This window comes from Thermococcus sp. PK, from assembly GCF_000430485.1.
Lineage (GTDB): Archaea > Methanobacteriota_B > Thermococci > Thermococcales > Thermococcaceae > Thermococcus_A > Thermococcus_A bergensis.
Map to the genome: position 1 here is coordinate 800,370 of NZ_KE387149.1, position 45,360 is coordinate 845,729.

Sequence of the window (45,360 nt, forward strand, 5' to 3'; positions counted from 1 at the left end):
GAATCTGGGCGGCCTTTATGCTCAGAGGAGGGGTAACGGGGGAAGACCCTCCCCGAGGGGTCGAAGACCCGCTTTAACTTGGGTCTAAATGAAACCCCTCAAACCTCCCTGCCAATGGCGAGGGGTTAACTCGTTGGAACCCTCGCCCTTCAGGGCGGGGAGGAGGTCAGTTTAACCTACGTGAGGGGACTTTCTCTCCTGAGAATAGCCCAAATAATTCTTCTCTTAGCGTTTTTATGGCTTTGGAGTGTTTTCGTTGGACTCTACATAAGTGTGAAGCTCAAGGAGCCGATAGTTATAATGAGAGTTTCGAACATCACTCTAACAGCTTTAACGGTCTTCGCCCCAGTTTACTATCCCATTGAAGTTCTTCCAAACTTTGCCCACAAAATTATTCTCTTTTTACCGACGACAAGCTGTGCATACCTAATTCGCTCACTTTATGAGCCATTAAGTGAGTGGAAAATCGCTTTAACGAGCTTAACACTGTGGACTTTGCTTTTCGGAGTTTTGGCCTTTAGGGATGGGATTTTCAAAGAAGAGTGAACACTAGAGGGCACAGCACGGCATTTTTGAGATGTCCCCTTTGAAGGAGAGCGCCGCCAGCTTTATCGCCTCGCTCATCGTTGGGAAGACGTGAAGCGTGTCTATAACCTTATCCACGGTCATTCTGTTTCTAATTACCATAGCCGCCTCGTGGATCATCTCAGCAGCGTTGTAAGCTAAGATGTGAACTCCAAGGATCTCCTTCGTTTTTGCATCAACGACCATTTTTATCAGGCCCTTTTCTTCACCCAGGATCAATGCCTTTGGGACGTTCGAGATCTCTACCGTTCTGCATGAGCATCTTGTAATCCTTTGAGCTTCTCCATCAGTCAGACCAACGCTTGCAAGCTGTGGATCAGTGAATACAACCTCTGGAACAACTCTATAGTCAATTTTAATATTCTTGCCCTCTAACGCGTTTGTTGCTGCAGTAAACCCCTCCTTAGCGGCAACCGTTTCCAACATAGGTTCGCCTACCACATCTCCAGCTGCGTAAATGTTTTTGCCTGCTTTCAGCGTTTCATCCACAACCACCTTTTCGTTGGTTTTCACATTAGTGTTCTCAAGGCCCAAACCGTGAGTATTTGGACTCCTCCCAGTCGCGAAGAAAACGTACTGTCCTTCAAACACCTTCTCTTTTCCCCCTCACTTCAGCATGGACTCTAACTCCCTCTCCAGCTCTTTCAAGGCGTCTTATCTTCACGGAAGTGTTTATATTGACCCCCTCCTCACCTAGAATGTCCTCAAGCTCTATTGCCAGTTCAGGCTCAGCTGTGGGCATTATCCTTATGCTTCTCTGCAGAAGAGTTACCTCGCTCCCGGCCCTCGCAAAGATCTGGGCGAATTCTAAGGCTTGGGCTCTCCCACCGATGATTACAACTGAGTCAGGAGCCTTTTCAAGTTCAAGTGCCTCAATATGGGTCAGAATTCTGTTCTTAACGTCTTCAACACCGTCTATAGTTAAAATTCTTGGCTTTGCACCCGTTGCTATGAGAGCTTTCTTAAATTTAATCTCCCTACCATCTACTACAATTCTATGATTCGACTTAAACCTTGCTGAACCGTTGATATAGTCAACGTTCTCTAGACTCTCCAGAACTTTCTCATACTTCTCTCTCCTTAGCTTTTTTACGAGTTCATCCTTTCCGTCCAGCAGTTTTCTAAAGTCAAACTCCTTAAGGGTGAAGCCTAAGCCGGAGTAATGATTCACTAACGCCCTTTTCTTAAGTTCTAGGGCGGTTAGGAGATACTTAGTAGGAACACAGCCAACGTTTACACACGTCCCTCCAATCGGGCCTCGGTTGACCATGAGAGTCTTTACATCAAGCTCATCCGCTTTTAAAGCCGCAGCAAAGCCCGCCGCTCCGCCTCCAATAATAACAAAATCGTATTCGTTCATCATGTTGTACCTCCACTAACAAAAAATCTGATTCTAGTGCACCAAAAGACTAAGGGAGAAAAAGATCAGTGGCAGCATCCATGTCTTCCGTGGCCATGTTCGTGGGAATGCTTTCCATGTTCGTGTTCCATCTCTTCCCCTTTAATGTATTCTTCCGGGTTAGCTTCAAATTCAGCCTTGCATTCAGGGGAGCAGAAGTAGTAAACTTTGCCATTATATACTGCTTTAAGTTCAGTTCCTTCACTAACTTCCATTCTACATACCGGATCAATGGGCATTTACTCCACCTCAACTTCGTAGCCGTATCGCTCTATTGCCCTTACAATGTCTTCAAGCCTTGTCTTTTCAGGATCGAACTCAACAACGGCAGTCTTCTTCTCAAGGCTGACCTCTCCCTTAGCTCCAACACTCTCAATTGCCTTGCTTATCCTCATAACGCAGTGCTGGCAGCTCACATTAGGTATTTTCAATATAGCTTTCATCATTTTGCCATCACCAGAATTACCTTAGAATAGAACATTTATTGCCCTTATCTTTTTCAAAGTGGGAAAAGTAATCAAAAAAGTTTTAAAAATTGAAATTATAGGGACTCGATAATTTTGATAACCCTTTCCTCCATGGGCTTCATGAGCTTAACTACTTCTTCCCCTGCTATCTTCCATGCCACACTGGGCAAAGTAACGCCGAGGTAGTTTCCGTCCTCCCTACAGTATCCAAAACCCGTGCATGGCAAAAGGGCTCCTATGTTTGGGTCTATCTTCACAAGCTCTGCCACGAGCTCTTTGTCACATATGAATAGGAGATGATAGTCCGCGACAATGCCGTCCTCTCTTTCCACTATCGCCACAGGAATCCTTTCCCCTATGAGAAGGAAACCTTCCTCTTCAAGCCTCTTCTTGAAGCGCTCCCAGAGAAAGTCCAGGTCTTCCTCGAACTTTCTCACGTAATAAAACACTCTCACACCTCCAGGAACATCTTTTTGTCGCTCGTCTCGACCATTATGCACTTTTCAAAACTGTATTCTGCTCCTAATCTCTCTAAAAATTCTCTTATCTCCTCGCTTTCCGCTCCTGGTTGGAACCATAGCTTTTTGAAGCCTACTTCAACAGCCTCCTTCGCCACCTGCAAACCTACTTTAGGTGGAACTACAAAGACTATGACATCTACATCCCTAGGAAGCTCCTTGACACTCCTGTAGCACTTCACGCCCTCGATTTCGTCGTACTTCGGGTTAACCGGGAGAACTTCAAACCCCTTGCCCAGCAGGTCTTTGAGGATTATGTTCCCGTATTTGGTCGGGTTTGGAGTTGCCCCAACCAGCGCTATCTTCCTGAACTCCTTCGCGTTCATTTCTCTCACCAAGCTTGAATTGTCGTTCACCCTTTTTATACGTTTTTGGACAAAAATGTGTAAAGGAGAATCATCCGGTGCTTTTTAATCTGGAATTCCTTGGAGCTAAGGAAGGCTCTTTGCCATATGCCCTCAGCACTAGGTAGAGGCCAAAGATGAGGTAGCCGAACTGGACTATAACCCTTCCCCACTCCATCTTCACCGAGTAGCCGAAGAGGACCGCGAAGATTGAGCCGATGGCCCCCTTGTGGTGGAACACGCTCTCCTTGGGAATGCCGAGGTCGTAGGCTGGCTCTTCGATAAAGCCAAGATGCATTCCCTCTTCCTCTGCCCACTCTATGAGCTCGTGCGTCCCATAGCCGGCCAGCCCGGCGGCAACAAAGACGAGCAGTATCGAGCTGTAGTAGAAGAAAGTCCTCAGGTTTATCCTCATCCCAACTCCGTAGATGAGGTAGCTGAGCGCCAGAGCACCCACTATGCCGACCAGGAGGCCGGTGAGAGCCCCTACAAGGTCCTGGGTGGCGAAGGGAGTGAGGAACAGCACGGTCTCAAGTCCTTCCCTGAATACCACGATAAACGTAAAGCCTATCAACGCCAGCGGGGAGATTGCCTCGCTCACCTTGCTCTCTATCTCCGCTTTTATGTTCCTTCCTTTGGTCGCCATCCAGTATATCATGCTCGTGAGCACCACAACTGCCAGATAAGACGCTATCCCTTCGAAGAGCTCCTTCTCCTCAAGCCCCCCGTAGATTTTCAAGATCGCACCGCCGAGGATCACGCTGGCGAGCACGGAAAGGCCGACCCCAGTCCACACGTCCTTGATCTGCTTTTCCCTTCCGGTACGCTTGAGGTATGCGATTATGATGGCCACGATTATGGCCGCCTCAAGTGCTTCCCTAAACGTGATGAGGAACGCTCCAACATTCATCCTTCCACCTCCAAATTCTTAGGCTAACCTAAAATAAATCGGGTGGCTTATTAATTTTACCTTTGCCAAATTGAAATCTCTGACTCTTGGTTAGGAATTTCCCAGGAGCTTTATTGAACATGATGTTTGTCAAACCTTTGAGGTTTGATTAATGAAGTACAAACAAGCGATTCTCGTACAGAATATATGTTTTCGAACCCTACTCATCCTTGGCCCTTCAAAAGTGCAGAATTGGGGAGGTATAATTTCAAAGTGGAAAAGTGTAGCAGATATTAACCCCACGTATAGTCAAAGGCGCAATTTCGTAGAAGGTGCAAAAGTTTAAAGGCTGACTGCTCCCCGCCGTGAAGGACGAGGCTTTCGAAAGAAAAATGTAAAAAGTAAATAAAAGCAAACTGTGCTCACAGGAGCTCTTCAACGAGGGTTATTACGTTGCTCCTCGCCTTTGACTTTAGCTTCTCTAAGTGGTCGCTCAAGGCTTCTCCGATGCCGTGCACGAAAAGCCTCAGAGCCTCTTCTCTGCTTAATCCTCTAGACTGTAAGTAGAAGAGGGCATCCTCATCGAACTGGGCAACGCTTGATGAATGCGACGCGTTCTCTATCTCTCCAGTATCCACTTCAAGCATCGGCACGCTGACGCCGAGGGAGCCCTCATCCATTATGATGACATGGGAGCTGACCTCACTCGATGAACCTCTGGCCTTCTCGAAAACCTTCGCCACGCCTCTGTGCACGACCCATCCTCCCCTGTAGGAGTAGCCGTTCACCCTCGTCTCGCTTTTGCTTCCTTCTCCATACTGGAGGACGTTGGTGAGGTAGTCAACGGACGAACCTGTTCCCATGGGAATTCCCCTTAGGATAAGCTCACTCCCAGTGCCTTCAAGAGAGTAGTCCTCCCTGTGGTGGCTCATCTTTCCGCCCTTAACTACCGTGAAAGCCCTGACTTTCGATCCATCGCCGAGTGTAGCCCTGAGGAGGTAGTGTGACAGAGCCTTGTGGTTCCCAACGGTCAGGATTTCCGCTTCGGCGTTTTTGAGCCTCAGTTCGACCACAAGGGACTTTGTACCGTTTTCAGAGAGATCGTAGATTATTATGGGTGCATTGGCGTTTTCCACTTCGATGCTGAGGTGGTGGCTTATGAAGGCGTTTTCAGAAAGATGTGAAACTATTACAAAGGGCTCAAGCAGGTTCTTGGTTATCCTAAGCCGGTAAGCTTTTTTGAGGGCATAGAAGTGGAAGCCCAGAATCCTCGACTCCTCCGGTTGGGAAAGACCGAGCGTGCCTTCCGCAAGCTCAACGCCCTCTGGAAGGTCAAACTTTGACTCGCTTCCGGAGAAAATCACATTGGCATTGATTCCCACATCTTCACCCTTCGCTTCGGTCGGGAGCTTGAGGGGCGAGTTTTCTTCAAAGAGATTCCATTTCGTGTAGCTCTTTATTGTAGGGCTGTCACCATACTTCTGGTAGGTGAGCTTTTCAAGGACTTCCAGGGTTATTTTCGGCATATTAAAGTGCCCGCTGGGGAATCCAGAAGAACACATCATCCAACACCCCCAACCTCGCTGAATTCGAGCTCTATGACTTTCTTGAGAACCTCCACATACTCGAACGGCAACCCCTCAAGAATCTCGCTGATAAAACCGAGTACTATGAGGCTCTTGGCTTCTTCCTCTTTTATACCTCTTGAGTTGAGGTAAAAGAGCTTGTCCTCGCTGAGCCTTCCGGTTGTTGCCTCGTGGATTATGCTTGCTGAAGGCTCGTCGTTCTGGTTGTGCGGGTAGGTATAAGCCTTGCTCTTCTCGTCAAGAATGAGGGAATCACATGAGACTGTGGCGGTCGAGTTCTTTGCACCTTTTGCTATCCTCACGAGACCGCGGTAGATGTTTATTCCACCATTGGCGCTTATGCTCTTGGAGACTATCTTCGAACTGGTGTTTGGAGCGAGGTGCCAAGTTTTAGCCCCAGTGTCCTTGAGGTAAGGCCCGTTGCTGAGTGAGACCACGTATTGGGCTGTCCTCGCACCTTCACCCTTGAGGACGCTCGATGGGTAAGTGTAGGTTATGTGACTCCCTATGCTCCCTTCAATCCACTCCACGTAGGCGTTTTCTTCGATTATGGCGCGCTTGTTGTTGAAGTTGATGACGTTCCTGCTCCAGTTCTGTATCGTGGTGAACTTGACAGTTGCTCCCTTGTGGGCATAGATTTCCACCATACCGTCGTGGAAGGAGAAGCCCTTGTACATCGGTGCTGAACAGCCCTCTATGAAGTGAACGTAGCTTCCCTCATCCGCTATAAGGAGGGTGTGCTCAAACTGCCCCTCAAGGGCAGACCCTATAACAAAGAACGCTTCTATCGGGAAGGGAACTCTAACGCCTTTTGGAATGTAGACGAAGGCCCCACCGCTCCAGAGCGCGTGGTGGAGAGCTGAGAACTTGTGCTCTCCCGGCGGGAAGACTTTTCCGAAATACCTCTTGACCAGGTCGGGGTACCTCTTTACGGCCTCCTCCATTGGGAGCATGATAATGCCCTTTTTCTCAAACTCATCTTTGAGCTGAGAATAAACGCTCTCGCTATCAAAGACGGCTGTTAAGCCAGAAAGAAACTTCTTTTCTATTTCCGGAATGTTAAGTCTCTCAAAAGTTTTTCTAATGTTCTCTGGCAAATCATCCCAGTCCCTTACCTCCTTCTGTAGCTCCGGTTTGGTGTAAAGAATAAGGTTGTCCAGATCGAGTTCCTCAATACCAACAACCCATTTGGGCATTGGGAGTCTTTCAAAAAGTTCTAAAGCCCTCAACCTATGCCTAAGCATCCATTCTGGTTCTTTCTTTATTCTTGAAAGTTCCTCAACGGTGTCTCGGCTTATCTTTCCCTTCAGTTCTATTTCCTTAGGATAGGGGACAGCGGTACCAAGTATTTCCTCAAGGGAGCCAGCCTTTAAAATTTCTTCAAGCTTGGAATATTCGCTCATAACGCCTCCACCGCCGCAAAACCCTTCTCCTCTATCATCTTTACCAGCTCAACTCCCCCAGATGCAACTATTTTTCCTTCCTTAATAACGTGAACCCTGCTGGGCTTAAGGTGCTCGAGGATTCTACCGTAGTGGGTTATCAAAAGAATCGACGTGCCTTCTTCGTGAAGTTTGTTTATAACATTGGCTATCATTTTTAGAGAATCCACATCAACCCCGCTGTCGGGCTCGTCCAAGATAAGAAGCTTTGGCTTCACAAGGTATGCCTGGAGCATTTCAAGTTTTTTTCTCTCGCCTCCAGAAAATCCGACGTTCAAGAACCTTGCAAGTATTGATTCATCTAACCCGAGCTCTTGAACAGCATTAAATATGAGCTCATAAGCCTGTATCTCGTCCAGGCCCTTGAGGTTTTTCAAAACCCTCTGAAGAAACTGGATAACCTTGACACCTTCAACTTCCACTGGATGTTGAAAGCTTAGAAAAATCCCCTTTTTGACCCTTTCCTCGGGAGGCATATTGGTTATGTCTTCTCCCTCGAAGAGTATTCTACCGTCTATAACCTGATATCTAGGATGGCCCGCTATGGTTAGAGCAAGGGTGGATTTTCCGCTCCCGTTTGGTCCCATCACGACATGAAGTTCTCCCTTATCAACGGTGAGAGAAATGCCCTTTAGGATTTCTTTGTCTTCCACTTTGACCCTTAAGTTATCCACTTTCAACATGACCATCACCGTCCATTATCGGTACATTTTTGGGTAAGGAAAAATGCTTTTAAAAGTTTTCTACACAGAAGTGAGTAATTTGGGCTTGAAAGAACACCGAATGAAATCTAAACGAATTCCCGGAGATTAGAGAAGATATCTAGAATGAAAGAAAGGAGCAAAAGGAGAACGAAATTACTCCCCGCCCTGCATTAAGATAGTCGGGAGCTTTGGAGCTCTTGCAGCTAATTCTGTATCGAGCATGAATATAATCTGCGGGCTGTCCTTTGCGAACTTTAGCTTATCGAGTATTTTCTTTACGCTTGCCTCTTCCTCAATCTGCTCGTTGATGAACCACTCTAAGAACGCCCTTGTCGGATAGTCCTTCTCCTCTTCTGCGAGTGCGGCAATCTCGTGAATTGACTTGCTTATGAACTTTTCATGCTCATAAGCTGCTTCAAAAGCGTCTATTGGACTCTCCCACTCCTTTGGGGGCTTTGGAATCTCACTAAGCTCAACTCTCCCATTCCGGTCGTAGATATAGTTGTAGAACCTCAATGCGTGGCCCATTTCTTCCTCGGCTTGGGCCTTCATCCAGTTGGCAAAGCCCTCAAGGTTCAGATCGTCAAAATAGGCTGCCATGGCAAAGTAGAGATAGGCCGAGTACAGCTCCTTGTTGAGCTGCTCATTCAGGGCTTTTAACATTTTTTCGCTTAGCATGTTCATCACCAAATTGATTTGGTTTTCCAACTATTTAAGTATTTGGTTCAAATTATTCCTTCTTTTTTCAATTCGTTCCTGATTTTCTCGAATTCCTCTAATTTGCCCTGTGTGACAACTCTTTCAGGTCTGAAGGGGCAGTCACAGTATGGGTATTCAAGGAAGGCATCGTAGGTGCCGATTTTCCTTGCTATGGCAACTATCTCCTCTTTGTCAAATCCCAGAAGAGGCCTGTGAACTGGAAAATCCACGCTCATAGTCTCAAAGTAGAGATTCGTTAGGGTTTGAGAGGCAACCTGACCAAGGGAATCTCCCGTTACTATTCCGAGGGCGCCCTTTTCTTTCGCTATCTCAGCCGCCCTCCTCAGCATGGCAACTTTACAGACCACACATGTCCATTCTCTTCTGTGGAGCTTGTTCAAAGTGACGACGTAGGGTTTGAGAATCTCGAAGTGGTTTTCCACAATGAGCTCTATCGGCTCCGGGGAATAATCATTAAGGATATCCACCACTTTTTCGACAACTTTCTTTGCGTTCTTTCCCTGGTCAAAGTGAACCGCAACTACCTCCGCTCCGCGCTTGAGCATTAAAAAAGCTGCCACCGGTGAGTCTATTCCTCCGCTCAAGAGAACAACAACTTTTCCCTGCGTGCCAACGGGTAATCCACCAACTCCTCTAATCTTTTCAAAGAACACATAGGCTTTACCATCTATTATCTCAATGCCTACGGTAAGCTCCGGGTTCTCGAGATCCACTTTCCATCCAAATCCCTTGACAATAAAAGCCCCTATCTCCCTGTTGACCTCCACTGAAGTTTTCAAGAAAGTTTTATCCAGTCGCTGGGTTTCAACCTTGAAGCTCTTTACATTAAACCCTCTAAGGGCCTCCCTGAGATACGCTGGCACTTCATCGTAGTCCATAACCCTTGCTGGGGATACCGAAACGACTCCGGGGACTTTGGCGATTATCTTGGTTGCTTCATCAGGAGCGTCAACCAGAATCCTTCCCCTTATTACCTTAGCTGTCCCTTCTATCCCCTTTCTTCTGAGGACTTTCTCGATGTTTTCAGCCAGTTTCCTCTCAAACTCCCTTCTTTTTCCGCCTTTTATAGCTATCTCGCCGTACCTTACGATTATCACTTCAACCACCCAGGTATCTTGCAAAGATATTCTTTGCCTCTCTTTCCTCTTCAGCTCCCCTTATTACCATTCTCCCGCTTTTGAAGATCAGTATTTCATAGTCCTCATCCTCGAACTGAATGAACTGGGGAGTTTTTAGATATTCAATGCCGAGCTTTTCGAGCTGTTTTCCAAGCTCGTCGAAATTAACATCCATTTTTTCCGGAGGGGTTACCTGAATCGAGCCATCGCAAAGCCTTTCTATTTTAATTTTCTTCTCCAGGAAAGCGAGCTCTTTCCTTACACATGCTGGACAGTCCTCTCTCCTCGGCATCTCAACTTTTTCAAAATCAAGGCTCTTTGTATCGAAGAATATGAGTTCGCTTTTGACCTCTTCTCCCAGCAAAATCTTTGCTGCAATGCCAACAGCTATTGACGCTGCCAAAGGCGGTACATAGCTCATGATTCCAGCTATTGCACAGGTGGGCATGGGCCTTGAGGGCAATTTTGGCATAAAACACCTAAAACATGCAGTTTTACCGGGGATTATTGGCATTATGTTCCCGTATGTGGCTAAAACCCCAACATAAATCCACGGTTTGTTGTTTTTGATTGCGTAATCGTTTATAACTTGTCTCGTGTAGATGTTGTCGGTTCCATCTATTATCAGGTCAGCTTCATCGAGAAGGTTAACTGTTGAGGGGTTCAAATCTTCAAAGTAGCCTTTAACCCCAAACTTTTCCTTTAACGCATCTACCTTCGGCTTCCCGAGATCTTCCTTCGTGTAGACCGTCCTCGGCAGGTCGCTCTCGTCAACGAAATCCCTGTCTATAACGATTATCTCTCCAACACCGAGCTTGTGGAGGAAATAAACTTCCCAACTCCCTAAAGCTCCCGCTCCTACAACCGCCACTTTGCTCTCGCTCAGCTTTCTCTGCCCTTCAATACCTATAATGGGGAAATGTCTCGAAAAGTCCATCATTTCTCTCACCGAAAAAAGTAGGGAAAGCGGTTTATTAATTTAATTGTTTCAAAATTAAAGCTCCTTGAGAAGCTTGTATATCACCGAGAAATCCAGTTCTTCAAGGTCTCTTTCAAAGGCAAGTCTGTAGAGTTCTCTAACTAAGGCATTCAGCGGGGTTGACTTTTTCGCGCTGACAGCAAGCTCGTGGGTGTAGGAGAGGTCTTTCACAAGGTTTCTGACGGAGAAGTGCGTCGAGTAGTCCTCCTTGAGGAGCTTCTCCTTTTTCGCTTTCAGCACCACCGAGTTGCCCGCTCCGCTCTCAAGGACTTCTATCAGCTCCTCTTTTGGAATTCCTGCCTTTTCTCCAAGGGAGATAGCTTCACCCAGAGCCGCCATGAACGCTCCGAGAACGAAGTTGTTTATCAGCTTGAGCTTCGTTGCCTTCCCGGGCTCCTCAAAGTGGAATATCTTCTTACCGAGCAGCCGGAGGTATGGGAGAGCCCTCTCATACGCTCCCTTCTCACCGCTTACAAGGATAGTTAATTGACCATTTCTAGCCGGAATGACACTCCCAATCACCGGGCTTTCGAGGTAAGATGCCCCGGCGTTCCTGTAAAGTTCGTGGAACTCTAGGACTTTTTCAGGGTGATTCGTGGTGGTATCTATTATCACCTTTCCGCTTAAGTTGGACTTCAAAAGCCTCTGGGAGACCTCCCACACAGCGTTGCTGTCGTAGAGCGAGAGGAAAATCACATCTGCCTTCTCGGCAACCTCCTCTGGTGTTCTGGCGACATTCGTGAAACCCTTTGCTTTCTCTATTGTCCTGTTCCAGACGATAAGCTCGTACTCCTCCGAGAGTCTCTCAGCCATTGCCCTTCCAATATGTCCAAGGCCAATCCATCCTATCATACCCAATCACCTAAGAACGAAATTTTCCAGGGATTTTTATAACCATTGCGTCAAATGAGGGCGTGTTTATAGTAACCTTTATTAGGGTTTTTGCTGAATTCTTTCGGGTGGTTGTCGTGATCCCCAGATGGGATCACAGACTCAAAGACCCTGAAAGCGTGGCATTCGCAATTCTTGACGTTTTAGCAGACTTCGAATCAGAAGGAAAGCTGAAGAACCTGCCAAAATCCAAAAAATTTCCAGTAAAAACAATACTGGCAATACTCCTCTTTAAACAATACTACAACCTACCCCTCAGAGACGCCCAGCACTACGGCAGAAAATTCTTCGGAGCAAACATTCACTACTCAACCCTCCACAACTGGGAGAAAAAGCTGAACCTCGAAGAACTGACAAACCACCTCCTGAAAAAACTCCAGAAATTACCCTACGCCAGCACTCAAGCAGACTCAACCATTATTACAAATAAAAAAAGGGCAGGATAGAAGTTCAGGCAATAACGAGAATCCTGCCGGGTTTACTGTATCCGGTTGCTGTGAAGATCACAACTTCTGAGAACGAGCTGATTGAACTCCTGCCGGGGGGTTCTGGGAATTTTTATGCTGATGGGGCTTATGATTCAAAGAAAGTTCTGAACACTGTGGTGGAAAAGGGTTATCGGCCGATTGTTAAGAAAACTAAGAACGCTCCAGGTGGTTTTGGTAGTAAGAAGAGAGACAGAGTGTTTTCTGAAGAAGAGTACAGGCGTAGGAATCCTCATGAGGGGTTCTGGGGTGCGTTTACAACGTGGTTTGGCAGTAGGATCCCCTGTTTTCTGAAAAAGACTACTGTAACCCGAATCCTGCTTGGGGTAATGTGTTATGGTCTGAAAATCCTCCTCAGAGTCAAATACTGTTTAAATAACAGGGGGTGAAACTAAACACGCCCCGTCAAATGAATGGGCTTTGAGATGGAAAAAGTAACCACAATAAGTTAGGAAAGAGATTCAAAAGGTGGAACGTACCAGGCGTTTTAGCTCTTCTATGAGCTCCCTTACATCTTCGTCAAACGTTTTGTTAATGATGACTTTCTTGAGGAGTGGCTTTTTGCCGTAGAGCTCTTCCATCTGCTCCAAGCACTTCCCAGATCTTCCGGCACAGGTAGTGAAAAACACGACTCTCTTTATTTTGTCTCTGTTCTGAAGCAAGTACGTCCTTATTGCGGGACTCACCTTGCCGTTCCATGTTGGACCACCAAGAATCACTAGGTCGTAGTTAGAGGGGTCTTTTTCAAAGGCAATGTCCGTTGTCTTGCCCATAGTAGCATCATAACCGGCTCTAAGAAACCCAAATATCCCTCTCCGGTTCTTCCTGTCGATTATCTCGTCAAGATTAGCATTCAGAGCCTCCGCGATTCTCCTTGCCGCTTCTCCGGCATGTCCATCCCTTGAATAAAAAGCAACAAGGACTTTCATTTTCTCACGCTCGGAGGGTTAAGACTTTCCGCCCTGAGCCTTTCTATGCCTCAGGACATCAGAGAGAAGCTCTCCATTGATGCCAACGTTTTCAGTTTCATTCTCGTGGATAACCACGCTCACGTGGTGGACTCCATAAACCTCTCTGACCACCTCAGTAAGCCTCTTTACAAGCTCTCTTTTGGTATCTTTATCAGCTTTGGGACCCTCGACTATTATTATCGGCATTGAAATCACCGATAATTACTTGGGAGTAGCTACTAAAAAGCTTTTTTGCAGAGGGGGACAACTGCTCCGACAGTACTATATCCTCAAGCATCAAGCTTAAAAGGAAGTGAAGTATCTTTTATACTGTGCGTTGTTGCCGAATAGAACTAACTAAAAGCTGAATTAAGTTTTGCAAAATGATAACCGTTCTCTAAACCGCAACGAAAGGTCCTGCGGAAGATAACCTGAGAAATAAAGCAATAAAATGGTTGGAGGGACAAAGGTGAGTGAAAAAGCCACCAAAGGAGTCCAGCTTCTGAGAGGAGATCCTAAAAAAGCCCTTGTAAGGCTTTCGATACCCATGATGATAGGCATGTCCGTCCAGACCATTTACAACCTTGCAGACGGAATATGGGTGTCGGGACTCGGTCCCGAAGCCCTCGCGGCAGTAGGCCTCTTCTTCCCAGTTTTTATGGGAATAATTGCGCTCGCCGCGGGCCTTGGGGTAGGTGCGAGTTCTGCAATAGCGAGAAGGATCGGTGCAAGGGACAAGGAAGGTGCCGACAACGTTGCCACCCACTCCGTCCTTCTCGGCCTGATTGTTGGAATTGTGATAGCCCTCACAACGTTGCCCCTGATTGATGAGATTCTCATGGCAATGGGGGCAAGGGGAAGGACCGTCGAGCTTGCCGTGGAGTATTCCCGCGTTCTCCTTGCGGGGGCAGTGGTTGTTGTCTTCAACAACGTGGGTAACGGCATCCTGAGGGGAGAAGGGGATGCAAACAGGGCAATGTATGCCATGGTTCTCGGTTTCGGCCTCAACATAGTCCTTGACCCGGTTTTCATCTACACCTTTGACTTCGGCGTCGTTGGAGCTGCCTACGCCACAATGGTCTCGATGGTGATAACCTCGCTCTTCATAGCCTACTGGCTCTTCATCAAGAAGGACACTTACGTTGATATCTCCCCGAAAGAGTTCTCCCCAAGCCGGGAAATCCTCAAGGACATCCTCCGCGTGGGACTGCCTTCCTCGCTCTCCCAGCTCTCGATGTCCATAGCGATGTTCTTCCTCAACAGGATAGCAATTATGGCCGGAGGAGAGAACGGAGTCGCTGTATTTACAAGCGCGTGGCGCGTCACCATGCTCGGTATAGTGCCCATACTCGGAATGGCGGCCGCGACCACATCCGTCACTGGAGCGGCCTACGGGGAGAGGAACGTCGAGAAGCTTGAAATTGCCTATCTCTACGCCATCAAGCTTGCCTTCATGATAGAGCTTGCCGTTGTTGCGTTCATAATGCTCTTCGCGCCCCAGGTGGCATACCTCTTCACATACTCGGAATCTGCCCAGGTGATAAAGGGAGATCTCATAAGCGCTTTAAGAACCCTCCCGGTCTTTCTCGTCCTCACGCCCTTCGGAATGATGACTTCGGCTATGTTCCAGGGCATAGGGGAGGGCGAGAAGTCCCTACTCCTCACCATATTCAGGACGCTCGTGATGCAGGTGGGCTTTGCCTACATCTTCGTCCACTACACGACCCTGGGCCTCAGGGGAGTGTGGATTGGAATAGTGATTGGAAACATGGTGGCGGCTATCGTCGGCTTCCTGTGGGGGCGGATAAGGATAGGGGCATTAAAAAAGAATTCAGCTCTCCAAAGCACATGAAAACTGTTGCAAAGAGCACAAGGACATTCAGAACACCACCCCTCTTTCTCCTTCTATTATGCCGACTTCGCTGTTATACCCCATCTCTAGGCCGAAGACCCCAAAGTGATCGTAGAGGTCTTCGCTGAAGAACTTGGCCTCGTCAAGCACCCATATCGGAACGTTCACAGTCTTTTCGATGACGAATATCGTAGTCCTCAGCTTCTCCTCATCGCTCAGCTCTTCCCAGTTCGAAGCGTACTCAAGGGCAGTATCCAAGAACGGTCTTGGGATTGCCGGGAGGCTAATGAAGGTGTCCCTCGTCGAGAGCCAGTCCTCGCTCCCCCTCCACCTGGACAGCGTTTTCAGGGTTTTCCTCTTCAACCAGTGTTGACTTATGGCCCCCTCAAATCCGCTCCAGATTTCTTCGTAGAACCTGTCGTTCAGTTTGAGAAGGTGGAGCTCGCTTCCAATTCCTTCAAGCTCGCCGAGCAGATTAACGCTTGCCTCGAAGCTCTTTTTATCGTAGGGAAGATAGCTTTTCTCCCCCTCAGGCTCGAATATAAAGGCTTTCCCTCTCTTTAGTCCCCTTCTGTTAACTCTCCCGAACCTCTGGATGAGGGCATCAATTGGGGCGACCTCTGTATACAGGACGTCGTAGTCAATGTCAAGTGAGACTTCAACCACCTGCGTCGCCACGAGGATTCCGCTCTCGATCTTTTCAACTAGCTCCATCTTCCTCCTCTTGTCTTCGTTGGTGAAGCGGGAGTGGAAGAGGTAAACGTCCTTCCTCTTCCTTTTCAGCTCCGTGTAGAGCTCCCTCGCCCTCGTGACGGTGTTAGCTACGACTAACACTTTTCCCCTCGCCTTGGCAATCTCGTCCACCGCGTTGAGGAGGGGTTCACCCCTAACAGCCACTTCAACCCTCCTCCTTGAGGAGTACCTCTCCTCAACTTTCTTGAACGGAATCAGTGGTTTTAGACCCCTCTTCTCGAGCTCCTCCGCGAGGAGAGAGGGCAGCGTGGCGGACATGACCGTTACCTCAGCCCCGAGGTGTTTCCTCGCGTACTCAATCCCGTCCAGGATGAGGGAGAGCGTGTACGGGCTGTAGGCGTGAACCTCGTCTATCACCCAGTGCGCGCCCCTCAGGGCGAACTCCCTCACCGAGAAGCGGGGGTAGTTGAGGAAAGCTAAGAGCACCTGATCGACTGTGGAAACGAAGACCGGCTTCATGGCGTAGCGGTGGAGAAGTCTCTCGTCGAGTACTCCCCTGTAGTAGAGACTCAGGAACAGAAGGCTGTGGGCGAAAGAAACTTTGTCTCCGAACATCTTCTCGAAGCGCTTCCTCATAGCTTCTGTGGTGGTTATCGTCGGAAGGGAGTAGACGAGCTTAACCACACCATCGGGAGTCACCAAAAGGCTCGTCTCGGTCTTCCCGTCCCCGGTGGGGAGCCTGAAGTATCCACCACCCTTTCCAAGAACGGCCAGCTGGTAGTCCCTAGGAGAAAACCCATTTGCCTCCAGATAGGAGAGCGTCCCCTCCCTAACCCACTCCCCCGAGAGGTGGTAGGTTTCAGCCTTCATTCCCGCACTCTCAAGCCAGTCCGAAACGCGAAGAAGGCCGTTGAACAAGGTATAGGTTGAGCGGATGGTGATGGAGTCAAAGCGATTATCCTCAAGCTCTCCTCCGATGATTCTTTCCCTAATCTCCCAGGCGAAGTCGGACGGGTCGGAAAGCGCTTCCCCATCAACTATCAGCCTTTCTCCATTATCCATCTCCCGCTCGTAGAGGGCCTGGTGGAGGTCGGAGTGATGTGATAGGATAGAGGCGAGCGCGATGCTCCTGAAGGGCTCATCACACTCCAGGAAGGCGGAGACGAGCTCTACTCCAAGGTAAGCGTGCGGTGGGGCTTTCCTGATTTTCCCATCAAGCTTCGCCTGGAACCTGTCGTCGAGTTTGCCGAGGTCGTGGAGGAAGACGTGTCTCAAAAGACAGGGCTCAAGGGAGGAATCGTGCGGTATCCTTGAGAGCAGCTCCCTCGCTATCTCCTCCGCTCCCCTTGAGTGTTCGTAGAGGCTCTTATCCGGCTTTGCCCTCTTTTTCTTCATGAGCCTTATAAGATCTTCCCACTCCATGGCTCACACCCAGCAGAAGTCCCTGTAGGCACATCTTTTACAGTAGGGCTTCTTTTCCGCTTTAGGTGGGCTCTCGAGGGAAATAACCTTTTCGATTCCCTTAAAAGCCTCCTCAAGGACCCCAACGTCTTCCCCCGTCAGCTCGACCTCCTCGGCGGTACCCTCCTTGGGGTATGAAACGAGGCCCTTAGCTCTAACTCCAGCCTTCAGGAGGAGGTAGAGGTAGTACTTCAGCTGCCACCTCGCAGGTTCCTCGAGCTTTGAACTCTTCTTCACCTCGATGACCTGGAGGCCATCTCTCTTCCTCACGACGTCGAGCCTCGCCCCCTCAAGAAGCACCTCCTTCCAGTCCCGCTGGTAGGCATCGCCGTGGATCATCCTCCCTATGAGCATGTCGTCGTTGTCGAAGTCGAAGTTGAGGCCCCGTGAGAAGAACCAAAGCTCCCTCCTGCAGGCGAAGTAGTACTGCACCATCACGCCGGTTATTCTGATGCATTCCCCCATCAGATTACCTCCCCCAAAGGGCTTTTGTCGGTTCCAATTACGTGGAGCGTGAAGTTTGAACCCGGGAGCTCGTAGATTAGAACGGAGTCGTCATCCTCAATGAGGTCTTCAAGCGTTCTCCTTATCTCGTAGAGCTGTGCCGCCGTCACCTCCCCCTCGAAGACGCTGTTCTGGCGCCAGTGGAGGTGGGTCCTGAGGAAGCGGTGAACCTTTGTTACCCTCTTAACGTCAACATCGTAGACAACGATGACGTACATCACCACCACGCCCGCAGGGGGGTGTAAGTTCTATCTCCAAAGATGTGCTTAACAAGGGAGTACCCCTCAAGCCTGATGAGGTACCTAATGGAGACGTTCCTCCTGAGCCCCGGGTGGAGGACTTTTCTCTCAAGCTCGCCGTTGAGCTCCGGAAGGAAAACCCTCAGCCCCTCGCGGTTAAGCATAACTCCAGCGTCCCTCTCGAAGTGCTCTTCCCTTATCTTTCCCCTATTTACGAGCCGCAAAATTACTCGGAAGACCGTTATTGGCTTGAAGATGTCGGCAAAGTCGAGTGCTAAGGAGTACCTCCTCTCTAGGGGCTCGTGGAGGAAGCTTATGGCCGGATGGAGGTAGGTCTTCCTTATCTCCGAGAGGGCCACCGTGTAGAGGACGGAGTTGCCGTAGCTTATCATGGCGTTGACCTCGTCCTTCGGCGGCCTTCTGCTCCTCTCTCTGAACTCGAAGTTCTTGAGGAGAGAGCCGAAGAGGGCGTAGAACTCCTTCCAAAGGGTGCTTTCAACGCCCATGAGCTCGGCCGGGCTTTCTCCATCGACGGGAATCCCTTCAATTGCCGAGGCATCGGCGCGGTAGGATTTAAGGAGTGCGAGCATTGAGGCCTTTATGCCCTCGACGAACTGCTTTGCTATGTAGAGGCGCTTTTCTTCATCGAGATAGTGCTCCGCCTGCTTTATGACAACGCTCCCGCTCACCTGGTCCTCGACCGTCATATAAGAGCCTCTGTAATAACCATACTTGTTGTAGAAGTGTACAGGAACGTCCTTCTCGGAGAGGAGCTTTATGGCCCCGCTCGTCAGCGTCACGGGTTTAAAGCAGTAGACCTCACTCGTAGAGTTCACGGGTATGGCTTTCTTACCGTTCTCGTTCTCGAAGAAGAGGGTGTTGCCCCTCCTCTCGAGGACGCCCATCTGGGTTATGTACACGGGCTTCTTCATAGCACCACCGCACGACTACGTTCTACGGAAACCTCCCTGACCATGCGCCAGCCCAAAAGCATCACCTGTTCTTTCCACACGATTACGTTCTACGGAAACTTTGTAGTTGTTGGAAGACACAATTTCACAGACGTTCTTTCCACACGATTACGTTCTACGGAAACGTTTATCAACCCACGACACGCCAAGCGCATATATACAGCGCTTTCCACACGATTACGTTCTACGGAAACGCGTTACGACCAACATCACTAACGACACCGCAAGATTCTTTCCACACGATTACGTTCTACGGAAACCTCACTCTCGGGCTATCAAGACTGGATAAATGAAAAGCTTTCCACACGATTACGTTCTACGGAAACGTGCAGCCCAGACGAGTTGGCAGAATATTTTTATGAATCTTTCCACACGATTACGTTCTACGGAAACTCAAGGAAGACGGGACCGCAGTATTTACGCCGGTTGGTCTTTCCACACGATTACGTTCTACGGAAACCTATAAGGGGGAAGTTATTTTAGAAAAACACGAACCGCCTTTCCACACGATTACGTTCTACGGAAACCCATTTTCCAACCCTCCTTTTATGTTTTCCAATAAAAAACTTTCCACACGATTACGTTCTACGGAAACGGTTCTAGAGAATTCAAAGTTATACACTTTCAGGGTTTACTATGGCTTTCCACACGATTACGTTCTACGGAAACAGAGATCAAGAAGAAGGGAGACTTGCTGTACTATAACACTTTCCACACGATTACGTTCTACGGAAACGAAAATAGAAGGTGAAGACATCAACGGAAATAAGATCTTTCCACACGATTACGTTCTACGGAAACGGCTTTGTATGCTTTGGTTTTGGGGGTTCAGGTTCCACTTTCCACACGATTACGTTCTACGGAAACTTCACCTCCGCATGGTTGTCAATGAATATTATGTTTCCTTTCCACACGATTACGTTCTACGGAAACTTTGCACTTGTACTCAAGTCCAAGATACTCAAGTTCATCTTTCCACACGATTACGTTCTACGGAAACCCACAAGGCTTGAGAAGGGAGTTTTAAGTTTGAGGAGGGCTTTCCACACGATTACGTTCTACGGAAACTAAATTTTTGACGAAAGAAGAAAAAGCGGTACTAAGAAGAAGCTTTCCACACGATTACGTTCTACGGAAACACGGGATGCGCATTGGTGGGGAGAATGAGTACATTATGATCTTTCCACACGATTACGTTCTACGGAAACAGATCTTCTTTAAGAACTTCATTCTTCCACCTCCTACTTTCCACACGATTACGTTCTACGGAAACAGACCTCAGAGAGGATTTTGCATATTGGCAGGGGTTACTTCTTTCCACACGATTACGTTCTACGGAAACTGGACACTGCACACGGCGACGTTGTGCTAACTTTTGTGACTTTCCACACGATTACGTTCTACGGAAACTGGACGAAGCATCTTGCAACATAAGCGAGGAGGGCATCTTTCCACACGATTACGTTCTACGGAAACAGAAAGCCAGTCGATGATTTCAAATCTCTTTCTAGATTTCCTTTCCACACGATTACGTTCTACGGAAACCTTTCACTTTTTTCCTCTGATTGACAAATAAGGTAATCTTCAAACTCCTATTTAAGGCTTTCTCTGGAAACCCGTAGCACTGCGCTCCATTTATAAACTTGATGCAAAAATGAAAAAGCCGCCAAAAAGCACTAAATCGTCTCCGCTTACCTTAAAGCACCCGAAAACCTCCTCCCAAAAATCGAAACCAAATTTAGCAAATCTGTGGGCGGTAGAACCATTGAAAACAAAATCCATGGTCATATAAACCCTTTCAACCATTCAAACTCTACGGACTTCACGCAATTTGCTTATCCGGGACTTTCCATGCATTCTCCGTCAAACGTATCCATTTGGCAAAGCCTTACCACTGACAGGGTAAACAGAAAACGAAAACCCTTCCGAGCATTTTAAACCTCGTGTACACTTTTCAAAGCAGTTAAAACCAAAAACAAAGGACGAACAAGAAGGAAAAAAGAGCTTCAAAACACGAAAACCGGTTCCCCATCGAAGAGTAGCACGCTTACCGGATTGGCAAGCTCGACGAAGCCGCCGGCGAAGGCGATGACCCTCTGATAAACTGCCCTCCTATCCTTCCCGCTGTAGGTGAAGTCCATCGGCACTCTGTACTCCCTCGGCGTCAGGTTGTTCCTCCTAATCACGAGGAACCTCGCGCCCTTAGCGTACTCTTCAGCCGGAATGATGCTCCTCAGCGTGCTTTCGCTCCCTTCCTCAACTTCAACAAGCCTCGCCCAATCCCCCTTTGCCGGATAGAGGAGGCTCTCGCTGTCCCCGACGTAGGGAGTGAAGACCGGATCGAGGAGTGAATCATAGGCCCTCTCTATCAGCTTTTCGTCGCCCGCGAAGAACATCCTGTAGTGGGGCCTGTGGAAGAGCACCTTGGTTATGGGATAAAGAGGAGAGTTCACGCTCTTGAATATCGCCGCCGTCTCCTCAACCCTTGCACCGGGGTCTTGAACGATGACGCCGTACTTGAGCTCGCGTAGGAGCCTCCTAAATCCCTCCTCGGACAGACCCATTGCCCCCGCGAGCATTCCTATCGCCGTCGTCCTCGGAGGGAAGGGATAGCTGTCGAGGAGGAGGGAGTTGTATGGAATCCTGAAGTGCGCCTGCAGGGGCCTTACCTCAACCACGAGGCCCAGCACGTCACTCACCGAGCTCAAGCTTTTCTATCCTCTCCCTCAGCTCCCTCATGCTGAGAACCTCTGCCTTCTCCATTCCCTCAAAGGCCTTCTTCAGCTCGTCCACGTTGGCGAAGCGGTTCTCGAAGAGGCCGATGTAGAGCCTCTCTATGTTGTTTTCAAACGTCTCCACGGTCTCCTTGAGGAGGTCGACGTCGAGGACGAGCTTTCCGTCAACGTAGCCGGGCTTCACGCGAAGAGCATCGCCGATGACAGGTATCTTATGCCTCAGCAGGGCGACCACCATTACCTCGGGATAGACCTTGGTGAAGAAGTTGCTCAGCTTAGCGCCGCCATGGTACTGCATTATCGCCTCAAGCAGTGCCTTCAGGCGCTTCTCCCTCTCCTCCTTCGGGAGGACGTAGAGCGTAACTTCCTTTCCAGTGGCGTCCTTCTCCTTTTTAGCCTCAAGGCCCTCAAGCTTCGGAACCTCAAGGCCCTCCTTGAAAACGCCGAGCCTGTCAACCTCTATGAAGAAGTTGCCCCTCATGACGTTGGTGGTTATCTCCGTCTCGTATATGTTGTGGTTGTCCCCGCTCGGGTCGTAGCGGACTCCGAAGTCCCTGTCCTCCTGGTATGGGAAGAGCGATACCATGCCGTTCGTCCTGACGACGGCCGTCCTCCTCAGGGTTGCGTTCTTTCCATCGACCTTCTTGGCTATCATGTAGCCGAAGAGGTCGTCGTCTATATAGTTTTGTGGCTCGCCGAGTGAAACTATGACCTTCTGGCCACCTTCGCTCTTGGGGACGACCTGGCTCAGCTCCCACCCGAGCTCCTTTAAAAGGGTTCTCAGGTGGTACTTGACACTCTGGCCGCTCACCCTGACGTACTCCCTTCCATCAACGGGATCGCGCAGCTTCTTGAGGACCGCTATCACCCCTTCGGTGCCGTTCGAGTTCAGGTTTGCACCTTCAACCTTGGTTAGGGTAACTACCTCAATTGCCTTCATTCCTTTCACCCCCGTGGAGAGCGTTCAATATTCCGTTGAGCAGGATCGCCTTCACCACCTTCCACTCATCGCGGTTCTCGTAGACTGGCCTGAGGTCGAGGCTTGTTTCAAGCTTCGCCTGGAGCTCAACGAGCTTGTTCACAAACTCCTCAAAGCCCCTCGCCCTGAAGAGCTCCCACTGGTAGCGCTCAAGGTTCGTGCCCTTCATGGCCTTCCCAAGGGCGTAGCCGAGCCCGTTAATCCTCTCAAAGGTCTCCTTGTCCACTACATCACCCCCAAATGCTTCAAAGTAGGAGCGGGCCCAGGTGAGGTAGTAGGCCGGGAGCGGGAGCTTGTTCTTCACCCGCTCCATGAAAATCCTGTTCAAAAGAACGAAATCGAACCTTCCCGAGAGGAGCTTTGAGATGAACTCCTCCCGCTCGAGGAAGTTCTTTGCCCTGTCCTTTCCCCGAGGTACCTCGAGCATCTCGTAGAAGAGCACCACCGCTGAATCTCTCCTTTCGAGGTGCCGCTTTCCCCAGTTCGTCTCCTTCCCTGCTTCCTGAATTCTATCAATGAAGCCGATGAGCCTCTCAAGGGTAGTGCCCTCTATCGTTCTCTCCCTGTATATCTGGCCCGAGCCGTAGATGAGGTAGGCCCTGACGGTTCTTCCAACTTCAACTGTTTCCTTCAGCATCCTTCTGTTCTTGAGGAACTTGACGAACTCGTGGAGAACGGCAAAGAAGGCCTCGTTCGGGTGATACCTGCTGAGCGATAGCTTAACGCCTATGGAGTACCTTTTCTTTCCGTCCCTCGTCTCGGCCGTGACCTTGAAGTTCTCCATCCAAAAGTCGTCCTTGAAGGTTCTCTTGAAGCGTCTTAGCTCGCTCTCCGGGGCGTCGAAGAAGAAGCGGAGCGTTGAGCCTCCAACCGGGACGGTGTAGAGGTAGGCCATCGCGGAGTAGAGCTTGAAGGCATGTTCAATGCAGAAGTGGAGCCTCGTTCCCTCGTCCACGACTGAATCTATCTTCCGCTCGAATGGGAATATGAATGCTCTATTGGGAACAGCATCAGTTTTCTCCCCACAGACGGAGCAGGTACCCTTTTTCCCGTTTATCAGCGCTGGCAGGATTTCCTTCGTCTTTCCGGAGAGCTCAAAGCCAAAGTGCCTGAGGAGTGCTATGGCATCTGAGTCAGAATCAACGGGAGCTCCGTTGGCCATCTCCGAGACCGGCAGCAGGTAGCTCTCCTCAATGATTTCTGGTTTTACCTCATCTATCCCCATCTCCCGGAGGAATAGTTCGCCGTTTTTTAGGTAAGCATCGAGCATTCAACCACCCCACGCTTTCTCTATTATCATCGCGATGGCGTCGGTGGGTGGAACGGATTTGTTGTTGTACCTCACTTTCTTCTCCGTGTACCGGAAGTAGAGTTCATCCTCCCTCCTGACCTCTATCATGTTGGCCTCGAGGCCCGCATGCGCCAGGAAGTTCCTGGGATCAACCGTGGGGTTGGGGTTCTTCCCCTGCTCCTTGAAAACCTCCGCCAAGAGCTTCCATTCCTTTAGCGGTGGAACCGCTCGGGACAGCCTGTGGAGCTCCTCCTCCGTCGAGAACTTTGCCCTCCCCCGGAAGAGCGCTTGGGTTACTGCCATCAGCCCCTCAAAGCTCATTTCTCTTCCCTTTGGAAGATCCTCTGTGACCTTGAGCTGGAAGGAAAGCTTTACGAGGCCCCCAAACCCCGGACCGAGGGCGAGCTTTCGCTTCACTTCCCTCTCCCCGACCTCCACGGCTCGACTGTAAAGCTCAAAGATCTCCTCTATCGCGCCGTTCACCTCTTCTCCATCGGGGTAATAGGAAGCAAAAGCAAGGGGGAGCCCGTGTATGAGCGAGGCTATCCAGATGTTGTATAGCTTGAGGCTTTTGATGATCCGGTTGAGATGTTCCAGCTCTGAAAGGAATTTCCCATAGTCTCCCCATTCCATCCCATGGTTTAGGAGGTACTCCTTTTTCCCAGGCAGAGGCTCTGAGAGGGGGTGGGGCTCGATCATGGCCTCCTCTATGACGTTTATGGAAAGCTCCCTGCTGAGGTTTGGGACGTAGGGGTCGGAGTTGTAGGCTTTGAACCTCACGGGGTTTCTAAGCGCCGCTATGCCGAGGATGTCCTTGAGGGCGCGGTAGACGAGGAAGGTGATGTAGTTGAGGCCGTGGGTGGAGTCGAAGTGAACCTCGAGGGGCTCGTTTGAGGGCACTACTGTAGAGAAGTAGTAAAGAGCAGTGTAGTAAACGTCGAGGGCACTTCCCTGGAAGGAGCCGTTGGGAAACGTCCCCACTCCTGGAACTATCAGAACGTCAACTTCCCGGCCAACCCCGATGTGCTCAAAGAAGCTCCCGATTCTCCCCGTTATGTCCTCTTTGAGGTCCTCGTACGAGGAGAAGTTCCTCCCAAGGGTGTCCGGGAGAACAACAACGGTCCAGTCCGGCTCGATGACCTTCTGGAGTATGGGGAGGGTGGAGGCGTTGCTGAGCCTCTCGTCACCAAAGCGGTACTTAGTCTCCTTCCACCTCTCAAAGTCGCCCCAGGAAGCTATCAAAAGCTTCATTGAAGCGTCACCCACCCCATTGGCATTCCGTCGGCTATTCTCCTCGTCTTCGGGAAGTTGGCCGATACGCTTCCACCACCTGGCTTCATGCCGAGCCTGAGCCTCTTCCTTATCTCTTCCCAGCGCCTCTCTCCCTTAAGGAGAAGGCCGATCGTTGTCGAGATCCAGCCGCTTCCCCAGCCGAGGCGGAGTCTTTTTCCATCAGGAAGAGTCCGGTAGAAGTCTTCAACGCTCCGCTTGTAAGCCCCGAACTTCGAAGAGTTCCTCATCTCTTCCTCGATGACTCTCCCGTAGAACTCCTCAACGGCCTCCCAGAGGAAGTCCTCGAAAACTTCCTCCGGCCTTCCGTAGTTGCTCAGGCACTCCCAGAGGAGCCCGTTGAAGTAGTCCCTGTTCAGCCTGAGGGTCTCCCTATCAAAGCGGATTTCGACCTCCGTGCTGGCTTCAGGCGTTAGGCCCTCCACCCAGATGGGAATTGGGTTCTCGGCGCCGACCACTTCAACGCGGTAGACCGCGAGGTGCTTCTTCCCAATTGGTCCGGAGTCCCTGACAACGAGGGCGCGCATGGGGTCGCGCTTGGGCTCGTACCCGATCCCCGGGAAGTTCCATGTAGGTTCCATCCCGAAAACAATGGCCTCAAGAAGGTCGTCGGCACTCTTTGGATCAAACCTCCCCTTCCGCTCTTCGCTCCGCCTGAGCTGGGAGTCGAGGTAGTGGATGTAGTACTCCAGCAGGGTGGTGTTTCTCCCTATGGCATTTATGAGATGCTCAACGTTTTCCCTTTTCTTGCCCCCCGCTTTCCCCGCCATGTTGCGGATAACTTCCATGGCCGTTCCGCTGTCCCCGCACTCCTTAAGAACCTTGTAGAGCACGGCCGTCCTTATTGCCCCCTTGATTGAGGAACCGGGGATGTAGGGCTTCCCGTCCGTCCTGATGAAGCGCTTTATCCTCATGCTCTCCTTGCCTTCCTTGCCGATGATCGGGAGGGAGTAGAGAGTATAGTCCTCAACGCGGAGTTTGAACTCGTCTATGTAGCCCTTGAAGACGTAGTAGTCACCGGGAGGGTTTTTGAGGAGCGAGAGTATCTCCTCGATTGAGACGCCGAGAGAGAGCAGATCGTTAGTGAGCCTTGCTGTGTCGAGGACGAAGATTTTCTCGTGGGAGGGATATATGTCCACGGCGGTGAGCTCGCTTCCATCGCCGATGTGGATGGGGGAAAGAACCGTAAGCCTCATACCAATCCCTCCGGGAGCTTCGCTGGAATCGGGAAGCTGAAGCCGTAGACGTAAATGTCTTTTCCGCCGACCGTTAGTTTTTCCATCCTTCCGGGGTCGTCCTCTATTATCGAGCCCTCCTCGACGAAGTTCATCTTTGGCTTTCTGCCCCAAGATGTCCAGCCGCCTTTCCTGAGAAGCCTCCAGAGGAGCGGAGTTTTCGTTGGAAGGGTGTTAGAGAGCGTTACGAAAGCCTCCCCCTGCGGTACCTTTATCTCGATTTCCTCAATTTCAAAGTCGAAGATGCCGTAGCCCCACGTGCCCTTGCCTCCAAGCCCGCTGTCGCCGAGGTACCTCAGGGCGGGCTCTATGAACTCCTTCAACATCTTCTCGTCGCCCTGATAGAAGAAGTAAACCCCCGCGTTCGGCTTGAAGCGAACCTCCTCCCAGAAGTAGAGGGAGGAGTTGTTGGTCATCCTGTCAAGGGCCACCTTCGGCATCTCGACGATCTTATAGGGCATTTCAGTGTAGGCGAAGGGCTCCAGGTTTAGGGCCCTCTCGAAGTCTTCAAGCGTTAGGTACTTCGCGCTCTTGAGTCTCTTGAGGTCGGGGATGTTCTCACGGCCATAGAGCCATAGGTCGGCGGTGAGCGGCTTTGGGAGGAAGAGTGTTTCTCCATCGTAGGGGAAGGCCGAGCTTATCCTCGCTCCTCTCTGGAACAGCTCCGCAAACTCGCCTATCGCCCCCCCGCCGTATAGCGCTCCAATGGCCGTGGCCATTGCCCCGAACAGCGTGTCAGCGTGGGGAATCCCTGTGAGAGGCCCCCTGAGCTTCAGCTTGATGGCCTTGAGCTCCATCACCCTTCACCGGGACTGCTCTTCAGCTCTTCCCTTATCCCTCCAAAGAGGCTCTCGAATTCCCCAAGCACATCTCTAACTCCCTTAGATCCCACCGGGATAGGCAGGGCCTCCTTTTTGGCCCTGTAATAGTCGGCGCTCCTGAACTCTATGCCATCGAAGATGAACTTCACCTTGCCGTAGCCCCTCGAACCCGAGCCTCCGAGGTAGCTGTCCTCGAGGAGGGCCATCGCCGTGAGGAGGTTCTCAACATCGTCCTCCCACTGCTGGGAGTCTTCAATGGTGTATATCATTTCAAACTCGAACTCCGTACCCGCAACAACGCGCTCGTTTGTCCTCGGATTTGCCTGGGATGTAACGCGGTCTATGCCAACCTCGATCTTCGCCTCCAGCAACTCCTGCCCTGCCTTCCACTTGGACTCCCATTCCCTCGTGAGAAAAGCGTCCCTAACTATCACCCTCGATGGGAAGTTGCTCTCATCACCGCTTGCACCAAAGAGTCTGCACACTGGACAGTTGTAGGCTTTGTAGTAGTCGGGGCACACGTGTATCCAGCCCTTGTTTATCGGCCTGTTGAAGAACTTGCCGCAGTTTTTCTCTCCCTCTTCTCTGCAGCTACCGGGAGAGTACGAGGCGAGGGATGAGTATTTCTCCTTCCACTCGCCGAGCTTGGAGTTGACGAATATCTCAAACAGCGACCTTAAACGGCCTTTGAGGGATGAACCGGGGATGTAGGGCAGGCCGATAAGGGGGTCCTTTATGACTGGATTGTCTATGCCGCCTATCTCGGAGGTCTCCCTCTGGGCCCCGATGTGGAGCCCGGTGACGGCCTTTATCCTTCCCCTAATTACAAGCTTCCCGTAAAAGTTGCGGTTCATAACCATCAGTCACCGCCTCCGTAAAACTTGTGGTAGGCCACAACGGCCTGAAGGAAGTCGTAAAAGACTTCAAAATTCTCGGGCGTTGGATTGTTCATGATGACTTCGAGCATCGGGTCAAGGACATCGTAAAGCGTCTTTAGGGCATCCTTCTTGTACCTGTTAGTCTCCTTTCCAACGGCATAAGCTAAGAGGTAGCGCATCTTAACGACGTCATCGATGAACTCTCCACGTCCCTCCCTTTTGAGTGACAAGTGAACACGGCGTGCGGTTTCAAGAACCCTGCGTATCTGGTTTGTCTTCAGGTTTTGAGAGAGATAACGGCCAAGCTCCATGGCATTTTGAAGCCTCTCCTGGGGCGTCCACTTCAAAAAGTCCTTCGAGGTTGCTTTTATCTTATCCACTGGGGTGGACTCATTTCTTTGAGGCCTGGAGCCGAAGCCTCCGGGCCTCTGCCCATGCGGCGTTCTTTCCCGGGAATAATTGAAGCCCATCCACAATCACCTCCTAACGGCCATGAGCACAACCTTGAGTACTCCGTCAACGGAGTATATCGGCTGGGGCTCCCCGGCCTGGAACCTCCTAACGTCTATCCCCACAAGCTCGGGGAAGAGGTTTCCAAGTTCGTGCCTCCCAAGGAGGTAAGCCGTTAAGTACGCCCACCTCACGCTGGAAGGATCACGGACGTAGAGCTCCCTGAACTGGAGAATCCTCCAGAGGAGAGAATTTTTCCCTTCGAGTCCCTTACTCAGCTTCCCATTTCCGGCGTAGATTTTTTCAGCATAGCTCCTCCACAGCTCCCTGTATTCGTCCCACGTGTAGCTGAGGAAGTGGTTCTCGGCGTTGGGTCTTGTCCTCTCGATCACGTGGATTCTGTTTCTCCCCTCGTCCTTGGCAACGCTGAGGCGCTCGCTTACTACATCGGCCATCCTGTAGATCGGGGTCTTTTCATCAAAGTAGCCGAGCGCCATTGAGATTGTCCTTCCCTCTCCCGTGTAGGCCCTGAAGGCCTCTCTAATCCTGAAGGCGAGCTCGAAGACCTGCTCCCATGCCCCTACTATGAAGAAGTCGTCTCCACCGGCGTAGACTACAACGATATCCGGCTCATCCGGCCAGGGCTTGAGGGGAGGGTTGAGGAGAGGGACTTCTCCCACGTACTTTCCGTGGATTATCCCCTTGAGGTAAACCTTGAAGAAGTAGTCCATGAAGCGAGAAGCTGTGGCGAGCTTTGAGAGGCTGTCCATACCACCAAAGAACTCACCGAGCTTATCGACATCTCCCTTAAGGACTCCTATCCTCTTCGTGCCAAGGGAGGCAGTAGCGAGCTCCTCGAAAGTGGCCACTCCCTTCTCGCCCCTCTTATAGTAGTCGGCGACGAGGTACGGGATGAAGGTCACATCCTCCGGGAGACCCTCTGGAACGTCGAGGGTGTTCTTGAGGAGGAGGGCCTCTCCCCCTGCTCCCCCGCCTTGGTAGGGTATGAAGTACCTGAAGGGCCCCGTCGTTATGGCCCCTCTCGCTTCGCTCCTGTCGAGGATGAATCCACCGATCTTGGGGAGCTTTTCCCCGAGCTCTGCAAGCTCGTTGCACCTGTCGCAGGCCCTGGCCTCGGGGTCGTCCGAGTACTTGAAGCGGTCAAGCTTAGCGACTTCCCTGCCGCAGACAGGGCATTCCTCGAGCCTTTCAGCCTTTTTTGGAGCCTCGAAGATGTCCTTGACTTCCTCAAAGCGGCGGAGCTTTCTGATGTTCAGCTTTTTCTTGAGCCTTCTCCGGGCCTCGCTGAAGAGGTTATTGACCCCTTCCCTTCCGAGCTCCTTCCCGGCTATCGGCTCCCACTCGAGGGCGAGGTAGAGCTTGCCATCGAAGTTGCGGTAGAGCCACTCGGAGACCTTCACTCTTATCTCCTCAAGTGCTTTAACCGCTTCCTCCGTGTTCTGGGCTATTATGAGGAAGTGGCCGCCCGCGTTGAAGACGACGTTGGCCCTCGTGAGGCCGAGCCTTGAGAGCACCTCAAGCACGACGTCCCAGCCGATAAGCTCGAGGTAGGCGCTCCTCGCGCGGAGGTACTTGAGCGTCCCCCTGCCGCTCACGCCGTAGATGAAGTCCTGAATGCCGGAGAAGTCACCCTCGATGAGGAGGAAGCGCTCCTCCTTCCTGCACTTCCCTGACTTCACGTCCTCCCTCCTACAGCCCGCCCTCGCCATCGCGAGCGCTATCGCTGACGTCATCTTCATATGGTCGTAGAGTGAGATCACGTTCCCCTCGGCGGTGAAGGAGCTGACGAAGGTGAGGTGTTTCTCAAGAACCGGGAGCAGTCTGTCGATTTTGAGAAGTGCCTCGGAGAGGGTCGTCCATACCTCTTTGACCATGCCTCTGTAGTTCTCGGCCCTTACTACCACTCCCGTTTCCGGTACCGGGAGCCTGTTGGGAGAATCCCCATTTCCTCCGAGCTCAAGTCTGGCCAGTGGATAATGTCGCTTTGGGCTAAACACCGACCCCATCAGGCGCAGTGATTGGGGCTTTCCCTCCTCCCTCTCCCTCGATGATAGGTTGTCCGCTTCATAGACTATCCAGAGGGCGTCGAGGACTTCGTCCTCCGTAAGGCCGAAGCGCTCCGGCGAAAGCTCCCGGATTTTCGCCCTCATGGTTCCCTCGTCCATCTTAGAGAGATGGTGGAACTCCGAGAAGAGCGAGAGAAGATTGAACTCGTCCCGCCCTGTACTCTTTGCCAGGTCGCGCAGGAACTTCGCCCCCTGTTCGGAGTGGTCGCCCGAGTAGATGCCCGCCCTCTGGACGGGTTTGCCTATGTCGTGGAGGAGGCCGCCGAGAGACACAAACTTATAAAAATCCACTCAATCACCCCCGGATCGGGTTAATAAAGCCAAAGCCGAGGCTGTTCTTCTCCCCCAGACCAACATCCATGAGGAAGCGGTAGAATCTTCTCTCCTCTGGCCTTATGCGCTCCTTTTCAAGAAGCTCCCAGTTGGAGCCGATGACTGGAAAAGGGACTCCATTCTTGACGACCTTCACGTAAACGTCTATCTTCCCGTTGGGCCTGAGCTTGGGCACCATCCTGTCAAACAACGGGCCTTCGAGGGAAAGCTCCTCCCCATAGAAGGCGCTGTACTTCTTCTCGGCGTTCTCTTTAAGACGATCGAGGAAAAAGTGCAGGTCCCTGTGGGCGTGGAACTTGAAGTATTCGTTTTTGCTGGCGTTCCTGTAGAGAACAACCGGTGAGCCCGTCTGGAATGTTCTCCTCAGCGGGAGTTTGAACTTCTTGAGCTCTACAACTTGGTACTCATCCTTCCCGATGTGGATACTCTCCCTTTCCTTAATGGCTGAGTAGAGGGCGTTGATGAAGCCTTCTTCTGGGGAGGAAACTATGAAGGTTGGTCTCCCCTCTTTGTCCAGGAAGAAGTCGGAGAACGTGAAGAACTTGAACCTCGGCTGGTCGTGCCTCTCCTCATACTCAGTTCCTTTCAGCATGTTGTAAATAAACCCCTGAATTGCGTGCTTGTTTGGTCGAGAAAATCCTCTATTTAGGGGCATTAATGTTAACTTTAGTCTCATAAGTTTCACCAGACAACAAGGTTGTCATTAATGTTCTTCACAACCAAGTTTTATAACCTTTGCCCCTCTAGGCTCTACTTTGAATGACTACCCTGAGGGAACAGGCGAATGAAGATTTGAACCTCTCAAACCTAGCTTCTACACCTATTCACACGACTACCCTCTAAGGAAACCCGTCATTTTGGCTGCAAGCAGGAAAAGCACGAGCCAAACTCTACGTATGCATGTCAAAGTCAAATTAAAGAAAGAAAGATTCTAAAATCATCCCCTTCTCCTCGCTATTATGTCCGAGAGGAGCTCGCCATCGTATCCAACGTTCTCAGTCTCGTTCTCGTGGATTATGACGCTCACGTGGTGAACCTTGTAGACCTCCCTTATCACCTCGGTTATTCTCCTCACAAGCTCCCTCTTGGTCTCCACATCCGCCTTCGGGCCCTCAATTATCACCATCGGCACGGGCATCACCGGAATTATTTTTCACCGATTTGCCTTAAAAAGTTCTTGGAGGGACCTTACAAGGAGCAGGAGTGTCAAGCCTTCGCAGAAGAATTTTTCCATTTTGGAAAGGATAAGAGCTATAGGGAGTCTTCATTGAAGGAAAATTGGTGATGGTAATGGAGGCTAGGGTGTGCAAGTTCTGCGCTGGAGAGAGGCTCGATGATGTTGTGAAGCTCCTAGAAGAGAAGGGCTACAGGGTTAGCGTTGAGGAGTGCATAGGGCTCTGCGCAAAATATGAATGCGGCAACATAAACGTCATAGCGGGAGAGAAGGAGATATCCGTCGGGAGCTTTGAGGAGTTCATTAAAGCTTTGGAGGGCTGAAAATAGTGAAGGCCTTAGTGATAATCTCAAGCGATGACGAGAGAGCTTTACCTGGCTTTATGTGGGCAACCAATGCAATAAAACACAAATGGGTCGAGGATGTTGAGGTTATACTCTTCGGGCCGATAGAGAAGGCAGTAGCAGATGGAGACGAGCGCTTCATTCCATGGATTGAGAAGCTTAAAGAGCTTGGAAAGCTTCCAGTAGCATGTAAGAGGATCGCGGAGCTTGAGGGGTTTGAGGTTTCCCTGCAGAGGTACGCCAGGACAGAGTACGTCGGAAAAATCATAGCGGAACACCTGGAGAAAGGCTACGTTCCGATGACATTTTGATGAAAAACGCTTCAAGAAAAGTCTTTTAATTTATTTTTCCACATTTCTTGGGGTGAAAATGTGAGAAAGCCCACTATGCTCCTGATTGCACTTGTCATCTTCACAAGCTTGGTGAGCGCGAGTATTGTAACTTATGGGAATTTGGAGTTTTACACAATCTCAAGCGAAAAAGAGCTTGAGATCTTACTTTCAGATCATGAAGGAGAATACTTCTTCATCTTTTATCATTCAGAGACTTGTCCAGCCTGTAATTATATGAAAACCAATGTTTTCCCAACACAAAAGGCAGAGAAAGTCTTGAGGGGCATAAATTTGATCTCAATCGACGTTTATAAAGGGAGAGCACTAACAAACCTCCAATACAAGGTTTACGATAAAGTTCTCGTCATCCAACCGGACAACGTGGGCTACTACACCCCAAAAGAAAAGGGTGAGCTAATAAACGTCGGTGTGCCTGGGACACCAACCATGATAATATTCAAAGTTGAAAATGGAGAGAGGATTCTGAAAGGTGTGGCCGTTGGGGCATTAAATCCGGAAGGTTTAGAATTCTTCGTGCAGAACAGCCTCGGAGATGCTACGAATAGCGAGAGGTCAAGCAAAGAATCACAAGGGAAAGATGAAACCTCTTCCACAGGCAATTTATCTTTAGCAGTCCTCCTACCCATCTTCTCAGCTGGAATTCTAAGCGTGTTTTCGCCCTGTGTTCTGCCTCTTATAGCGGGAACGTTTTCACTCCTTTTTGCAAAGAGGAAGGTTGAGGTTGTCATAGCGGGCCTTGTTGTGTCTTTTTCTTTGCTTGGGGCCTTAGCAGGTAGCTTGGGCTCTTATATCGCTCAGGTTAGGGGGGCTCTCTATCTTGTAGGTGGCCTCGGGTTCATTCTGGTTGGAGCATCGTTAATAAGTAATACCGTTAACCAAAAACTGCTTAAATTCATTCCCTCTCCTTCAGAGAGGATTTCATCGAAGAACGGCTATGTTTACGACTTTCTATTGGGTTCTGCACTTGGGGCAACTTGGATTGGATGTATAGCACCATACGTTGGGTTTGCCGTTATTACAGCGGCATTAAGTGGAAGCGTCTTAGAGGGAATAGTTGTCATGAGCATCTACGGGCTTGGCATGGGGCTTACCCTCTATTTAATCCTTAGCTCAAAGGATTTAGCCGAGTGGATAAATGGAAAGCTCCTGTCGAACAGACTAAGCTTAACTGTGGAGAAAAAAGCCAAATGGGAGAAGATTTTAGGGATTTTGATAATTATCTTTGGAGTTCTAATGCTCACCGAACTAACTCCCTTCAAGCTCTGGAGTGCGCTATTTGAAAAGTTCGCAAAAATTTAAGGGGGTAGTTGAATGTTCAGATACAGGAGAAAGGTTGAAATGTCCCTGAAAGAGGCTGAAGAAAAGTTAAAGGCAAAGCTTGAGGAAAAGGGCTACAAGGTTGTGCTTGAGTTTACACCAAGTGAAGTCGTTAAGGCAAAGCTCGGTGTTGAGATGGAGCCTTATAGAATCCTCTACGTCTGCAACCCGAAGAAGTTCTACGAGATGACAAAAGTTGAATACGAGGTTGGATCTTTTGCTCCCTGTCCAGTGCTGCTCTACGAAAAAGAAGGAAGCGTATACGTTGCCATAAACACTGCAGATGACATAGTTAAGGTCATCAAGGAGCCACTTGAGGACGTTAAGGCGGTTATTGAATCACTTTGAGCCTTTCTGTTTCTTTTTCCATAATTTAAAAGATTGGAGGCACTACAACTTCGGGAACAAGAGCATGAGGCTCTTCTTTGCCGACATTCTTGAGAAGGAGCTCTTTACCCTCGGCTACGGAAAGACAGTGGACTCGGTAACGCCAAAGTTCCTGTACTTCCACGGGGACATAGCGGACATTAGAATCTACCCCTAGCCGCTCAGCGGAGAGGAGGTTAAGGGAATAATGGAGGAAATCAGGGCATCGAGCCGCGTTTAGTGTATTTCTCTTTTTTATCTAAAAATCTCCTCGTAGGCGATGTAGCCGTACCTTCTAAGCTCCTCCCTCGGAATAAAGCGGAGTGCAGCGGAGTTTATGCAGTAGCGCTTTCCAGTTGGAGTGGGTTCCTCAAAGACGTGACCGAGGTGGGAACCTGCAAAGCGGCTCCTTACTTCCCGGCCGCAGAGGAAGCCCTCGCACTCATCAGCCTCGACGATAGCCCACTCTTCCAGGGGCCTTGTAAAGCTCGGCCATCCCGTTCCAGAGTCGTACTTGTCTAGCGAGCTGAAGAGAGGCTCGCCCGAGACCACATCAACGTATATTCCCTCCTCGTGGTTGTCCCAGTATTCGTTGTGGAAAGGCTCTTCCGTGACTCCAAGCTGTGTAACCCTGTACTGGATGGGATTTAGGAGGTTTTTAAGCTCTGAATCGCTCGGCTTAGCATAACCGAGCCAGTAACGCTCCCTTTCCGGGAAGAGGCGAAAGTGCCTGTTCTTCTCCCACACTGACTTTATAAACCCGAGCCTTCCGGAGTAGAGCTTGTAGTTCTTATAACTCGCCTCAAAGCGGAAGTAATAGCCCTGATGGTAGTCTTCAGCTGGGTAGAACTCCTTTGCCGGGAGGATTTCGGTGGCTATCGGTTCTTTGAATATTCCAGAGAGCCCAAGTCTCCTCTTCGATTCCTCAGCTAGCTTCCTCTGCTCCTCGTTGAGGTAAAATATAGCCGTCTTGTACTGCCCGCCCCTATCGGCGAACTGGCCGCCCGGATCCGTGGGATCTATGTTTCTCCAGAAGACCTCCAAAAGTCTCTCATAGGAAATTTTTGAGGAGTCGTAAATCACCTTCACCGCTTCCCTGTGGCCTGTCTCACCCGTTGAAACGAGCTCGTAGGTGGGATTCCCCACCCAGCCGCCGGTGTAGCCCGAGACCGCCTCAATAACTCCCGGAAGCCTTTCAAAGGCCTCCTCCATGCACCAGAAGCAACCGCCGGCAAATATCGCTATTTCTTTCTTTTCCATTTCATACACCAAGGAAAATAGGATGCTGGAACTTAAATAGTTTTGGGCATTATTATATGTTAATGGTTACAAATACCCAAATTTGTCCGATAGTTAGTTTTTGAGCTGAGGTGTTATGCTAGAGAAAACTGCGTTTCAGACTTCAAGACTTTCATTGCCAACAAAAATAACCACCTGAAGATGTTAAGTCCGTTATAGACTCTCTTTAGTTTCTTTTCCACAATTTTAATAAGGTTAAGATGCAAAATTTAATGAGGTGATTTTCATGCAAAGAGCTCTCGTGACTCTTACTCCCTCCGAAAGCAAGCGCTTGATTGCTAAAGCCGTTGTAGCTATGGAAGAAGTTCAAAATGCCCTCAAGAACGGTTTTGTATACATAGCAACTGGAACAACAGCCGCTTACATTGCTGAAGAAATCCTCGGAGAGAAAATTGAAAAAGAAAAATGGACAGTGGGGACGATAAGCAAGGGAAGAACGTGCGTTACCCCAAAGGCTACATGGCCAAAGCACCTCGTCCTCTACAAGGGAAAGCCCTTTGACGACCCACTTGAAGCTTTGAAAGAGATGGGGCCTGAGGATGTTTTTATAAAAGGAGGAAACGCCATAGACGTTAATTGGAATGTTGCGGTTTTTGCAGCCGCTCCAGACGGGGGAACAATCGGCAGGACTTTTGGATGGACAATAACCAAGGGAGTATTAACCATAACCCCAATCAGCCTCGAGAAGTTCACTCCAACGCCTGTGGAAGTAAGCGCAAAGATAACTGGAATCCATTCATTTGACTGGGGAACAGGGCTATACTCCGCTTTGGTACCTATTCCCCACGCAATCCCTATAACCGAAGTTGAAGCCTACGAAATACTTGCCAACGTTGATGCAATCCCAATAGCCGCTGGCGGCGCTGGAGGAGCGGAAGGAAGTGTAACGCTCGTCCTTGAGGGGGACGATGAAGACATGGAGAAGGCAAAAGAAATAACGAAAGCAGTTAAAGGTGAGCCCCCATTAAAGCCATACACAGAGGACTGCTCCATCTGTCCTTTTGCAAAGATCTGCGGAATTGGCACTGGAGCTTTCTGATTTTTAATATTTTGTCACGTTCTCTAACTTTTTGCCAAGTATGAAAGTGTCCTCCTTCTTTACTGCCCCTTCCGCTATCATCAGAGGGGCGTGAACCATGGCGAGCACCATACCTTCCTTAGCCTCCATTGCCCTATGTGGGACAACTATCGTCGTTATCGGGTCTTCCTCGATGAGAAGTCCAACGCCATGAGTGTAGCCGGTTATGTAGTACTCCTTAAGGCCTCTGGATGTGTAGATCTTCTCAATCTCCCGCTCCACCTGGGCAAATCTCACACCGGGCTTTGTATTCTCTACAGAAGTTATGTATGCTTCTTCCATAGCCGCTATGGCATTTTTTGCCCTTTCACTTATTTCTCCCACTGGAAAAGACCTAGTTATGTTTGCGTAATAGTGGTTCCAGTCGGCACCTATTACCACTGAGACAACACTTCCCTCCCTAATCCTAACATCTTTGAAGGGCTCTGCATGTGCCCTTGGAGTTGCTGAAACGTAGACTTTTGGCTCTTATTTCTTCCTCTGCAATTTTCATTCCTTTTACAGCTATTTTTCCTGCCTTTCTTATATTCTCCAGCTCCCATTTGTCTTTAATCATCCTAAGCTCCATGGAAAGTCCTCTAACGTCCACAACCTCTACATCGGGGTTGAGCTTTTTAAAGAGTTCATAAAAGAGAATGTAAGCATCTCTCTCCACGCTGAACTCCATGCCAACTCTGCTGTAACCATTTCTCTTTATCCAGATAGTTACATTGGCCATGAGGTCTTCCGTTTTTTGAAACTCTATTACGTTTTCGATCCAGCTTCTCTGTTTGAAGAGTTCGGCTTCTCCTTTGGCAACGATTACGATTGGTTCTCCCTCTTGAGGTATTAAAAGGGCTGGCCTAAGCCACTTCGTGCCGGTGAAGTAAACAAAAGTCGAGAGTGTCCTTATTACGGCACCGTCGATGTCTTCCCTCTTCAAAAGCTCCTGGAACCGGTTTATTCTTTTCTCAAAAATTTTTCTTTCCATACTTCACACCTCACAAATATACGAGTTTTGAAAAAATAAAAGCTTAGCCGAGCTTGACAACCAAAAACTTCAGGGGCAAACTGCCCGCGTTCCTGACGGCATGAGGAATATTTTTTGGAAGAAAGACTAGGAAGTCTTTTTTAGCTTCCTCGCTTTCCTCCCCAACCTCCACGAGGGCTTTTCCCCTTATGATGTAAATAAACGCATCAACTGGCGTTGTGTGCCTCTCTAAAGCCTCTCCTGGGTTTAAAGTGACAAGCATTACCTTTGCATTTTCCCTCTTGAGCAGGGCTCTAACGTCAGCACCATGAGGATTGTCAATACGCTCGGCCTCTTCAGCCCTAACCACAAGCATATCAGTCCCTCCAGTCCAAAAGCCTCTTCTCCCCTTCTATCGCCTTGTAAGGCGCAATGTCCATCGTCATCTCAAGCGTTCCTATGTACTCGCCTTTCTCGTTGAACAGAGGAACATACTTGATGTAAACGTACTTTTCTCTTAGCCTGAGCCAGAAGGTTGCCTCTTTCTTTCTTCCCTCCTTGAAGGCCTTGAGGATTTTGTTGACGACGTAAACGCTCTTCGGCGGGTGGCAGAGCTGGACCGGCCTTCCGAGCACCGAAGGCGTCCTCGTGAAAATCCTCTCTCCGGGTGAGAAGAACCTTACGCGGTCGTCTCTGTCTATGAAGGTCACGTCAACAGGGAGCGCCTCAAAGATCGCCTTTAGCTCTTCTAAATTCAGATAGCCCGTTCCGAGGTCCATGTCTCCCTCACGCTTTAGCCCGCTCTTATCAAACTCCAGCGGCTGACCTCTAAGGGCCTGCTGGACTTCCTTCGGGAGGGTAAGGAGTTGTTCAACGCTCAGCTCGGGGTTTATCTCCCAGGGGTGGAGGGGCTTAACGTCCTCACCCGGATCCCACTCCGGCGGCTTTACCTTGTAGTAGCCGATTTCATCTTCCTGCATCTTTATTGCCTTCCACTCGCCCTCGCTTAAGAGAGCCTTGAGCGTTGGGTAAAAGATGTTGTTCTCCCTGAAAACCATGTCACTCAAAGCGAAGGCCGCTTCACCAGCCTTTGCCTTGAATTTCTCCACAAACCCCTCCCAGGGCATCTCCTCCCTCTTTCTCAAAAGCTCTGCAAGTTGCTTTATCATGGCCCTTATCTCGTCGTGCTTCGTCCAAAGGACTGTGGCTATGGCAGTCAGGCCTCTCCTCTCTATGTACGGGAATATCAACATCTCCTCGCGGTTGTAGTGGGTGAAGCCAACCATTCTGAGGTTGCCCACTATCTCCTCCAGAACGCCTGGGATTTCTTTACGCATACGTTCGTCTTTTGTTGTTGCCAAAGTTCTTGCATAGAGATTGAGCATCTCAGAGTCCTTCATTATCTCCTTGTTCTCAAGGTAGAGGGTCTTGAGCGGATGACCATCGGGTAAATCCCTCTCTTCAAGCTCCTCCGTGCCCTTGACTGCTTCACGGAACAGCTCGACATGAAGGTCGCACATCTTGGCTATATCCCTGGCGGAAATTCCCTCCTTCACAAGCTCCTGCTCGATGAGGGGTATCTCAAGCGGAGAGATGTTGCTCAAAACTGCTCTAAACTCTTCCTTGAGCTTCTCAACACTCTCTCCTTCGTGTATCCTTAGGAGGAGCTTCTTGAGCTGTTCCTTCTTGTACTCGCGGGTGTTCAAAAGTTCGGTCATTTCACTCACCCCTAACCTTTTTCGCCAGGAGGTCGGCCAAGCTGTGGAGGGCTTTGTAGTCCTCTTCCTTCGGCCTCGCGTGGACATCTATCGTCCCGAGCAGTTCAAGGCTTGCACCTTTCAGAATCTCCAGTATTGCGTCTATGCTCCTCCCGTGCCACCCGTGGGAGCCTATTAAGACGGCATATTTCGCTGGGGGCCTCAGGGCCTTCACGAGGTAGGCGGCATAAACGGCGAGCGGATGGGCGCTCCCGAGCACTGTAGGAGCCGCCAGAACTATGGCCCTTGAGTCAACGAGGTCCTTTGCAAGCTCCCCGATGTCGGCGCTCACGAGGTCGTGAACCTTAACATCAATCCCCCTTGCCACGAGCAGGTCAGCCAGCTCTTTCGCAAGCTCCCTGTTGGAGCCCCACATGCTCACGTAAGCTACAAGCACCTTCTCCCTAGTCTCTCCCTTCACCCAGCTTTCGTAGGCTTTTAGAATCCTCTCCGGGTTTCTGTAGATGGGACCGTGGCTCGGGGCTATCATTTTGATCTCCAGCCCTTTGAGCTTTTCCATGGCCCTCTTAGCCATGCCCGAGAAGGGCATCATGATCTCACCGAAGTACCTCTGGGCGTACTCGATTATGGAGGGAACCTCGTCATCGTAAAGGCCGTGGGCAGTGTGAGCACCGAAGAAGTCACATGGGAACAGCACTTTGTCCTCAACGAGATATGTGAACATCGTCTCCGGCCAGTGGAGCCATGGAGCTTCTATAAAGCGGAGCGTTTTGCCTCCGAGGTCTACCTCATCCCCGTCCTTTACGACCATTATCCTCTCATCGGGGACATTGTAGTATGCCTTCGCGAGCTCTTTTCCCTTTTCCGTTGTGATGAGGAGGGCCTTCCCGTTACGCTCCATTATGTAGGGTATTGCACCCGCGTGATCAGGCTCAGCGTGGTTCATGACCACGTAGTCTATCTCCTCAAAAGGGAGTATCTCACTGACCTTTTCCTCAAGTTCTCTCTCGAAACCCGGGTTCACCGTGTCTATGAGGGCGCTCTTTTCGTTGCCGACCACGAGGTAGGCGTTGTAAGAGGTCCCTTCCGGGAGGGGGATCAGGGAGTCAAATATCCTCCTGCTCCAGTCCTTAACACCGACCCAGTAGACTCCATCCAAGAGTTTCACACTTTTCATATTACCACCTTCATGACATCTGTCATATCAAATGCTTTTAAGCCTTTCTGGACATAGTTGTCCAACAAAGTTTATATGCCAAATGTCATAAATGGGGGCGGTGATGGAAAATGATGCTGGATGTGAGGGGTTTGAAACCTCCACAGCCTGCCCTCATGATACTGGAAAACCTTGAGAGGCTCAAAACCGGGGAGACCCTTGAGGTACTTGGCGACAAACCCTTTGTAGATATAATACCCAAGCTTGAGGAAGCGGGCTATCAAGTGGAGCTGAACAAAGTGGGAGAGTTCTTCGTGCTGAAGGTCACAAAGACAGAGGGGTCAAAAGAGCTGAAAATGGAGGTTGAAGAGTGCGATGAGGAGCTGGAGGAGATAACGGAAGACACCAACGTGGCTAAGCTCCTCAAAGCTTACCCTGAATCCCTCGATATACTCGTCAAGTACGGCTTTTCACCGCTCCAGAACCCTGTGCTCAGAAAAACCCTCGCAAGGACGGTAACGCTGAGACAGGCCAAGAAGCTCATCGGCATGAGCGATGAGAAGTTCAAAGAGATGATGGAAGAACTGAAAAGGCTGTAAGAAGGTAGATAGTTCAGTTCAAAACATTTCCATTGAGGTTTGTTTTTAGTAATCTCAACCTACGAGGGATTTATTTTTGTTAATCATTAAAGCCACCGAACTTTGGCGGGGGCCATCACCCGCTCAATATAGTTCAGCCCCTGTTTGAGCTTTAAAGTATTCCTCGGCCCTCTTGATTAAGAATTCGTTTTTAATTTTCTTTCCAATACGCTTGAAGATCAACGTGGTTATGTCTCCGCTGAGCCATGTTTTGTCTTCAATTAGCTCTCGGTAGCTCTCTTCATCAGTTAAATCGCTTTCTCTTACTGAAACAAGTATTTTATAACTATCCAATCTCTTGATTAGGACATAATCTTCCTCCTCCCGTCCGGGTCTTTCAATCAGCTCGTAGAGACCGTCCTCCAAGTCTAAGAGTTCTTTCTTCACTATGGTAACGCCCGAAGGAACGATTTCAAGCTTTTTCCTTTTCACAGTCTCAACTAACCATTCGTAGAAAAGAAACTGGTTGTTTTCTTCAAAGCCTGCATCTCTGAGGTCGTGATCGTCCGTGTAACCACAGATGAGGACCGCCCCAACCCCCATCAGCTTTCCGAGGAACTTCATAAGTTCGGGACTCAGGACGAACAGCCACCTGCCGGTGGAGACTCCAATCTGGAGGAGCGTCATGTTCTCCTTTGAGTACGTTTCAACCTCAAGCCAGTCAAAGGAATCTTCCTCGGTGGTTTTCAGCTCGTAGTGCAGTTCTCCCACTGCAACCAGCCTAAATCCCCTCATATCAAAGATGAACTTCAGGTGCTCTTCTCGTCTTTCCCGCTGGTACGCGAGTTCGCGAGTGTACTTGAACTCGCGCGAGAGCTTCTCAAGCACTTCTCCCCAAGGCTTATCAAACACGGCGACAACATAATACGTGGTTCCCATACCACTCCCCCCCAGGATTCATTACATAATTGAGAAATAAAGAAACATGTTCAGTCGAATTCTGAAGCTAGGTAACGCACTTCAACGTCCACACCAAACCTGGACTTTATCTCCTTTGGCAGGTACTGGGTGTAGTAATAGTAGCCCCTTATGTTCTCAATGCCTCCAGCATAGTACACCTCAATCTTTCTGATTCCCTTATTGATGGCGTACTCAGCGTACTTTGCAAGCTGTTCCTCGCTTATTTTATGTGCGTTTCTCTTGCACTCTATCACCACTCTCTCAGAACCTTTCCTGGCAATTGTGCCAATTTCTGTTTTCATCCCGTGTTTGATGGCAATGGTCAGGGTATCCGCAGGCACCTCACCCCTGAGAGCCTCCTCAAAGCCAAAGAAGATAAAGGAGAAGGACATGAGCTCACCTCCCAGATAGCTTTACCCTTTTAAGTTCCTTTTCTGCATCTTTGATGGCCTCATCGATGGCCCTCAGGAGAGCGTTCTTTGGGACTTTGACTGCCATACCGGAATACAGGACGAATGCCAGCAAAAATTCTCCCTTTCCAGAGTCTGCCGCATAGAGAACTTCAAAGGGGTCATAGGTTGAAAGGGTAAAGCGAACGAAAGGAGGAGCCGCTCCTGCTGAGAGCTTTTTAAGGCCCGCCAGTTCGCGGAGAAGGCCCCTATCCTCCGGCTTTTTTACCCCTTTGGAAGACAGCCTCTTGATTTCACCATCAACGTTCCACTTTACCCGCCACTCCTCCGCAGGCAGTTTGCCATCCGCCACAAACGCCCTGAGAAGTTTAAGCTCCTCAACGTACCCCTCGAGATTAACAAACGCCTCCAGTACGTACGTGCTCCCGTAAACTTGAACTTCGTACTCGTCCATGATATCCTCAGGTTCACTGAACATCTCAAGAACTTCATGCGAAGGCGGCTTTAGTTTGAACCTGAGCCACTCCATCCGCACGGGTTTATTATTGAGAACCGCTTTCAGGTTCTGGATGGAAGTTCGGATTGCCTCGATGAAGTTGTCACGGGTGAGCTGTACTTCCCCACCATCCCAAAGGGTCAGGTGAACCCATCCACCCTCAGCCATTATCTTCAAGTCCCAGAGCTTTTTCGGGAGAGCATCCATCGAGTGGAGTGCCTTTAGGGAGCTTATGAATTCATCCAGCGTCACTGGGTCTTCACTGATGAAAACTGGCCCCTCTTCGAGCACCAGCACTGGAAATCCCCTATCTCCATCTCGAGGGGAAAATGAAAAGGCAAAGATTGAAATCACCTCCCTGTCAATATCTCCTTGAAGATGGTGGGAATGCCGTAACTATCCGGTACATCCCCCATTTGATTCTCTCAATCACTACCACCACTTTCTTTCCCAGCTTTGGGGAATATTTAACAAGTACTATTCTCTGTTTTCCATTGACAATGTCTCCGCATTCAATTTTGTCTGGGTTTTCTATAACCTTGCCCATTTCGTTTAAAAGATCCACGGCGGAAATGTGAGTGAACTGATCTTTTCCAGGCTTTTTCATGAGGTGGTTAAAAATAATATGTTTTGCCCCTTTTGCATCAATGATAACATCTCCTCCTTCGAATACTCCACAATCAAGGTTTGCCCCATTGAAGTGTGCCCTGAAACCCCTGTACCCCTCGTCAAAATCCTCTGCAAGCTTTTTAGCATCGTTGGCATCCCAGCCGTTTAAGTACGCTTGCCTCTTACCAGACTAAGACTAAACTTTCTGAAAGTGTTAAGAACTTCAATGTATTCCGCCAATGGCTCTTTCCACGCTCCCGGAGGTAGCAGTTCACCTAGTTCAACTAGACTCTTTAAAGTCTCTTCTCCCATTTTCAGGAAAGCTCTCGACAATGAGCCAGCATCACCCTCTATCACTACCCTTTTGGGGTTAAGGATGTTGCCTTTATCCGCAAAGTAAAGTTCCGAGCATATAAACACTTTTTCTCCTTTGAGTTTAAACACCACCGGGCTCAAAATCTTTCCGAATGTAACGTCAAAAACGTATCCTTTAACATCTGGACACTCTAACAAGTATTCTCGTCTTAGTTCTTCTATAGGAACCTCTCTTAGCCGTGGATCTGGAATTCTTCTGATTTCAGGAGGATAAACGTATTTTCGTAAAAATTCAACAAACCAGGTCTTTGTAGCAATCTCTTGGTTAAACTTCTCTAAAGCTCCCCGGAGATAGATGCTCACAAGAAACGCATCCTGGGGAACGCTGGGGAAGTATATCGCTTCACCGGAATCATCTGCAAGCACTTCTTTTCCCAATATTTTTAATGAGTACCTCCCTGCGGGCAAACGAAACAACTTCAATATTGTTGAAAGCTGCATGGGAGTTTTACCTTGAGTTGTTATCTCCTCAATTTCCAGATTTTTTCTCAAATACTCAACATCAAAGTACCAAGTTATCAAGTTCATCACCCCTGATAAACTAAAGAAAAATTAAACCCTAGTTCCCATCAGATCGTTAGAGTTATAAGCACTTAAGTTTTTTGGTTGATTGATGGTTGTATTACCCTAGTTCCCATTAGATCGTTAGAGTTATAAGCACTTAAGTCTTTTGGTTGATTGGTGGTTGTTATGAACTTTCAGCAGGAAATCCTGATCATAAAATCCGAAATCTATCCGATAATCAGCAAACACTACCCGAAAAACACTCACAGGGAAATAATCAGCCTCTACGACCTAATAACCTTCGCAATACTAGCACACTTGCACTTTAACGGAGTTTACAAGCACGCTTACAGAGTCCTAATCGAAGAAATGAAGCTGTTCCCCAAAATCAGGTACAACAAACTAACAGAACGCTTGAACAGGCACGAAAAACTCCTGCTCCTAGCGCAGGAAGAATTATTCAAAAAACACGCCAGAGAATACGTTAGAATACTGGACTCAAAGCCCATTCAGACCAAGGAGTTGGCCAGAAAAAACAGGAAGGAGAAGAAGGGTTCTTCAGAAATCATCTCTGAAAAGCCCGCAGTTGGGTTTGTTCCCTCTAAAAAAAGTTTTACTATGGGTACAAGCTGACCTGTTACTCTGATGGAAACTTGCTGGCTTTACTGTCTGTTGATCCGGCGAACAAGCATGATGTGAGTGTTGTCCGGGAAAAGTTCTGGGTGATTGTTGAGGAGTTTTCTGGCTGTTTTCTGTTTTGGATAAGGGGTATGTTAGC

51 protein-coding genes, 2 pseudogenes and 1 CRISPR repeat array are annotated in these 45,360 nt (G+C 49.6%); of the genes and pseudogenes, 12 read left to right on the plus strand and 41 right to left on the minus strand.

What is annotated here, in order from left to right; genetic code table 11:
- Window positions 1-180: 180 nt before the first annotated feature.
- A complete protein-coding gene (locus tag THEPK_RS06360) occupies window positions 181-546 on the plus strand; it encodes a hypothetical protein (protein WP_198011294.1) in 366 nt (121 codons plus the stop codon).
- 3 nt (window positions 547-549) lie between these two features.
- Here the strand turns inward: THEPK_RS06360 and THEPK_RS13405 are convergent, their stop codons facing one another.
- The 14 genes from THEPK_RS13405 to THEPK_RS06425 all read right to left on the minus strand — a co-directional run bounded on the left by THEPK_RS13405 (window position 550) and on the right by THEPK_RS06425 (window position 11,603).
- On the minus strand, window positions 550-1,176 hold the full coding sequence (locus tag THEPK_RS13405) for an FAD-dependent oxidoreductase (protein ID WP_052315902.1): 627 nt from the start codon (window positions 1,174-1,176) through the stop codon (window positions 550-552).
- A complete protein-coding gene (locus THEPK_RS13410) occupies window positions 1,169-1,945 on the minus strand; it encodes an FAD-dependent oxidoreductase (RefSeq protein ID WP_198011295.1) in 777 nt (258 codons plus the stop codon). Before THEPK_RS13410 ends, THEPK_RS13405 begins: the two co-directional genes overlap by 8 nt.
- A 65-nt stretch (window positions 1,946-2,010) precedes the next feature.
- Window positions 2,011-2,223: a YHS domain-containing protein gene (locus THEPK_RS06370; protein WP_042699678.1), complete on the minus strand. Its 213-nt coding sequence runs from the start codon at window positions 2,221-2,223 to the stop codon at window positions 2,011-2,013.
- A complete protein-coding gene (locus tag THEPK_RS06375; RefSeq protein ID WP_042699681.1) occupies window positions 2,224-2,430 on the minus strand; it encodes a heavy-metal-associated domain-containing protein in 207 nt (68 codons plus the stop codon).
- A 95-nt stretch (window positions 2,431-2,525) separates the two neighbouring features.
- Window positions 2,526-2,900: a DUF302 domain-containing protein gene (locus tag THEPK_RS06380; RefSeq protein WP_042699684.1), complete on the minus strand. Its 375-nt coding sequence runs from the start codon at window positions 2,898-2,900 to the stop codon at window positions 2,526-2,528.
- Window positions 2,901-2,902: 2 nt separating this feature from the next.
- Window positions 2,903-3,295 (minus strand): CoA-binding protein, encoded by a 393-nt coding sequence (locus THEPK_RS06385; protein WP_042699686.1) that lies wholly within the window; start codon window positions 3,293-3,295, stop codon window positions 2,903-2,905.
- Window positions 3,296-3,365: 70 nt separating this feature from the next.
- Window positions 3,366-4,223 (minus strand): FTR1 family iron permease, encoded by an 858-nt coding sequence (locus THEPK_RS06390; RefSeq protein WP_042699689.1) that lies wholly within the window; start codon window positions 4,221-4,223, stop codon window positions 3,366-3,368.
- A 401-nt stretch (window positions 4,224-4,624) separates the two neighbouring features.
- Window positions 4,625-5,764: a SufD family Fe-S cluster assembly protein gene (locus tag THEPK_RS06395; protein WP_198011296.1), complete on the minus strand. Its 1,140-nt coding sequence runs from the start codon at window positions 5,762-5,764 to the stop codon at window positions 4,625-4,627.
- Window positions 5,764-7,191, minus strand: a complete 1,428-nt coding sequence (gene sufB, locus THEPK_RS06400) for a Fe-S cluster assembly protein SufB (RefSeq protein WP_042699692.1) — start codon at window positions 7,189-7,191, stop codon at window positions 5,764-5,766. Before sufB ends, THEPK_RS06395 begins: the two co-directional genes overlap by 1 nt.
- Window positions 7,188-7,913 (minus strand): Fe-S cluster assembly ATPase SufC, encoded by a 726-nt coding sequence (gene sufC, locus THEPK_RS06405; RefSeq protein ID WP_042699696.1) that lies wholly within the window; start codon window positions 7,911-7,913, stop codon window positions 7,188-7,190. Before sufC ends, sufB begins: the two co-directional genes overlap by 4 nt.
- A 174-nt stretch (window positions 7,914-8,087) precedes the next feature.
- A complete protein-coding gene (locus tag THEPK_RS06410) occupies window positions 8,088-8,612 on the minus strand; it encodes a ferritin (protein WP_042699698.1) in 525 nt (174 codons plus the stop codon).
- Window positions 8,613-8,659: 47 nt separating this feature from the next.
- The gene (gene thiI, locus THEPK_RS06415; RefSeq protein WP_042699699.1) at window positions 8,660-9,751 is read right to left on the minus strand and encodes a tRNA uracil 4-sulfurtransferase ThiI; all 1,092 of its coding nucleotides are present in this window, start codon (window positions 9,749-9,751) and stop codon (window positions 8,660-8,662) included.
- A 1-nt stretch (window position 9,752) separates the two neighbouring features.
- Window positions 9,753-10,712 carry a ThiF family adenylyltransferase gene (locus THEPK_RS06420; protein ID WP_042699701.1) on the minus strand — a complete coding sequence of 320 codons (960 nt, stop codon included), beginning with the start codon at window positions 10,710-10,712 and terminating at the stop codon, window positions 9,753-9,755.
- 54 nt (window positions 10,713-10,766) lie between these two features.
- On the minus strand, window positions 10,767-11,603 hold the full coding sequence (locus THEPK_RS06425) for an NAD(P)-dependent oxidoreductase (RefSeq protein ID WP_042699703.1): 837 nt from the start codon (window positions 11,601-11,603) through the stop codon (window positions 10,767-10,769).
- A gap of 62 nt (window positions 11,604-11,665) precedes the next feature.
- Between THEPK_RS06425 and THEPK_RS06430 the strand changes: the two genes are divergently transcribed.
- Together THEPK_RS06430 and THEPK_RS06435 are read left to right on the plus strand one after the other, a co-directional pair.
- Entirely contained in the window at window positions 11,666-12,088 is a 423-nt protein-coding gene (locus THEPK_RS06430; RefSeq protein ID WP_156882076.1) for a hypothetical protein, read from the plus strand.
- Between the two features lie 50 nt (window positions 12,089-12,138).
- A complete protein-coding gene (locus THEPK_RS06435) occupies window positions 12,139-12,516 on the plus strand; it encodes a hypothetical protein (RefSeq protein WP_042697605.1) in 378 nt (125 codons plus the stop codon).
- Window positions 12,517-12,588: 72 nt separating this feature from the next.
- Here the strand turns inward: THEPK_RS06435 and THEPK_RS06440 are convergent, their stop codons facing one another.
- Together THEPK_RS06440 and dmpI (THEPK_RS06445) are read right to left on the minus strand one after the other, a co-directional pair.
- The gene (locus THEPK_RS06440) at window positions 12,589-13,056 is read right to left on the minus strand and encodes a flavodoxin family protein (RefSeq protein WP_042699706.1); all 468 of its coding nucleotides are present in this window, start codon (window positions 13,054-13,056) and stop codon (window positions 12,589-12,591) included.
- A gap of 18 nt (window positions 13,057-13,074) precedes the next feature.
- Window positions 13,075-13,284 (minus strand): 4-oxalocrotonate tautomerase DmpI, encoded by a 210-nt coding sequence (gene dmpI / locus THEPK_RS06445; RefSeq protein ID WP_042699708.1) that lies wholly within the window; start codon window positions 13,282-13,284, stop codon window positions 13,075-13,077.
- Window positions 13,285-13,546: 262 nt separating this feature from the next.
- Here dmpI (THEPK_RS06445) and THEPK_RS06450 point away from each other — a divergent pair, with 262 nt between their 5' ends.
- Window positions 13,547-14,929: an MATE family efflux transporter gene (locus tag THEPK_RS06450; protein WP_042699710.1), complete on the plus strand. Its 1,383-nt coding sequence runs from the start codon at window positions 13,547-13,549 to the stop codon at window positions 14,927-14,929.
- A gap of 27 nt (window positions 14,930-14,956) precedes the next feature.
- On the opposite strand, the gene THEPK_RS06455 is transcribed toward THEPK_RS06450, so the two are convergent.
- From THEPK_RS06455 to dmpI (THEPK_RS06525), 15 genes are all read right to left on the minus strand, one after another.
- A complete protein-coding gene (locus tag THEPK_RS06455; protein ID WP_042699712.1) occupies window positions 14,957-17,044 on the minus strand; it encodes a CRISPR-associated helicase/endonuclease Cas3 in 2,088 nt (695 codons plus the stop codon).
- 3 nt (window positions 17,045-17,047) lie between these two features.
- Window positions 17,048-17,548: a CRISPR-associated protein Cas4 gene (gene cas4, locus THEPK_RS06460; protein ID WP_042699714.1), complete on the minus strand. Its 501-nt coding sequence runs from the start codon at window positions 17,546-17,548 to the stop codon at window positions 17,048-17,050.
- Entirely contained in the window at window positions 17,548-17,805 is a 258-nt protein-coding gene (gene cas2 / locus THEPK_RS06465) for a CRISPR-associated endonuclease Cas2 (RefSeq protein WP_042699715.1), read from the minus strand. Before cas2 ends, cas4 begins: the two co-directional genes overlap by 1 nt.
- The gene (gene cas1b / locus THEPK_RS06470; RefSeq protein WP_042699718.1) at window positions 17,805-18,758 is read right to left on the minus strand and encodes a type I-B CRISPR-associated endonuclease Cas1b; all 954 of its coding nucleotides are present in this window, start codon (window positions 18,756-18,758) and stop codon (window positions 17,805-17,807) included. Before cas1b ends, cas2 begins: the two co-directional genes overlap by 1 nt.
- A gap of 70 nt (window positions 18,759-18,828) precedes the next feature.
- Window positions 18,829-20,342: direct repeats of the CRISPR family, unit length 29 nt; unit sequence CTTTCCACACGATTACGTTCTACGGAAAC.
- 461 nt (window positions 20,343-20,803) lie between these two features.
- Complete coding sequence (gene cas5, locus THEPK_RS06475) at window positions 20,804-21,487, minus strand: CRISPR-associated protein Cas5 (RefSeq protein ID WP_042699720.1); 684 nt, start codon at window positions 21,485-21,487, stop codon at window positions 20,804-20,806.
- A gap of 1 nt (window position 21,488) precedes the next feature.
- Window positions 21,489-22,472: a type I-B CRISPR-associated protein Cas7/Cst2/DevR gene (cas7i, locus tag THEPK_RS06480; RefSeq protein WP_042699722.1), complete on the minus strand. Its 984-nt coding sequence runs from the start codon at window positions 22,470-22,472 to the stop codon at window positions 21,489-21,491.
- Window positions 22,459-23,781 (minus strand): hypothetical protein, encoded by a 1,323-nt coding sequence (locus THEPK_RS06485; protein ID WP_042699725.1) that lies wholly within the window; start codon window positions 23,779-23,781, stop codon window positions 22,459-22,461. Before THEPK_RS06485 ends, cas7i begins: the two co-directional genes overlap by 14 nt.
- On the minus strand, window positions 23,782-25,053 hold the full coding sequence (gene csx1 / locus THEPK_RS06490) for a CRISPR-associated CARF protein Csx1 (RefSeq protein ID WP_042699728.1): 1,272 nt from the start codon (window positions 25,051-25,053) through the stop codon (window positions 23,782-23,784).
- Window positions 25,050-26,288, minus strand: coding sequence for a type III-A CRISPR-associated RAMP protein Csm5 (csm5, locus tag THEPK_RS06495; RefSeq protein ID WP_042699730.1), 1,239 nt, complete (start codon window positions 26,286-26,288; stop codon window positions 25,050-25,052). The genes csx1 and csm5 overlap by 4 nt, the downstream gene beginning before the upstream one ends.
- Window positions 26,285-27,124: a type III-A CRISPR-associated RAMP protein Csm4 gene (gene csm4, locus THEPK_RS06500; protein WP_042699733.1), complete on the minus strand. Its 840-nt coding sequence runs from the start codon at window positions 27,122-27,124 to the stop codon at window positions 26,285-26,287. The genes csm5 and csm4 overlap by 4 nt, the downstream gene beginning before the upstream one ends.
- Window positions 27,124-28,008: a type III-A CRISPR-associated RAMP protein Csm3 gene (gene csm3 / locus THEPK_RS06505; RefSeq protein WP_342764006.1), complete on the minus strand. Its 885-nt coding sequence runs from the start codon at window positions 28,006-28,008 to the stop codon at window positions 27,124-27,126. The genes csm4 and csm3 overlap by 1 nt, the downstream gene beginning before the upstream one ends.
- A complete protein-coding gene (gene csm2 / locus THEPK_RS06510) occupies window positions 28,008-28,406 on the minus strand; it encodes a type III-A CRISPR-associated protein Csm2 (protein ID WP_232194546.1) in 399 nt (132 codons plus the stop codon). Before csm2 ends, csm3 begins: the two co-directional genes overlap by 1 nt.
- A 96-nt stretch (window positions 28,407-28,502) precedes the next feature.
- A complete protein-coding gene (gene cas10, locus THEPK_RS06515) occupies window positions 28,503-30,854 on the minus strand; it encodes a type III-A CRISPR-associated protein Cas10/Csm1 (protein ID WP_042699737.1) in 2,352 nt (783 codons plus the stop codon).
- A 4-nt stretch (window positions 30,855-30,858) separates the two neighbouring features.
- Window positions 30,859-31,572, minus strand: a complete 714-nt coding sequence (gene cas6 / locus THEPK_RS06520) for a CRISPR-associated endoribonuclease Cas6 (protein WP_042699739.1) — start codon at window positions 31,570-31,572, stop codon at window positions 30,859-30,861.
- Window positions 31,573-31,833: 261 nt separating this feature from the next.
- Complete coding sequence (gene dmpI, locus THEPK_RS06525; protein WP_232194547.1) at window positions 31,834-32,034, minus strand: 4-oxalocrotonate tautomerase DmpI; 201 nt, start codon at window positions 32,032-32,034, stop codon at window positions 31,834-31,836.
- Between the two features lie 152 nt (window positions 32,035-32,186).
- Between dmpI (THEPK_RS06525) and THEPK_RS06530 the strand changes: the two genes are divergently transcribed.
- From THEPK_RS06530 to THEPK_RS13670, 5 genes are all read left to right on the plus strand, one after another.
- Complete coding sequence (locus tag THEPK_RS06530; protein WP_042699744.1) at window positions 32,187-32,393, plus strand: hypothetical protein; 207 nt, start codon at window positions 32,187-32,189, stop codon at window positions 32,391-32,393.
- A gap of 5 nt (window positions 32,394-32,398) precedes the next feature.
- On the plus strand, window positions 32,399-32,725 hold the full coding sequence (locus THEPK_RS06535) for a hypothetical protein (protein ID WP_232194548.1): 327 nt from the start codon (window positions 32,399-32,401) through the stop codon (window positions 32,723-32,725).
- 60 nt (window positions 32,726-32,785) lie between these two features.
- Window positions 32,786-34,066, plus strand: a complete 1,281-nt coding sequence (locus THEPK_RS06540; protein ID WP_042699750.1) for a cytochrome c biogenesis protein — start codon at window positions 32,786-32,788, stop codon at window positions 34,064-34,066.
- Between the two features lie 12 nt (window positions 34,067-34,078).
- On the plus strand, window positions 34,079-34,432 hold the full coding sequence (locus THEPK_RS06545) for a DUF302 domain-containing protein (protein ID WP_042699751.1): 354 nt from the start codon (window positions 34,079-34,081) through the stop codon (window positions 34,430-34,432).
- 64 nt (window positions 34,433-34,496) lie between these two features.
- Window positions 34,497-34,628 (plus strand): hypothetical protein, encoded by a 132-nt coding sequence (locus THEPK_RS13670; RefSeq protein ID WP_255346950.1) that lies wholly within the window; start codon window positions 34,497-34,499, stop codon window positions 34,626-34,628.
- Window positions 34,629-34,705: 77 nt separating this feature from the next.
- On the opposite strand, the gene msrA is transcribed toward THEPK_RS13670, so the two are convergent.
- Window positions 34,706-35,710: a peptide-methionine (S)-S-oxide reductase MsrA gene (gene msrA, locus THEPK_RS06555; RefSeq protein WP_042699756.1), complete on the minus strand. Its 1,005-nt coding sequence runs from the start codon at window positions 35,708-35,710 to the stop codon at window positions 34,706-34,708.
- 265 nt (window positions 35,711-35,975) lie between these two features.
- On the opposite strand from msrA, the gene THEPK_RS06560 reads away from it, so the two are divergent.
- Window positions 35,976-36,788: a hypothetical protein gene (locus THEPK_RS06560; RefSeq protein ID WP_042699759.1), complete on the plus strand. Its 813-nt coding sequence runs from the start codon at window positions 35,976-35,978 to the stop codon at window positions 36,786-36,788.
- A 3-nt stretch (window positions 36,789-36,791) separates the two neighbouring features.
- On the opposite strand, the pseudogene THEPK_RS06565 reads toward THEPK_RS06560, so the two are convergent.
- The 4 genes and pseudogenes from THEPK_RS06565 to THEPK_RS06580 all read right to left on the minus strand — a co-directional run bounded on the left by THEPK_RS06565 (window position 36,792) and on the right by THEPK_RS06580 (window position 40,671).
- Window positions 36,792-37,797 (minus strand): annotated as a pseudogene (locus THEPK_RS06565) (M24 family metallopeptidase).
- Between the two features lie 43 nt (window positions 37,798-37,840).
- A complete protein-coding gene (locus tag THEPK_RS06570) occupies window positions 37,841-38,152 on the minus strand; it encodes a cupin domain-containing protein (protein ID WP_042699761.1) in 312 nt (103 codons plus the stop codon).
- Window position 38,153: 1 nt separating this feature from the next.
- Window positions 38,154-39,494, minus strand: a complete 1,341-nt coding sequence (locus THEPK_RS06575) for a DUF438 domain-containing protein (RefSeq protein ID WP_042699764.1) — start codon at window positions 39,492-39,494, stop codon at window positions 38,154-38,156.
- A gap of 1 nt (window position 39,495) precedes the next feature.
- Window positions 39,496-40,671 (minus strand): FprA family A-type flavoprotein, encoded by a 1,176-nt coding sequence (locus THEPK_RS06580; protein WP_042699767.1) that lies wholly within the window; start codon window positions 40,669-40,671, stop codon window positions 39,496-39,498.
- Between the two features lie 110 nt (window positions 40,672-40,781).
- Between THEPK_RS06580 and THEPK_RS06585 the strand changes: the two genes are divergently transcribed.
- On the plus strand, window positions 40,782-41,249 hold the full coding sequence (locus tag THEPK_RS06585; RefSeq protein WP_042699770.1) for a DUF1858 domain-containing protein: 468 nt from the start codon (window positions 40,782-40,784) through the stop codon (window positions 41,247-41,249).
- A gap of 123 nt (window positions 41,250-41,372) precedes the next feature.
- Here THEPK_RS06585 and THEPK_RS06590 read toward each other — a convergent pair whose 3' ends face one another.
- The 5 genes from THEPK_RS06590 to THEPK_RS06610 all read right to left on the minus strand — a co-directional run bounded on the left by THEPK_RS06590 (window position 41,373) and on the right by THEPK_RS06610 (window position 44,606).
- A complete protein-coding gene (locus THEPK_RS06590) occupies window positions 41,373-42,167 on the minus strand; it encodes a hypothetical protein (protein WP_042699773.1) in 795 nt (264 codons plus the stop codon).
- A gap of 50 nt (window positions 42,168-42,217) precedes the next feature.
- Entirely contained in the window at window positions 42,218-42,580 is a 363-nt protein-coding gene (locus THEPK_RS06595) for a hypothetical protein (protein ID WP_042699777.1), read from the minus strand.
- A 4-nt stretch (window positions 42,581-42,584) separates the two neighbouring features.
- Entirely contained in the window at window positions 42,585-43,391 is an 807-nt protein-coding gene (locus THEPK_RS06600) for a hypothetical protein (RefSeq protein ID WP_232054796.1), read from the minus strand.
- A 64-nt stretch (window positions 43,392-43,455) separates the two neighbouring features.
- Entirely contained in the window at window positions 43,456-43,701 is a 246-nt protein-coding gene (locus THEPK_RS06605; protein WP_042699782.1) for a hypothetical protein, read from the minus strand.
- Between the two features lie 167 nt (window positions 43,702-43,868).
- On the minus strand, window positions 43,869-44,606 hold the full coding sequence (locus THEPK_RS06610; RefSeq protein ID WP_042699785.1) for a hypothetical protein: 738 nt from the start codon (window positions 44,604-44,606) through the stop codon (window positions 43,869-43,871).
- A gap of 153 nt (window positions 44,607-44,759) precedes the next feature.
- Between THEPK_RS06610 and THEPK_RS06615 the strand changes: the two are divergent.
- Window positions 44,760-45,360 (plus strand): annotated as a pseudogene (locus THEPK_RS06615) (IS982 family transposase); the annotation flags it as partial.

Coding starts and splice junctions, on each gene's coding strand:
- THEPK_RS13410 (WP_198011295.1), bottom strand. CDS start 1,945: ATGAACGAATACGATTTTGTTATTATTGGAGGCGGAGCGGCGGGCTTT.
- THEPK_RS06370 (WP_042699678.1), bottom strand. CDS start 2,223: ATGCCCATTGATCCGGTATGTAGAATGGAAGTTAGTGAAGGAACTGAA.
- THEPK_RS06375 (WP_042699681.1), bottom strand. CDS start 2,430: ATGATGAAAGCTATATTGAAAATACCTAATGTGAGCTGCCAGCACTGC.
- THEPK_RS06385 (WP_042699686.1), bottom strand. CDS start 3,295: ATGAACGCGAAGGAGTTCAGGAAGATAGCGCTGGTTGGGGCAACTCCA.
- THEPK_RS06390 (WP_042699689.1), bottom strand. CDS start 4,223: ATGAATGTTGGAGCGTTCCTCATCACGTTTAGGGAAGCACTTGAGGCG.
- THEPK_RS06395 (WP_198011296.1), bottom strand. CDS start 5,764: ATGTGTTCTTCTGGATTCCCCAGCGGGCACTTTAATATGCCGAAAATA.
- sufB (WP_042699692.1), bottom strand. CDS start 7,191: ATGAGCGAATATTCCAAGCTTGAAGAAATTTTAAAGGCTGGCTCCCTT.
- sufC (WP_042699696.1), bottom strand. CDS start 7,913: ATGTTGAAAGTGGATAACTTAAGGGTCAAAGTGGAAGACAAAGAAATC.
- THEPK_RS06410 (WP_042699698.1), bottom strand. CDS start 8,612: ATGCTAAGCGAAAAAATGTTAAAAGCCCTGAATGAGCAGCTCAACAAG.
- THEPK_RS06420 (WP_042699701.1), bottom strand. CDS start 10,712: ATGATGGACTTTTCGAGACATTTCCCCATTATAGGTATTGAAGGGCAG.
- THEPK_RS06425 (WP_042699703.1), bottom strand. CDS start 11,603: ATGATAGGATGGATTGGCCTTGGACATATTGGAAGGGCAATGGCTGAG.
- THEPK_RS06440 (WP_042699706.1), bottom strand. CDS start 13,056: ATGAAAGTCCTTGTTGCTTTTTATTCAAGGGATGGACATGCCGGAGAA.
- dmpI (WP_042699708.1), bottom strand. CDS start 13,284: ATGCCGATAATAATAGTCGAGGGTCCCAAAGCTGATAAAGATACCAAA.
- THEPK_RS06455 (WP_042699712.1), bottom strand. CDS start 17,044: ATGGAGTGGGAAGATCTTATAAGGCTCATGAAGAAAAAGAGGGCAAAG.
- cas4 (WP_042699714.1), bottom strand. CDS start 17,548: ATGGGGGAATGCATCAGAATAACCGGCGTGATGGTGCAGTACTACTTC.
- cas2 (WP_042699715.1), bottom strand. CDS start 17,805: ATGTACGTCATCGTTGTCTACGATGTTGACGTTAAGAGGGTAACAAAG.
- cas1b (WP_042699718.1), bottom strand. CDS start 18,758: ATGAAGAAGCCCGTGTACATAACCCAGATGGGCGTCCTCGAGAGGAGG.
- cas7i (WP_042699722.1), bottom strand. CDS start 22,472: ATGAAGGCAATTGAGGTAGTTACCCTAACCAAGGTTGAAGGTGCAAAC.
- THEPK_RS06485 (WP_042699725.1), bottom strand. CDS start 23,781: ATGCTCGATGCTTACCTAAAAAACGGCGAACTATTCCTCCGGGAGATG.
- csx1 (WP_042699728.1), bottom strand. CDS start 25,053: ATGAAGCTTTTGATAGCTTCCTGGGGCGACTTTGAGAGGTGGAAGGAG.
- csm5 (WP_042699730.1), bottom strand. CDS start 26,288: ATGAGGCTTACGGTTCTTTCCCCCATCCACATCGGCGATGGAAGCGAG.
- csm4 (WP_042699733.1), bottom strand. CDS start 27,124: ATGGAGCTCAAGGCCATCAAGCTGAAGCTCAGGGGGCCTCTCACAGGG.
- csm3 (WP_342764006.1), bottom strand. CDS start 28,008: ATGGTTATGAACCGCAACTTTTACGGGAAGCTTGTAATTAGGGGAAGG.
- cas6 (WP_042699739.1), bottom strand. CDS start 31,572: ATGAGACTAAAGTTAACATTAATGCCCCTAAATAGAGGATTTTCTCGA.
- dmpI (WP_232194547.1), bottom strand. CDS start 32,034: ATGCCCGTGCCGATGGTGATAATTGAGGGCCCGAAGGCGGATGTGGAG.
- THEPK_RS06530 (WP_042699744.1), top strand. CDS start 32,187: ATGGAGGCTAGGGTGTGCAAGTTCTGCGCTGGAGAGAGGCTCGATGAT.
- THEPK_RS06545 (WP_042699751.1), top strand. CDS start 34,079: ATGTTCAGATACAGGAGAAAGGTTGAAATGTCCCTGAAAGAGGCTGAA.
- THEPK_RS13670 (WP_255346950.1), top strand. CDS start 34,497: ATGAGGCTCTTCTTTGCCGACATTCTTGAGAAGGAGCTCTTTACCCTC.
- msrA (WP_042699756.1), bottom strand. CDS start 35,710: ATGGAAAAGAAAGAAATAGCGATATTTGCCGGCGGTTGCTTCTGGTGC.
- THEPK_RS06560 (WP_042699759.1), top strand. CDS start 35,976: ATGCAAAGAGCTCTCGTGACTCTTACTCCCTCCGAAAGCAAGCGCTTG.
- THEPK_RS06570 (WP_042699761.1), bottom strand. CDS start 38,152: ATGCTTGTGGTTAGGGCTGAAGAGGCCGAGCGTATTGACAATCCTCAT.
- THEPK_RS06575 (WP_042699764.1), bottom strand. CDS start 39,494: ATGACCGAACTTTTGAACACCCGCGAGTACAAGAAGGAACAGCTCAAG.
- THEPK_RS06580 (WP_042699767.1), bottom strand. CDS start 40,671: ATGAAAAGTGTGAAACTCTTGGATGGAGTCTACTGGGTCGGTGTTAAG.
- THEPK_RS06585 (WP_042699770.1), top strand. CDS start 40,782: ATGATGCTGGATGTGAGGGGTTTGAAACCTCCACAGCCTGCCCTCATG.
- THEPK_RS06590 (WP_042699773.1), bottom strand. CDS start 42,167: ATGGGAACCACGTATTATGTTGTCGCCGTGTTTGATAAGCCTTGGGGA.
- THEPK_RS06595 (WP_042699777.1), bottom strand. CDS start 42,580: ATGTCCTTCTCCTTTATCTTCTTTGGCTTTGAGGAGGCTCTCAGGGGT.
- THEPK_RS06605 (WP_042699782.1), bottom strand. CDS start 43,701: ATGAAAAAGCCTGGAAAAGATCAGTTCACTCACATTTCCGCCGTGGAT.
- THEPK_RS06610 (WP_042699785.1), bottom strand. CDS start 44,606: ATGAACTTGATAACTTGGTACTTTGATGTTGAGTATTTGAGAAAAAAT.